This window comes from Streptomyces sp. NPDC002835 (assembly GCF_053591995.1).
Genome location: NZ_JBSFUW010000001.1, coordinates 283,696 through 341,366, shown reverse-complemented (window position 1 = coordinate 341,366; position 57,671 = coordinate 283,696). Strand labels below are relative to the sequence as shown.

General features: G+C 72.3%; 46 protein-coding genes and 1 tRNA gene (2 of these 47 only partly in view). 22 read left to right on the top strand and 25 right to left on the bottom strand.

Features of this window, described 5'->3' with window-relative positions; genetic code table 11:
• A protein-coding gene (locus tag ACWD01_RS01520; RefSeq protein WP_451156904.1) for an MMPL family transporter crosses the window boundary here: on the top strand, positions 1 to 199 show its 3' end. The gene continues 2,312 nt to the left of window position 1, outside the view; the window shows 199 of its 2,511 coding nt (coding positions 2,313-2,511); its start codon lies off the left edge, out of view; the stop codon is at positions 197 to 199.
• A 121-nt stretch (positions 200 to 320) separates the two neighbouring features.
• On the opposite strand, the gene ACWD01_RS01515 is transcribed toward ACWD01_RS01520, so the two are convergent.
• Both ACWD01_RS01515 and ACWD01_RS01510 read right to left on the bottom strand, forming a co-directional pair.
• Positions 321 to 518, bottom strand: a complete 198-nt coding sequence (locus ACWD01_RS01515; RefSeq protein ID WP_451156902.1) for a helix-turn-helix transcriptional regulator — start codon at positions 516 to 518, stop codon at positions 321 to 323.
• 211 nt (positions 519 to 729) lie between these two features.
• Positions 730 to 1,641, bottom strand: a complete 912-nt coding sequence (locus ACWD01_RS01510) for a sugar phosphate isomerase/epimerase family protein (protein WP_451156900.1) — start codon at positions 1,639 to 1,641, stop codon at positions 730 to 732.
• A gap of 138 nt (positions 1,642 to 1,779) precedes the next feature.
• On the opposite strand from ACWD01_RS01510, the gene iolC reads away from it, so the two are divergent.
• The 5 genes from iolC to mmsA all read left to right on the top strand — a co-directional run bounded on the left by iolC (position 1,780) and on the right by mmsA (position 8,158).
• Positions 1,780 to 2,982: a 5-dehydro-2-deoxygluconokinase gene (gene iolC, locus ACWD01_RS01505; protein WP_451156898.1), complete on the top strand. Its 1,203-nt coding sequence runs from the start codon at positions 1,780 to 1,782 to the stop codon at positions 2,980 to 2,982.
• On the top strand, positions 2,979 to 3,863 hold the full coding sequence (locus ACWD01_RS01500; protein ID WP_451156896.1) for a Cgl0159 family (beta/alpha)8-fold protein: 885 nt from the start codon (positions 2,979 to 2,981) through the stop codon (positions 3,861 to 3,863). The genes iolC and ACWD01_RS01500 overlap by 4 nt, the downstream gene beginning before the upstream one ends.
• 16 nt (positions 3,864 to 3,879) lie before the next feature.
• Positions 3,880 to 4,704, top strand: a complete 825-nt coding sequence (iolB, locus tag ACWD01_RS01495; protein WP_451156894.1) for a 5-deoxy-glucuronate isomerase — start codon at positions 3,880 to 3,882, stop codon at positions 4,702 to 4,704.
• 77 nt (positions 4,705 to 4,781) lie between these two features.
• On the top strand, positions 4,782 to 6,641 hold the full coding sequence (gene iolD, locus ACWD01_RS01490) for a 3D-(3,5/4)-trihydroxycyclohexane-1,2-dione acylhydrolase (decyclizing) (RefSeq protein WP_451157353.1): 1,860 nt from the start codon (positions 4,782 to 4,784) through the stop codon (positions 6,639 to 6,641).
• Between the two features lie 14 nt (positions 6,642 to 6,655).
• Positions 6,656 to 8,158, top strand: a complete 1,503-nt coding sequence (gene mmsA, locus ACWD01_RS01485; RefSeq protein ID WP_451156892.1) for a CoA-acylating methylmalonate-semialdehyde dehydrogenase — start codon at positions 6,656 to 6,658, stop codon at positions 8,156 to 8,158.
• Positions 8,159 to 8,270: 112 nt separating this feature from the next.
• Here the strand turns inward: mmsA and ACWD01_RS01480 are convergent, their stop codons facing one another.
• Positions 8,271 to 9,452, bottom strand: coding sequence for a S8 family peptidase (locus tag ACWD01_RS01480; protein WP_451156890.1), 1,182 nt, complete (start codon positions 9,450 to 9,452; stop codon positions 8,271 to 8,273).
• A 455-nt stretch (positions 9,453 to 9,907) separates the two neighbouring features.
• Here ACWD01_RS01480 and ACWD01_RS01475 point away from each other — a divergent pair, with 455 nt between their 5' ends.
• The 5 genes from ACWD01_RS01475 (at position 9,908) to ACWD01_RS01455 (ending at position 17,051) form a co-directional block, all read left to right on the top strand.
• Positions 9,908 to 12,733 (top strand): CocE/NonD family hydrolase, encoded by a 2,826-nt coding sequence (locus ACWD01_RS01475; protein WP_451156889.1) that lies wholly within the window; start codon positions 9,908 to 9,910, stop codon positions 12,731 to 12,733.
• Positions 12,730 to 13,617, top strand: coding sequence for an ABC transporter permease (locus tag ACWD01_RS01470; protein WP_451156887.1), 888 nt, complete (start codon positions 12,730 to 12,732; stop codon positions 13,615 to 13,617). The genes ACWD01_RS01475 and ACWD01_RS01470 overlap by 4 nt, the downstream gene beginning before the upstream one ends.
• A 203-nt stretch (positions 13,618 to 13,820) precedes the next feature.
• The gene (locus ACWD01_RS01465; RefSeq protein ID WP_451156885.1) at positions 13,821 to 15,398 is read left to right on the top strand and encodes a YfbK domain-containing protein; all 1,578 of its coding nucleotides are present in this window, start codon (positions 13,821 to 13,823) and stop codon (positions 15,396 to 15,398) included.
• Positions 15,399 to 15,525: 127 nt separating this feature from the next.
• Complete coding sequence (locus ACWD01_RS01460) at positions 15,526 to 16,017, top strand: anthrone oxygenase family protein (protein WP_451156883.1); 492 nt, start codon at positions 15,526 to 15,528, stop codon at positions 16,015 to 16,017.
• 224 nt (positions 16,018 to 16,241) lie between these two features.
• Positions 16,242 to 17,051 (top strand): hypothetical protein, encoded by an 810-nt coding sequence (locus ACWD01_RS01455; protein WP_451156882.1) that lies wholly within the window; start codon positions 16,242 to 16,244, stop codon positions 17,049 to 17,051.
• Positions 17,052 to 17,138: 87 nt separating this feature from the next.
• Here ACWD01_RS01455 and ACWD01_RS01450 read toward each other — a convergent pair whose 3' ends face one another.
• On the bottom strand, positions 17,139 to 17,639 hold the full coding sequence (locus ACWD01_RS01450) for a nitroreductase family deazaflavin-dependent oxidoreductase (RefSeq protein ID WP_451156881.1): 501 nt from the start codon (positions 17,637 to 17,639) through the stop codon (positions 17,139 to 17,141).
• A 291-nt stretch (positions 17,640 to 17,930) separates the two neighbouring features.
• Between ACWD01_RS01450 and ACWD01_RS01445 the strand changes: the two genes are divergently transcribed.
• Both ACWD01_RS01445 and ACWD01_RS01440 read left to right on the top strand, forming a co-directional pair.
• The gene (locus tag ACWD01_RS01445) at positions 17,931 to 19,022 is read left to right on the top strand and encodes a PP2C family protein-serine/threonine phosphatase (RefSeq protein ID WP_451156879.1); all 1,092 of its coding nucleotides are present in this window, start codon (positions 17,931 to 17,933) and stop codon (positions 19,020 to 19,022) included.
• Between the two features lie 146 nt (positions 19,023 to 19,168).
• Positions 19,169 to 19,669 (top strand): MarR family winged helix-turn-helix transcriptional regulator, encoded by a 501-nt coding sequence (locus ACWD01_RS01440; RefSeq protein ID WP_451157351.1) that lies wholly within the window; start codon positions 19,169 to 19,171, stop codon positions 19,667 to 19,669.
• A 265-nt stretch (positions 19,670 to 19,934) separates the two neighbouring features.
• Here ACWD01_RS01440 and ACWD01_RS01435 read toward each other — a convergent pair whose 3' ends face one another.
• The 5 genes from ACWD01_RS01435 to ACWD01_RS01415 all read right to left on the bottom strand — a co-directional run bounded on the left by ACWD01_RS01435 (position 19,935) and on the right by ACWD01_RS01415 (position 24,647).
• Complete coding sequence (locus ACWD01_RS01435; protein ID WP_451156877.1) at positions 19,935 to 20,600, bottom strand: DUF4142 domain-containing protein; 666 nt, start codon at positions 20,598 to 20,600, stop codon at positions 19,935 to 19,937.
• A gap of 272 nt (positions 20,601 to 20,872) precedes the next feature.
• On the bottom strand, positions 20,873 to 21,142 hold the full coding sequence (locus ACWD01_RS01430) for a hypothetical protein (RefSeq protein WP_451156875.1): 270 nt from the start codon (positions 21,140 to 21,142) through the stop codon (positions 20,873 to 20,875).
• A 13-nt stretch (positions 21,143 to 21,155) separates the two neighbouring features.
• A complete protein-coding gene (locus ACWD01_RS01425; RefSeq protein WP_451156873.1) occupies positions 21,156 to 21,953 on the bottom strand; it encodes an ankyrin repeat domain-containing protein in 798 nt (265 codons plus the stop codon).
• A gap of 52 nt (positions 21,954 to 22,005) precedes the next feature.
• Entirely contained in the window at positions 22,006 to 24,123 is a 2,118-nt protein-coding gene (locus ACWD01_RS01420; RefSeq protein WP_451156871.1) for an acyltransferase family protein, read from the bottom strand.
• Positions 24,124 to 24,574: 451 nt separating this feature from the next.
• Positions 24,575 to 24,647 (bottom strand) — tRNA-Arg (locus ACWD01_RS01415).
• Between the two features lie 315 nt (positions 24,648 to 24,962).
• Between ACWD01_RS01415 and ACWD01_RS01410 the strand changes: the two genes are divergently transcribed.
• The 7 genes from ACWD01_RS01410 to ACWD01_RS01380 all read left to right on the top strand — a co-directional run bounded on the left by ACWD01_RS01410 (position 24,963) and on the right by ACWD01_RS01380 (position 33,664).
• A complete protein-coding gene (locus ACWD01_RS01410) occupies positions 24,963 to 26,576 on the top strand; it encodes a dynamin family protein (protein ID WP_451157349.1) in 1,614 nt (537 codons plus the stop codon).
• A 6-nt stretch (positions 26,577 to 26,582) separates the two neighbouring features.
• Positions 26,583 to 28,394 (top strand): GTPase, encoded by a 1,812-nt coding sequence (locus ACWD01_RS01405; RefSeq protein WP_451156869.1) that lies wholly within the window; start codon positions 26,583 to 26,585, stop codon positions 28,392 to 28,394.
• Between the two features lie 120 nt (positions 28,395 to 28,514).
• Positions 28,515 to 28,958 carry a single-stranded DNA-binding protein gene (locus ACWD01_RS01400; protein ID WP_451156867.1) on the top strand — a complete coding sequence of 148 codons (444 nt, stop codon included), beginning with the start codon at positions 28,515 to 28,517 and terminating at the stop codon, positions 28,956 to 28,958.
• Positions 28,959 to 29,215: 257 nt separating this feature from the next.
• Complete coding sequence (locus tag ACWD01_RS01395) at positions 29,216 to 30,628, top strand: Cys-Gln thioester bond-forming surface protein (protein WP_451156865.1); 1,413 nt, start codon at positions 29,216 to 29,218, stop codon at positions 30,626 to 30,628.
• Between the two features lie 224 nt (positions 30,629 to 30,852).
• Positions 30,853 to 32,517, top strand: coding sequence for an energy-dependent translational throttle protein EttA (ettA, locus tag ACWD01_RS01390; protein ID WP_451156863.1), 1,665 nt, complete (start codon positions 30,853 to 30,855; stop codon positions 32,515 to 32,517).
• 8 nt (positions 32,518 to 32,525) lie between these two features.
• A complete protein-coding gene (locus tag ACWD01_RS01385; RefSeq protein WP_451156861.1) occupies positions 32,526 to 32,990 on the top strand; it encodes an acyl-CoA thioesterase in 465 nt (154 codons plus the stop codon).
• Positions 32,991 to 32,998: 8 nt separating this feature from the next.
• Entirely contained in the window at positions 32,999 to 33,664 is a 666-nt protein-coding gene (locus ACWD01_RS01380; protein ID WP_451156859.1) for a hypothetical protein, read from the top strand.
• A gap of 119 nt (positions 33,665 to 33,783) precedes the next feature.
• Here ACWD01_RS01380 and ACWD01_RS01375 read toward each other — a convergent pair whose 3' ends face one another.
• Complete coding sequence (locus tag ACWD01_RS01375) at positions 33,784 to 34,188, bottom strand: globin (RefSeq protein ID WP_451156857.1); 405 nt, start codon at positions 34,186 to 34,188, stop codon at positions 33,784 to 33,786.
• A 108-nt stretch (positions 34,189 to 34,296) separates the two neighbouring features.
• Here ACWD01_RS01375 and ACWD01_RS01370 point away from each other — a divergent pair, with 108 nt between their 5' ends.
• Positions 34,297 to 35,283 carry a methyltransferase domain-containing protein gene (locus tag ACWD01_RS01370; RefSeq protein ID WP_451156855.1) on the top strand — a complete coding sequence of 329 codons (987 nt, stop codon included), beginning with the start codon at positions 34,297 to 34,299 and terminating at the stop codon, positions 35,281 to 35,283.
• Between the two features lie 67 nt (positions 35,284 to 35,350).
• Here ACWD01_RS01370 and ACWD01_RS01365 read toward each other — a convergent pair whose 3' ends face one another.
• From ACWD01_RS01365 to ACWD01_RS01300, 14 genes are all read right to left on the bottom strand, one after another.
• Positions 35,351 to 36,685, bottom strand: a complete 1,335-nt coding sequence (locus ACWD01_RS01365) for an FHA domain-containing protein (protein WP_451156853.1) — start codon at positions 36,683 to 36,685, stop codon at positions 35,351 to 35,353.
• A gap of 61 nt (positions 36,686 to 36,746) precedes the next feature.
• Entirely contained in the window at positions 36,747 to 38,093 is a 1,347-nt protein-coding gene (locus tag ACWD01_RS01360; RefSeq protein WP_451156851.1) for a vWA domain-containing protein, read from the bottom strand.
• Positions 38,094 to 38,257: 164 nt separating this feature from the next.
• Positions 38,258 to 39,883: a protein phosphatase 2C domain-containing protein gene (locus tag ACWD01_RS01355; RefSeq protein WP_451156849.1), complete on the bottom strand. Its 1,626-nt coding sequence runs from the start codon at positions 39,881 to 39,883 to the stop codon at positions 38,258 to 38,260.
• Between the two features lie 3 nt (positions 39,884 to 39,886).
• Positions 39,887 to 42,481 carry a tetratricopeptide repeat protein gene (locus ACWD01_RS01350; RefSeq protein ID WP_451156847.1) on the bottom strand — a complete coding sequence of 865 codons (2,595 nt, stop codon included), beginning with the start codon at positions 42,479 to 42,481 and terminating at the stop codon, positions 39,887 to 39,889.
• Positions 42,478 to 43,821, bottom strand: a complete 1,344-nt coding sequence (locus ACWD01_RS01345; protein ID WP_451156845.1) for a hypothetical protein — start codon at positions 43,819 to 43,821, stop codon at positions 42,478 to 42,480. Before ACWD01_RS01345 ends, ACWD01_RS01350 begins: the two co-directional genes overlap by 4 nt.
• A gap of 88 nt (positions 43,822 to 43,909) precedes the next feature.
• Positions 43,910 to 44,953: a glutamate ABC transporter substrate-binding protein gene (locus ACWD01_RS01340; protein WP_451156843.1), complete on the bottom strand. Its 1,044-nt coding sequence runs from the start codon at positions 44,951 to 44,953 to the stop codon at positions 43,910 to 43,912.
• An 11-nt stretch (positions 44,954 to 44,964) separates the two neighbouring features.
• The gene (locus ACWD01_RS01335) at positions 44,965 to 46,359 is read right to left on the bottom strand and encodes a hypothetical protein (protein ID WP_451156841.1); all 1,395 of its coding nucleotides are present in this window, start codon (positions 46,357 to 46,359) and stop codon (positions 44,965 to 44,967) included.
• A gap of 302 nt (positions 46,360 to 46,661) precedes the next feature.
• Positions 46,662 to 47,660, bottom strand: coding sequence for an N-acetylglucosamine kinase (locus tag ACWD01_RS01330; RefSeq protein WP_451157347.1), 999 nt, complete (start codon positions 47,658 to 47,660; stop codon positions 46,662 to 46,664).
• The gene (locus tag ACWD01_RS01325) at positions 47,657 to 48,922 is read right to left on the bottom strand and encodes a 6-phospho-beta-glucosidase (protein WP_451156839.1); all 1,266 of its coding nucleotides are present in this window, start codon (positions 48,920 to 48,922) and stop codon (positions 47,657 to 47,659) included. Before ACWD01_RS01325 ends, ACWD01_RS01330 begins: the two co-directional genes overlap by 4 nt.
• A 12-nt stretch (positions 48,923 to 48,934) precedes the next feature.
• Positions 48,935 to 49,843: a carbohydrate ABC transporter permease gene (locus ACWD01_RS01320; RefSeq protein WP_451157345.1), complete on the bottom strand. Its 909-nt coding sequence runs from the start codon at positions 49,841 to 49,843 to the stop codon at positions 48,935 to 48,937.
• A 12-nt stretch (positions 49,844 to 49,855) separates the two neighbouring features.
• Positions 49,856 to 50,818, bottom strand: coding sequence for a carbohydrate ABC transporter permease (locus ACWD01_RS01315; protein ID WP_451156837.1), 963 nt, complete (start codon positions 50,816 to 50,818; stop codon positions 49,856 to 49,858).
• Complete coding sequence (locus tag ACWD01_RS01310) at positions 50,818 to 52,155, bottom strand: ABC transporter substrate-binding protein (RefSeq protein WP_451156835.1); 1,338 nt, start codon at positions 52,153 to 52,155, stop codon at positions 50,818 to 50,820. Before ACWD01_RS01310 ends, ACWD01_RS01315 begins: the two co-directional genes overlap by 1 nt.
• Positions 52,156 to 52,243: 88 nt before the next feature.
• Positions 52,244 to 53,452 (bottom strand): ROK family transcriptional regulator, encoded by a 1,209-nt coding sequence (locus ACWD01_RS01305; protein ID WP_451156833.1) that lies wholly within the window; start codon positions 53,450 to 53,452, stop codon positions 52,244 to 52,246.
• A 210-nt stretch (positions 53,453 to 53,662) separates the two neighbouring features.
• Positions 53,663 to 54,742, bottom strand: a complete 1,080-nt coding sequence (locus ACWD01_RS01300) for a mechanosensitive ion channel family protein (RefSeq protein WP_451156831.1) — start codon at positions 54,740 to 54,742, stop codon at positions 53,663 to 53,665.
• Between the two features lie 253 nt (positions 54,743 to 54,995).
• On the opposite strand from ACWD01_RS01300, the gene ACWD01_RS01295 reads away from it, so the two are divergent.
• Positions 54,996 to 55,532 carry an HNH endonuclease gene (locus ACWD01_RS01295; RefSeq protein WP_451157343.1) on the top strand — a complete coding sequence of 179 codons (537 nt, stop codon included), beginning with the start codon at positions 54,996 to 54,998 and terminating at the stop codon, positions 55,530 to 55,532.
• Positions 55,533 to 56,111: 579 nt separating this feature from the next.
• Here ACWD01_RS01295 and ACWD01_RS01290 read toward each other — a convergent pair.
• Positions 56,112 to 57,671 carry the 3' portion of a beta-N-acetylglucosaminidase domain-containing protein gene (locus ACWD01_RS01290; protein WP_451156829.1) on the bottom strand. It continues 1,392 nt past the right edge of the window, so 1,560 of the gene's 2,952 nt are visible here — the last part of the coding sequence; its start codon lies beyond the right edge, outside the window — the gene reads right to left on this strand; the stop codon is at positions 56,112 to 56,114.

Here is a 57,671-nt window from a genome sequence, read left to right as displayed (position 1 = left end):
GCCGCGGCCGCTGCGCCGCTTCCATGAGCGGTTCGGCCTGAGCGAGGGCGAGATATCCCCGCCGCCCAAGGGTGGGGAGGGCGAGACGACGGCCGACGCAACATCGGCGGACGCCGCTTCGGACGCCGCTTCGGACGCCGCTTCGGACGCCGCCTCGGACGGCGCGGGGCTCGGGCGGGGCCAATCGGGGCGGAGTTGACCGGGACGGGGCCGAGCGGGACGGGGTCAAGGTCTGACGGGACGGTGGCCCCGCGACGTGAGGCGGCGGCCCCGGCACCGTCCTCCGGTGCGGGGCCGCCGCGCTCACGGCACGCTGTGCCTCACTCTCTACGGCCTCTGTTCCCGGGCCGGTTGGCCACCCAGCGGCGGATCGTCTCCGCGTACCAGTACGGCTTGCCGGACTCCACATGGTCCGGGGACGGCAACAGGCCGTGCTTGCGGTACGAGCGGACGGTGTCCGGCTGCACCTTGATGTGCGCGGCGATGTCCTTGTAGGACCAGAGCCTTCTGTCCGTCATGTGTGGCACCTCCCTGCGCGCGCAGCAGAGGCGGTCGGTATGCCGTCGGGGGAGCTGCCGCGCGGACACTGGCGATCACTGAGCGTTTGCCCGTTGAACGACACGGAGCGGCTGGAGGAGGACGCCTGTTGAGGGCCTGTGACGAAAGACCCGAGTAATGGAGACAAGTGTGATGTGCGGGTGACAACAGTGACAGACGTGATGCAGTGCGTCAGACGCCGCAGGAGCGAAGAAAACCGCGCGTGCGTTCGGCGATAGGAAGGGGTTTGTCCGGCGGACACGGATACATGTCCTGCTCGACGATGGCGAAGAGGTCGACGCCGAGCGACTGGGCCGCGGTCAGTACGGGTTCGAGCGCGGGCACCCCGGCCGGCGGCTCGCACATCACGCCCTGGCCCACCGCGGGCCCGAAGGGCACCTCGTCGGCCACGACCCGGGCGAGGATCTCAGGATCGACCTGCTTGAGATGGAGGTAGCCGAGTCGTTCCCCGTAGGTCTCGATGAGCTTGACGCTGTCACCGCCGCAGTAGGCGTAGTGCCCGGTGTCCAGGCAGAGCGAGACGCGGTCGGGGTCGGTGGCGTCGAGGAAGCGGGTGACGTTCTCCTCGGTGTCGATATGGGTGTCGGCATGCGGATGGACGACGATCTCCAGGCCGTAGCGCTCGCGCACCTCGTGACCGAGCCGTTCCGTCTGCTCCGTCAGATGGCGCCACTGCTCCGGGGCGAGGGTGCGGTCCTCGAGCACTTGGCCCGTCTTGTCGTCGCGCCAGAAGGAGGGGATCACGACCAGGTGGGACGCGCCCATCGCCTGGGTCAGTGCCGCGATGTCGGAGACATGCGCCCAGGTCTCTTCCCACACCGCCGGACCGTGGTGCAGGCCGGTGAAGACGGTCCCGGCCGAGACCTTGAGGCCGCGCCGCGCGGTCTCCTCCGTCAGGCGGGCGGGGTCGGTCGGCAGGTAGCCGTACGGGCCGAGCTCGATCCACTCGTAGCCGGCGTGGGCGACCTCGTCGAGGAAGCGCTGCCAGGGAACCTGGCGGGGATCGTCGGGGAACCACACCCCCCAGGAGTCGGGGGCCGAGCCGACCCGGATGCGGTTCAGGGCGGGGACGGATGAGGTCATGCCGGCCAGCTTTCCGGCCGCCGGAGAAAGGTGTCAAGACTTGGTCCGAATGTAAGGACAAAACATTGACAGGGTTCGCCGGGGAGGGCTAGACCTTGTGTCAGCCGGCACCGGCGGGTTCGAACCGAAGGGACGCGCATGCCTCAGCCGTATGACGTGATCACGATGGGCCGGATCGGGGTCGACCTCTATCCACTGCGTGCCGGGGTCCCATTGGCGCAGGTCGAGACGTTCGGGAAGTTTCTGGGCGGCTCGGCGACGAACGTCGCCGTCGCCGCGGCCAGGCTCGGCAGACGGACCGCGGTGATCACCAGGACCGGGCGCGACGCCTTCGGCGACTATCTCCACCAGGCGCTCGGTGAGTTCGGCGTCGACGACCGCTGGGTCACCGCCGTGGACGCGTACCCGACCCCGGTCACCTTCTGCGAGATCTTCCCGCCGGACGACTTCCCGCTCTACTTCTACCGGCTGCCGAAGGCGCCCGATCTCGAGATCCGGGAAGACGAGTTGGACCTGGCGCGCATCCGCGACGCACGGGTCTTCTGGATGACCGGTACGGGCCTGTGCGCCGAGCCGAGCCGGTCGGCGACGCTCGCGGCGCTGGCGCACCGGAACCGGTCGGGGATCACCGTGTTCGACCTGGACTGGCGGCCGATGTTCTGGCCGGACCCGCAGGAGGCGAGGGCGTACTACGCGCGGGCCCTGACCCACGCCACCGTCGCGGTGGGCAACCTCGAGGAGTGCGAGATCGCCACGGGCGAGCGCGATCCGTACGCGGCGGCCCGAGCCCTGCTGGCCGCCGGGGCCGAGCTCGCGGTCGTCAAACAGGGCCCCAAGGGCGTGCTCGCGCTGCACCGGGACGGGACGCAGGCAGTGGTGCCGCCCGTGCCGGTCGACGTCGTCAACGGCCTCGGAGCGGGAGACGCGTTCGGCGGCGCGCTGTGCGACGGGCTGCTGGCCGGACGGGAGTTGGAGCAGACGATGCGGTACGCCAACGCGGCGGGCGCGATCGTGGCGTCGCGGCTCGCGTGCTCGACGGCGATGCCGTACGCGGAGGAGGTGGAGACCGTCCTCGCGGGCGGCGCGCCCCCACCGGACCCGAGCGCGCCAACGGACGGCGGCGCATCCCCGGACGGCGGCGCATCCCCGGACGCCGGCGCAAGTCCGGACCGGTCCCCGGGCTCGAACCCGGCCGCGCCGCCCCCCGACCCCGGCCCGGCCGCGCCGCGACCCGACCCCAGCCCGGGCCGCGCCCGCGGCCCGGCCACCCCCGACCGGGCTGAGCCCGACGCGGCCGCTTCCGCAGACCAGGCCCCCGCCGACCCCGGGGAGTCGTCGTGAGCCGGGTCGACCTCGCCGAGCTCGTCGGGATCCGGGCCCGGCACCCGGAAGCGGTCGCGGAGGCGGCCGTCCGCCGGCGGCGGCGGCCCCGGCTGATCGGCGACAGCGGACGGCTGATGGTCATCGCAGCCGACCACCCCGCCCGCGGCGCCCTCGGCGTCGGCGACCGACGCCTCGCCATGGCCAACCGCCTCGACCTGCTGGAACGGCTCTGCCTCGCCCTGTCCCGCCCCGGCGTCGACGGGGTCCTCGCCACCGCCGACATCCTCGACGACCTCCTGCTCCTCGGCGCCCTCGACGACAAGGTCGTGATGGGCTCCATGAACCGCGGAGGGCTCGCCGGGGCCGCCTTCGAGCTGGACGACCGGTTCACCGGCCACCGCGCCCGCGACCTCGAACGGCTCGGTTTCGACGCGGGCAAGCTGCTCCTGCGGATCGACTACGGCGATCCGGCCTCCCTCGACACGCTGGCCGCCGCGGCCCGCGCCGTGGACGAGATGGCCGAGCGCCGTCTCCCCGTCTTCATAGAGCCGTTCATCTGTCACCGGACCGACGGCCGGCTCCGCAACGATCTCAGCGCCGAGGCCGTCACCCGCTCCATCGCCATCGCCTCCGGCCTGGCCGGCACGTCCGCGTACACCTGGCTGAAGGTGCCCGTCACCGACGACCCGGACGACATGCGGGCGGTGATGGAGACCTCCACCCTCCCGGCGGTGCTGCTCGGCGGCGACATAGGGGACGACCAGGACCGCGCGTACGAGAAATGGCGCGGCGCCCTGCGACTGCCCACGGTCCAGGGTCTGGTGGTGGGCCGCTCGCTGCTCTATCCGGCCGACGGCGACGTCGCGACCGCGGTCGACACGGCCGTCGGACTGCTCTAGGGGGTACGGAAAAGGCATGGAAGACAAAGACGAGCCGCAGGGTCTCCACGTCCCCGCGGGCAGCGCCGCGAGCGCGCCGTACGCCGTGAGCATCAGCCCGGAGCAGGCCGGCTGGGACTACTGCGCCCTGCGGGTGCTCGAGCTGGAGCCGGGCGCCTCGCACTCGCTGACCGCGGGCGACAGCGAGTGGATCGTGCTGCCGCTCACGGGCGGCTGCACCGTGCGGACACAGGGCGAGACCTTTGAACTGCAGGGGCGGGAAAGAGTGTTCGGCCAAGTGAGCGACTTCGCCTATGTGCCGCGCGACGCCCATGCCCAGATCGCCTCCGGCGCGGGAGGCCGCTTCGCCCTGGCAGGAGCGAGGTGCGAGCGACGACTCCCCGCTCGCTACGGCCCCGCGCCGGAGGTACCCGTCGAGGCCCGCGGCAGCGGCAGCCAGGCCCGCGAGGTCCACAACTTCGCCGCTGCCGGCGCCTTCGCCTGCGACCGGCTGATCGCCGTCGAGGTGCTCACTCCCGGCGGCAACTGGTCCTCCTACCCGCCGCACAAGCACGACGAGCACCGCCCCGGCGAGGAGAGCGAACTGGAGGAGATCTACTACTTCGAGATCGACGGCGGCGGCCTCGGGTACCAGCGCATCTCCCCGTCCCGACCCGGCGGTGCCGACCTCCTCACCGAGGTCCGCACCGGCGACGCAGTCCTCGTGCCCGACGGGTGGCACGGCCCGTCCATCGCGGAGCCGGGCCACACCATGTACTACCTCAATGTGATGGCGGGCCCCGGCGCCGAGCGCGAGTGGCTGATCCGCTTCCACCCCGACCACACGGAGGGATACCGGTGACCACCCCGCGCCCGGCCGGCTCACCGCCGCCCACGACGAACCGGCGGCCGACGACGACGCCACCGGCGACCCGGCGGCTGACGACCGCACAGGCCCTCGTCGCCTTCCTCGCCCGCCAGTACACCGAGCGCGACGGCCGGCGCCACCGCCTGATCGGCGCCACCTGGGGCATCTTCGGCCACGGCAACGTGGCGGGCGTCGGCCAGGCGCTGCTGGAGTCCGCGGCGGACATGCCGTACCTCCAGGGCCGCAACGAACAGGCCATGGTCCACGCCGCCGTCGGCCACGCCCGCCAGTCCCGGCGGCTCGCCGCCCAGGCCGTCACCACCTCCATCGGCCCCGGCGCCACCAACCTCGTCACCGGCGCCGCCCTCGCCACCATCAACCACCTGCCCGTGCTGCTGCTCCCCGGCGACACCTTCGCCACCCGCCCCGCCGACCCCGTCCTCCAGCAGCTCGAAGTGGCGTACGCGGGCGACGTGTCGGTGAACGACTGCCTGCGCCCCGTGTCCCGCTGGTTCGACCGGATCACCCGCCCGGAGGCCCTCGTCCCCGCCGCGCTCCAGGCGATGCGCGTCCTCACCGACCCGGCCCGGACGGGGGCGGTGACCCTCGCGCTGCCGCAGGACGTCCAGACGGAGGCGTACGACTGGCCGGAGGGCTTCTTCGCCGAGCGCGTCTGGCACGTCCCCCGCTCCCGTCCCGACGCCGAGGCGATGGGACGGGCGGCGGCCGCGCTGCGCGAGGCCCGCCGCCCGCTGCTCGTCGCCGGCGGCGGCGTCCACCACTCGGAGGCGGAGGACGCGCTGCGGGCCTTCGCCGAGGCGACCGGCGTCCCGGTCGCCTCCACCCAGGCAGGCAAGGGATCGCTGCCGTACGACCACCCGTGCGACATCGGCGGCATCGGCCACACCGGCACCGCCACGGCCGACGACCTGGCCCGTACCGCGGACCTGGTGATCGGTGTCGGCACCCGCTGGTCCGACTTCACCACCGCCTCCTCGACCCTCTTCCAGGGCGAACAGGTCCGCTTCGTCAACATCAACGTCACCGCCTTCGACGCCCACAAGATGTCCGGCCTCTCCCTCGTCGCCGACGCCCGTGCGGCGCTCCAGGAGCTCACCGCCGCCGTCGAGGGCCATCGCGTCGACCCCGCGTACGCGGCGGAGTACGGCGAGGCCAAAGCGGCCTGGGAGCAGCGAGTGACGGCGGCCTTCGCCGCCCCCGACCCCGGCCTGCCGCCCACCCAGTCACAGGTCCTCGGCGCGCTCGACGCCCTGGTGACGCAGGACGACATCCTGATCAACGCCGCCGGTTCCCTCCCCGGCGACCTGCATAAACTGTGGCGCGCCCGCTCCGCCGACCAGTACCACGTCGAGTACGGCTACTCCTGCATGGGCTACGAGATCCCGGCCGCGATCGGCGTCGCCATGGCCGCCCCGGGCCGCCCGGTGTGGGCCCTCGTCGGGGACGGCACGTACCTCATGAACCCCACTGAGATCGTCACCGCCGTCCAGGAAGGCGTGCCGATCAAGATGGTGATCCTGCAGAACCACGGCTACGCCTCCATCGGCGGCCTTTCCGAGTCGGTGGGCTCCGAGCGCTACGGCACCGCCTACCGCCACCGGGCCGCCGACGGGACCTTCACCGGCGCCCCGCTGCCCGTCGACCTCGCGGCCAACGCCGCCTCCCTCGGCATGCGGGTGATCCGCGCCCGCAGCGTGCGTGACCTGCGTGAAGCGCTGGCCGAGGCACGCGCCGCCGACGTGCCCACATGTGTCTACGTCGAGACCGAAACGGCAGACACAGTGTCGGGCCCGCCCGGAGCACAGGCGTGGTGGGATGTTCCCGTGGCCGAGACCGCGACCCGTCCGTCCGCGGTCAAGGCCCGGGAGGAGTACGACCGGCAGGCCGCAGCCCGACGCCGCCATCTGTGAAGGAGTGTTTCGTCATGACGAAGACCGTCAACCACTGGATCGGTGGCAAGGCCGTCGAGGGTGCGTCGGGCAACTGGGGGCCGGTCACGGACCCGGCGACAGGAGCCGTCACCACGCGTGTCGCCCTCGCCTCCGCCGACGAGGTCGGCGCGGCCGTGTCTGCGGCGCGCGAGGCGTACACGACCTGGGGTACGTCGTCGCTCGCGCAGCGCACCGCGGTCCTCTTCCGTTACCGCGCCCTGCTGGACGCGCACCGCGACGACATCGCTGCCCTGATCACCGCCGAGCACGGCAAGGTGCACTCCGACGCGCTCGGTGAGGTCGCCCGCGGTCTGGAGATCGTCGAGCTCGCCTGCGGCATCACCACCCAGCTCAAGGGAGAGCTGTCCACCCAGGTCTCCAGCCGGGTGGACGTCGCCTCGATCCGCCAGCCGCTGGGCGTCGTCGCCGGCATCACCCCGTTCAACTTCCCGGCGATGGTGCCGATGTGGATGTTCCCGCTGGCCGTCGCCTGCGGCAACACGTTCGTCCTCAAGCCGAGCGAGAAGGACCCGTCCGCCGCCAACCTCCTCGCCGAGCTGGCCTCTGAGGCCGGTCTGCCCGACGGCGTGCTCAACGTCGTGCACGGTGACAAGGTGGCCGTCGACGCGCTGCTGGAGCACCCGGACGTCGCCGCGGTCTCGTTCGTCGGCTCGACCCCGATCGCCCGGTACATCCACACCACCGCCTCCGCCAACGGCAAGCGGGTCCAGGCGCTCGGCGGCGCGAAGAACCACATGCTGGTGCTGCCCGACGCCGACCTCGACGCGGCCGCCGACGCGGCGGTCTCCGCCGCGTACGGCTCGGCGGGGGAGCGGTGCATGGCGATCTCCGCGGTCGTCGCGGTCGGTGCGATCGCCGACGAGCTGGTGGACAAGATCCGCGAGCGCGCCGAGAAGATCAAGATCGGCCCGGGCGACGACCCGGCGTCCGAGATGGGTCCGCTGATCACCGCCGCCCACCGTGACAAGGTCGCCTCGTACGTCAAGGGGGCCGCCGCTCAGGGCGCGGACGTCGTCCTCGACGGCACCGGATACACGGTCGACGGCTTCGAGGACGGCCACTGGATCGGCCTGTCCCTCCTGGACAAGGTCTCCACCGACTCCGACGCCTACCGCGACGAGATCTTCGGCCCGGTGCTGTGCGTGCTCCGCGCGGAGACGTACGAGGACGGCGTGACGCTGATCAACGGCTCCCCGTACGGCAACGGCACGGCGATCTTCACGCGGGACGGCGGCGCGGCGCGCCGCTTCCAGTTGGAGATCGAGGCCGGCATGGTCGGGGTGAACGTGCCGATCCCGGTGCCGGTGGGCTACCACTCGTTCGGTGGCTGGAAGGACTCGCTCTTCGGCGACCACCACATCTACGGCAACGACGGCGTGCACTTCTACACCCGCGGCAAGGTCGTCACCACCCGCTGGCCGGACCCCGCCGACGCCCCCGCCGGTGTGGACCTGGGCTTCCCCCGGAACCACTGACGCGACGACGGCGCACGACACGGCGCACTGCACAGAGCAGGACACAGCGGACGACACGGTGCGCGGCCGGAGGGCCGCGCACCGCGTCGTGCGTCAGGTGTTTCTGTCGCCCCTAGAACCGCGAGTACAGCAGCTTGTTCGGGGAGCCCCACATCGGATTGACCACCTTGCCGCTCGTCGCGCCCGTCACCAGGGCGTCCCGGACCTGCGCCGGGGTCGCCGTCGGGTGGGACGAGAGATAGAGCGCGGCCGCGCCCGCGGTGTGCGGGGCCGCCATCGAGGTGCCCGAGATGGTGCTCGTGGCGGTGTCGCTGTCCTTCCAGGCCGAGGTGATGTCCACGCCCGGTGCGAACAGGTCGAGGCAGGTCCCGTAGTTGGAGAACGAGGCCCTGCGGTCGGAACTGTCCGTCGCGCCGACCGTGATCGCCTCGGGGACGCGGGCGGGCGAGTAGTTGCAGGCGTTCGCCGGGATGCCCAGGATCGGGAGGCCGTTGCCCGCGGCGACGGAGTAGCTGACGCCGGAGGCGATCGACTTCTTCACGGCGTCGTCCAGCGACGCGCTCGCGCTGCCGCCGAGGCTCATGTTGGCCACGGCGGGCTTCCGAGCGTTGGCGGTGACCCAGTCGACGCCCGCGATGACACCGGCGGTGGTGCCGGAGCCGTCGCAGTCGAGGACCCGTACGGCGATGAGGTTGACGCTCTTGGCGACGCCGTGGTTCCTGCCGCCGACGGTGCCCGCGACATGGGTGCCGTGGCCCTGGCAGTCCTGGCCGTTCTGACCGCCGCCCACCGTGTCCGTGCCGACGCTCGCGCGTCCGCCGAATTCGCTGTGGGAGGTGCGGATGCCGGTGTCGATGATGTAGGCGTTCACGTTCGACGCCGACGTGTCGTAGGTGTACGTCTTCGACAGCGGCAGGTCGCGCTGGTCGATGCGGTCGAGGCCCCAGGTCGCGTTCGGCTGGGTGTCGTTCAGCCGGACCGTGGAGTTCTGCTCGACGTAGGCGACCCGCGGGTCGGCCGCGAGCGCCTTCGCCTTGGCGGACGACATCGCGGCGGAGAAGCCGGAGAGGACGCTGCGGTAGGTGTGCTTGGGTGCGACCCCGAGGTCGGCGGCGCTGGTCGTGCCGTCCTTGAGGACGACGATCCAGCTGCCCGGGACGGCAGTTGCAGTGGGAGCGAGACGAATGTCGCCGACGGACGCGCTGTGCGCGGTGGGGGATACGGCGAACTGGAGACCGGTCGCGGCGGCGACTGCTGATATCAGCGCCCCGGCGCGACGGGCAGTGGCTCTCATCTCGTGCACCTGACCTTTCGTTGACCGGTTGTTACGGGCAAGTACGGGCGTGCATGGTGCCAGGACGTGCGGCTATGAGAGCCAGGGCCGGGAGATGTGACCTGCGCCACAGGTGGGCGACTGGTGGGTAACTGGCCGGAAACATGCCCGTTCTGAGAGGCGTTCATTGCGTGTGGATCTTGTGTGCCCGCCGTCACCGTCCGGAATGTCCGGTGTTCGCCGCGCCCCTGATCCGCCCTCAGGTCCGGCCTTGATCCGCCCTCGCACCCGCCCCCTTTCCGACCTCGCCACGGCCTCTGTCGCGGCCTTCGTCGCGGCCACTGTTCCCGCCCTCGGGAACGCGGCGGATACCGCGCCTGGTGTACGCCGCCGCGGCGGCGTACTACCCGGGGAGGCGTACCGGCTCCGCCTGGCGGCAGCCGTCGTCCGGCGGCCAGGCGCATAGGGTTTCCCTCATGCAGATCCGACTTCCCCGGCCGCGGGGCCGCTGGCTCGCGGGCGCCGCCGCCCTCGCCGTCCTCGCCGGCGCCGGCACGTGGACCGCCGTCGCCGACGACACCGCGCCCGCCGTGCACCGCGAGGACCGGGTGCACGACATGCCCGGGGCGAAGATCGACACCTCCTACTTCACCGGCGGCGGCGACGGCCGCCGTCCCGCCGTGCTGCTCGGCCACGGCTTCGGCGGCAGCAAGGACGACGTCCGCGCGCAGGCCGAGCAGTTGGCCCGCGACGGGTACGCCGTGCTCACCTGGTCGGCCCGCGGCTTCGGCCGGTCCACCGGGCAGATCGGCCTGAACGATCCCGACCACGAGGTCGAGGACGTCTCCCGGCTCATCGACTGGCTGGCGAAGCGCCCCGAGGTGCAGCTCGACGCGGACGGCGACCCGAGGGTCGGCATGAGCGGCTCGTCCTACGGTGGCGCGATCTCGCTGCTGGGCGCGGCGTACGACCGGCGGGTCGACGCCATCGCGCCCCAGATCACCTACTGGAACCTCGCCGACGCGCTTTTCCCCGACGGCGTCTTCAAGAAGCTCTGGGCCGGCATCTTCTTCTCGACCGGCTCGACGGCCTCGATGGGCGGCACCGACCCGGGAGGCCGCCCGCCCGCCGACCCCGACGCCCCCGCCGAGCCGCCCGCCGGCGAGGCCCCGGCCGGACAAGGTCAACGCGACACCCCCGCGCAGGACGCGCCCGACGCCGAAGCCGCCGCGCAGAGCGCCCGCGCCGCCGCAGCCGCAGCCGCGAAGGACGCGCCCGTGAACCCCGAGGGCTGCGGCCGCTTCCAGCCCGTGCTGTGCGCCATGTACGAGCGCGTCGCCGTCGCCGGCGAGCCCGACGCCGAGGCGCGGAAGCTCCTCGAGAGCCGCAGCCCCTCCGCCGTCGGCGACCGGATCAAGGTGCCCGCGCTCGTCGTGCAGGGCCAGTCCGACTCGCTCTTCCCCCTCGCCCACGCCGATGCCATGGCGCGGACGATCAGCGCCAACGGCGCGCCCGTCGCCGTCGACTGGATCGCCGGCGGCCACGACGGCGGCGACCGGGAGACCGCCCGGGTCGAGGCCCGTATCGGCGACTGGTTCGACCGGTATCTGCAGCAGGACGAGAGCGCCGGCACCGGCCCCGCCTTCCGCGTCAGCCGTACCGGCGGCGTCGACTCCACCGACGGCCAGGCGCTGCTGCGCGGCGCGACCGGCCCCGCCTACCCCGGTCTGACCGCCGACGCCCGCGAGTTCACGCTCGTCGGCCGTGAGCAGCGCTTCGCCAACCCGGCCGGCGGCACCCCGCCCGCCATCTCGGCCGTCCCGGGCCTCAGCGGCGGCGCGGGGACCCTGTCCTCGCTCGGCGTCGGTCTGTCCCTCGACTTTCCCGGCCAGTTCGCGAGCTTCGAGTCCGAGCCGCTCGGATCCTCCACCCGGATCACCGGCTCGCCCACGGTCAGGGTGAAGGTGGCCTCCGACAGCGGCGACGCCGTCCTGTTCGGCAAGGTCTACGACGTCGGCCCCGACGGCCGGCAGCAGGTGCTGCCCGCCCAGCTCGTCGCCCCGGTCCTCGTCGAGGACGCCAAGGGCGGCAAGGAGGTCGAACTGACCCTGCCGGCCGTGGACCACGAGGTCGACGCCGGGCACCGGCTGCGTCTCGTGCTCTCGGCGACCGACCTCGGCTACGCCTCTCCCGCCGCCCCCGCCACCTACACCGCCTCCCTCGCGGGTCCGCTCTCCGTGCCCACCGCGCCCGACGTGCGGACCCAGGCGGCCGGTCTGCCGTGGTGGGTCTGGGGGCTGCCCGCCGCGGCCGTGCTGGTGGCCGCGGCGCTGCTGCTGACCGCGCACCGCCGCACCGTGGCGCCGGCCCCCGATCCGGAGCGTGCCGACGTGCCGCTGGAGATCACCGGGCTGACCAAGCGGTACGCCACGTCCGCCGACCGGTACGCCGTGCGGGACCTGTCCTTCCGCGTCGACAAGGGCCAGGTGCTCGGCCTCCTCGGTCCCAACGGCGCCGGCAAGACGACCACGCTGCGGATGCTGATGGGCCTGATCCGGCCCGACGAGGGCGAGATCCGGGTCTTCGGCCACGCGATCAGGCCCGGCGCGCCGGTGCTCTCGCGGGTCGGCGCGTTCGTCGAGGGCGCGGGATTCCTGCCGCACCTGTCGGGGCGCGACAACCTGGAGCTGTACTGGCGGGCCACCGGCCGCCCCGCGGCCGACGCGTACATCGAGGAGGCCCTGGAGATCGCGGGCCTCGGGGACGCGCTGGCCCGCGCCGTGCGCACGTACTCGCAGGGCATGCGGCAGCGGCTCGCCATCGCGCAGGCCATGCTCGGCATGCCGGACCTGCTGATCCTCGACGAGCCGACCAACGGGCTCGACCCGCCGCAGATCCGTGAGATGAGGGACGTGATGATCCGTTACGCCGCTGGTGGCCGGACCGTCATCGTCTCCAGCCACCTCCTCTCGGAGGTCGAACAGTCCTGCACCCACCTGGTGGTCATGGACCAGGGCCGGCTCGTGCAGGCCGGGCCGGTCGCCGAGATCACCGGCGGCAGCGACACCCTGCTCGTCACCACCGACGGCGACGTGCCGGAAGCGGTCGTCGAGAAGCTCGCGGCGGTGCCCGGGATCGGCTCGGCGGCGCGTACGGACGAAGGACTGCTCGTACGGCTCGACGGAGCCACCGCCACGGCCCTCATCGCCGAACTGGTGCGGCTGGACGTGCCCCTGACGGGCGTCGGCCCGCACCGCCGCCTGGAGGACGCGTTCCTCACCCTGATCGGAGGCTCCGCATGAGCGCGCCCGTGGAGACCGGCACGTCGACCGCCGTGCTCGTCGAGTCCGCCCCCGGCTACCGGGCGCGGCACACCCTGCCGCTCCGGGTCGAGGCGGTACGGCAGTTGAAACGCCGCCGGACCCTGGTGATGGCCGGGGTGCTGGGCGCGCTGCCGCTCATCCTGATCGTGGCCTTCGCGATCGGCGGCTCCCCGGGCGGCCGCGAGGGCGGCCGGATCAACCTGATGGACACCGCCACCGCCTCCGGCGCGAACTTCGCCGCCACCTGCCTGTTCGTGTCCGCCGGCTTCCTCCTGGTGGTTCCGGTGGCCCTCTTCCACGGCGACACGGTCGCCTCTGAGGCCAACTGGTCCTCGTTGCGCTATCTACTGGCCGCCCCGGTGCCCCGCACCAGGCTGCTGTGGTCGAAGCTGGCCGTGGCGCTCGGCTTCAGCGCGGCGGCGATGCTGCTGCTGCCGCTGGTCGGGCTGATCTCGGGAACCATCGCCTACGGTTGGGGGCCGCTGAAGCTGCCGGCCGGCGGCTCGCTGGCGGCGGGCGACACCCTGGCCCGCATCGGTCTCGTCGTGGCCTTCGTCTTCGTATCCCAACTGGTCACCGCGGGCCTGGCCTTCTGGCTGTCGACCAAGACCGACGCCCCGCTGGGCGCGGTGGGCGGGGCCGTCGGCCTGACCATCATCGGCAATGTGCTCGACGCGGTGACGGCACTGGGCGACTGGCGCGAGGTGCTGCCGGCGCACTGGCAGTTCGCCTGGATCGACGCGCTGCAGCCGCAGTTGGAGTGGAGCGGCATGCTCAAGGGGGCGGCGGTCTCCGTCTCCTACGCGCTGGTGCTGTTCGCGCTCGCGTTCCGCAACTTCGCCCGCAAGGACATCGTGTCGTAGGGCGGCACCGGCAGCTCGCGGTGCCGGGACATCGTCGGTCATAACGGGCGACGTTCGGTCCCGTTGCCGCATCGAGACCCTTCCGCAACTCCACGGACGGCTCCTTCCCGCCGACTGGGACGTCACATTCACAAATGCCGACGACCCGAGGGGGAGACCGGATGACGTTCCGTACAGGTGCGGGCACAGGTGCCGGTTCGAGGATGGGCAGGGCAGTCGTGGCGGCCGCCCTGGCCGGCGGAGTACTGCTGACCGCGGGCTGCGGGTCCGGTTCGGAACACCGGGCCACCGACTCGAGCCACGACGGAGGGCGGCCCGACAACGCGCCCGCGCCCGTCCTGCCGGACGGCGGCAAGGGCGCGCCGAACCAGGAGGGCGACCGGAGCGGGGAGGAGCAACGGGACTTCGCGCCGCCCGCCGACTATCTGTCCACCTTCGCCCTCGACGTGGACACCGCCTCCTACGACTACACGCGCCGCCTCCTCAAAGAGGGCGGCGAGCCGGCGCCGCGGCAGGTCCGGCCGGAGGAGTTCATCAACAGCTTCCGGCAGGACTACCCGCGCCCCAAGGGCGACGGCTTCTCGGTGACCGTCGACGGAGCACGCCCGAACGGGGGCGCCGACGGCGAGATCAAGGCATCCGGGGGCGGCACGGAGGGGTACGGGGACGGCAACTGGTCCCTCGTCAGGGTCGGGCTCTCCACCAGGCCCACCGACCGCGAGGCCGAACGGCCTCCCGCCGCCCTCACCTTCGTGATCGACATCTCCGGCTCCATGTCGGAGCCCGGCCGGCTCGACCTCGTGAAGAAGTCCCTCGGCACCCTCACCGAGCAGCTGCGCGGCAACGACTCGATCGCCGTCGTCACCTTCAGCGGCGAGGCGGAGACCAGGCTGCCGATGACCCGCGTCGACGGCAACCGCGACCGCATCCACTCCATCATCGACGAGCTGGAGCCCTCCGACTCCACCAATGTGGAGGCGGGCGTCACCACCGGCTACGAAGAGGCGGTCGAAGGCCGCAGGAAGGGCGCCACCAACCGCGTGGTGCTCCTGTCCGACGCCCTCGCCAACACCGGCGAGACGGAGGCCGAGGCCATCCTCGAACGGATCGAGGACGCCCGCCGGGACCACGGCATCACCCTGTTCGGCGTTGGAGTCGGCAGCTCCTTCGGCGACGAGCTGATGGAACGCCTCGCCGACAAGGGCGACGGCCACACCACCTACGTGTCCACCGAGGCCGAGGCCCGCAAGGTCTTCGTCGAGCAGCTGCCCCGCCACCTCGAACTGCGGGCGCGGGACGCCAAGGCCCAGGTCGCGTTCGACCCGCAGACCGTCAAGCAGTTCCGGCTCATCGGCTACGAGAACCGCGAGGTCGCCGACGAGGACTTCCGCGACGACCGGGTGGACGGCGGCGAGGTGGGCCCCGGCCACACCGTCACCGCGCTGTACGCCGTACGCCTGCGGGACGGCGCGAGCGGCCACGTCGCGACCGCGACCGTGCGCTGGCTCGACCCGAAGACACGGGCGCCGCACGAGGAGAGCGGCTCGGTCGAGACCGACGCCGTCGACGGCGCCCTGTGGGGCGCGCCGTCGAAGCGGCTCCAGATAACGGCGGTCGCCGCGTACTTCGCCGAGTCGCTGCGCGGCGGCTCGATGCCGGGCGCGCCCGGACTGGCGGCGCTGGAGGAGCGGGCACGGGCGCTGGCCGCGACGACGGAGGACAGCGCGGTCCGTGAACTGGCGGACGCCATCGGCCAGGCGCAGCGGCGCTCGCGCGACTGAGCACCCCGGCCAGGAGGCACGGGGGCGGTACGGGGTCGGTGCGAGCCGGTCCCCTGCCCGCCCCCGCGCCGTCTCCGCGTATGAAAAGATGGCGCGTCAGCTTTCCCGTCACGTCATCATGAACGGTATGGCCACCCTGCTGCTCGTGCTCGCCGTCGTCACCACAGGTCTGTACGCGGGCTTCTACCTGATCTTTCTGACCGGCATCATGCCGGCGCTCGCGTGCCTGTCCGACGAGCAGTTCGTGGCCGCGATGCGGCGCATCAACGAGAAGGTGCCGCGCGCCACGTTCCTGCTGGTCTTCTTCGGCAGCGTCGGCTTCCCGGCCGCTGCTCTCTTCGTCCCGGTCGACGGCCGTACGGGGACCGAGCGGTGGCTGGTCGTCGCCGCGCTGGTCTGCGCGGTCGCCGGCCATCTCGTCACCGTCGCGGGCAACGTCCCGCTGAACAACGCCCTGGCGGCGTCGGAGAGCACCGCGGCCCCCGGGGCCTCCGCGCCGTCCGTGTCCGACCACGAGGCGCGGGCGGCCTTCGAGTCCCGGTGGAACGCCTTCCACGCCGTCCGTACGCTCTTCGCCCTCGCCGCGTTCGTCCTCCTGGTCTGCGCCGTGACGCCGTGACCCGGCACGGCCTGCTGACTCGCCGCCCGGGCCCTGGCGGCCGCTGACCCGAGTCGCTCGCCAGGCGGTCCCAGCCGTCCCGTGAATTCCCTTCCGCCGGCGTATTGCACCAGGTCAAAGCCCGGGACGTCCCGGATGGACCTCTTCGGTGCGGGACGCCTTGCCCCACGATCGCGCCGTCCTGCACGCTCGTAGCGTCATGCAGGGGGAGCCGAGGGGGAACCGTGAGTGTGCTGCCAGGTGATTCGACGAACAACGGGCGCCGCCCTCGGCTGGAGGATCTTGTTCCGCGCGGCCCGCAGAGCTGGCTGGTGCTGCCGTTCGTCGCCGCCATGCTGGTGTTCCTGCCCGATCGCCGCGGCCGCGTGGTCGACGAGGCCGTCACCGCCGCCCAGGTCGCCCGGTCGGTCGTGGGTCTCGTGGCCACGGTGTGGTTGATCTACGCCTACCAGGCGGACTCCGGATCGGTACTCCGCGAGCGGGTCGACGAGGTGAGGCTGGGAGCCGTCATCCTGGTGTTCGCCGTGCCCCTGGTGCTGGTCGCGTTCGTGCTGGCCGCCGGGGCGCGGCTGCGGGGCCGCTACGCGCGGCGGTGCGCCGGCCCGCTGCTGGCCCTGGCTCTGTTCGTCGTCAGCCACATCCTGGCCTGGTACGCCATCCCCTCGTGGGGCCTGAGCCTGCCGGACGGCAACCTCCTCTGGGCGCTGGTCATGCTTCCGGTGCTGATCGTCGCCTTCGTCGTCCTGGGTCTCTTCTCGTTGACGGCCGCGGCCATCGCGGTCACCAACTCCTTCCGGACCGCCGACGTGCACGAGGTGCTGCCTCCGCTGGTATCGCCGGTCCTGGTCTGGGCGATCTCCGCGATCCAGCTCTTCGACGCCTCGCCGGTCGAGGCGCCGGCCGCTGTACGGATGCTGTTCCTCATCGGCCCGCCGCTGTCCGTGACGGCCCTGTCCTACTGGGAGCTGCACCGGCTGCGGACCCACCACGGGCTGACCGTCCGGCAGGCGCTCAACCGCCCGGGCTGGCGTTAGCCGCCGATGGGCGCGAGGACCACGAAGTGTCCGCGTGTCCGTGAAGGAGTCCCGCAGGGACCGGGCGGGCGTGCTCGGCGTACTCCCTCAGAAGCTGCCGGGCGCCGCCTCCAGGCGCAGGAACGGGATGGACTCGCCCGCCCGCCGGTAGCCCGCCTCGCTGCCGTCGACGTCGTATCCCATGAAGCGGCAGAGCTGCCGGGCGGCGAAGGGGTGGCGGGGCGCGTAGCGGGCCATGAGCCGGCCGCCCTCCGCCGCGGTGACCGGCTGCGCGGTCACGGGGTAGTAGCGGCGGCCGACCTGGATGGTGGCCTGCGGCGTGTGCAGCAGATTGCGGTACCACTGGGCCTCGGGGCCGAAGCCCGAGGCCACCGTCCACGACCCGCCGACGCGGTCGTGCTCCACGACCTCGATGACCGTCTTGCGGGTCAGACCGGACGTACGGCCGGTGTGGATCAGCAGAAGCAGACGCCGCCCGAACAGGGGCCCGAGACCGATTCGGTACAGATGGACCGGGAGGCGGACCACGGAGCGCTTCCAGCCGCGGGGGAGCGGGGGGCGCTGCGGCGCGGAGTGCGGACGGGTCACGGACCTGCCTCTCGTGTGCGGTGGTGAGGGACGTCGGCCGAGGGCGGGAGTGAGCGGAGAAACCCTGCGACGAGTTCTCGGAGAGCGGCTTCGATTCGATAACGGGGGCGGAACAGGACGATTTGACTGTGCAACCTTTGCATAGTCTAAAAGTGGTGACCAGGTCGACGGGGAGGCCGAGCCGCCGTCCTTCACCGGACCTCCGCCCGACGCCCCGACCGTCCGACCGCTCGCCAGGCCGAGAGTGCGGCAGCGCCGCAGGCGGGGACCGTTCCCGCCGATGCCGGCCCGATGCCGGCCCGATCACCGCCGGAGTCCGATGTGGCCGAGGAGAAGCAGTCACGGTTCGGACTGCTGTCCGCCCTGCCCTTCCTGGTGATGGGCATAGTGGTCGTGGTCGACGTGACAGCCGGGCCGGGCGTCGGATACCTGGCGCTCGTCTCCCTCGGCCCCGCCTTCGCCGGGCTGGTGGGCGGCTGGCGGCGCACGGCCCTGATCGGCGTCCTGTCCCTGGTGTCCTGCCTCGGCCTCGGGATCTACGACGGCGTGATCGGCGACCGCCGCTGGTACTCCGCCATGGCCTCCGTCGCCGGGGTGACCGCCGCGGGCATCGCGGCGGCCGTGATGCGGCAGCGGCGGGAGACCGAGCTCGCCAGCATGCGCTCCATCGCGGAGGTCGCACAGCGCGTACTGCTGCGGCCCGTGCCGCGCACGGCCGGCCATCTGCGGGTGGCCGTCTCGTACACCTCGGCGCTCGCGGAGGCCCGGATCGGCGGCGACCTGTACGAGGTGGTCATCTCGCCCGGCGGCGTACGGGTCATCGTCGGAGACGTCCAGGGGAAGGGCCTCGAAGCGGTCGAGACGGCGGCCGTCGTCCTCGGGGCGTTCCGCGAGGCCGCCCACGAGGAGGACGAGCTCGCGGGCGTCGGCGAACGGCTGGAGAGAGCGCTCGAACGCGAGCTCCAGGGCGGGGAGAAGTTCGTCACGGCGGTCCTGGCGGAACTGGCGGTGGACAAGGGCGTCACTCTGCTCAACTACGGGCACCCCGCCCCGATGGTGGTGCGCGCCGACGGCACGGTCACCTTCGCGGAGCCGCCCCGGCGCGCCCTGCCGCTCGGGCTGGGCATCCACGGTACGAGCGGTCCGGAGCCGTTCGTGACGGACTTCGCGCCGGGGGACCAGATGTTCCTCTACACGGACGGGGTCACGGAGACCCGCGACCCGGCCGGCCGGTTCTATCCGCTCGGTGAACGCGGCCACCTGCTCAAGACCCACGACCCGGAAGCGGCGCTCGGGGCGCTGCGCGCGGACCTGGAGGAGTACGCGCAGGGGCCGCCGCACGACGACGCCGCGATGCTGCTGATCCGCCACCGCCGCGCGTGAGACGGGCGGAGGGCCACGGCGCTCCGCGGCGACGGGCCCGCGACGGGCGGGACGCCTGCCGCGAGGCCGGCGCACGAGGTGGGGCCGGCGCACGGTAGAAAGAAGAAATGACCGAACCAGCGAACTCCTCGTACTCCGCACGAGGGATGGACGACGTCGACGCCGTGACCCGCGCGGTGCTGACCGCGTCCCGCCTGCTCGTCGCCCTTTCCGCGCGCTCGCTCGCGGCGGTCGAGGACAAGGTCACGCTGCCGCAGTTCCGGCTGCTCGTCGTGCTCTCGCTGGAGGGGCCGGCGAAGCTCGTCGCTCTCGCCGACCGGCTCGGGGTGAACCCGTCGACCGCCATGCGCATGATGGACCGGCTGATCGCCGCGGGCTTCGCGGACCGGCAGGTCAACCCGGAGAACCGGCGGGAGACGGTGCTGAGGCTGACGGAGGAGGGCCGGCGCATCGTCGAGGACGTCACCGCCCAGCGCCGCAAGGAGATCGCGGACATCGTCGAACGGCTCGGTCCGGCCCAGCGCGCCGCACTCGTCGACGCCCTGGCGGCCTTCACGGAAGCCGGCGGTGAACCGGCGGTCCCTGACGAGGACGGCGGGCTGTACCCGCTCGGCTGGTCGGACCTGGGCCCGGGCTCCACGCGCTGATGCCGTCCGCCCCGGCGCGGAGGGCCGAGGCTGGACGGGGAGGACCCGGTCGACATCGCCGGCATGCGGTGGTCGAGCTGCGTCACCGTGCCAGTGCCGCTCCCGGGCAGAGGCCGGCGGGGAGCCGGGTCCTCCACCACGGGAAGCATTGCACAGTGCAAGGGATTTCGCGTCCCCTTGCGGGGCCGTGTTCTCCGGCCCCGGCCCCGTCCGTGTCGGTGGCCCGCGTCGATCCGGTGGGGCTGCGGCTGCGGCGGACGCTCGACTACTTCGGCTTGACCGCAGCCTCGACCTCGGCGAACGTCGCGGCGTCGACGAGCCCCGTGTCCTCCAGGACCTCGAGGTGGTCCAGCACGGTCTGGTTCGCCTGACGGGCGTGACGGCGGATCAGGTCGTTCTGGGTGGCACCCCTCACCTCGCCGATCGTGGCGAAGATCTTGCCGTGCGAGGCACGCAGCAGGTTCGCGAAGATACGGTCGAACTCGGCACCCCGGGCGTTCTCCATCTGCCGCACGAAGCCCTGCTGCTCCTCGGTGGCCTCATTCGGAAGTTCGACACCCAGGATCTTGGCGTCCTCCCGCACGAGCTGGTCGAGCTTGCTGTGACCGTCGATCAGGTGCAGTCCGGCACGCTTCACGGCCTCGCTCGAGGCATGTGTCTGAGCCAGCCGGCCGGCGGGGATCTCCCACAGCCCGGCCTGCCGCACCGCCACCAGAAAGGTTCGGTCCACCTCGGTCACTGTCTGCGGTCCCTGGGCCTCCTCGGCCGTCGCGCTGGAGAACCCATCGGCCTCCGTATGACCGGCACCGTGCTGCGCGGAGCCGCCCGCTGCCGTGGTACCGGCGGTGGCCTCTCCGCTTCCCGTTTGGACCAGGACCACCACAAGGGCGATCGCGGCCACGGCGGCGGTGACGACTGCGACGACCCGCATGGAAACCCCGGCACGTGCTGCGCGTCGGTTCGAATGCATGGATGCCTCCCGGCTCGGCATTGAGAAAACAGTTGCTGTACGGCACTCGGGTAGCTGTTGTGGCGGCTGGCACGGCACACAGGGGTCAGTACGGGCGCGGGAGCCGGACTGTTCAACGCGCCCTCACAACGGAGGTGCCAGGCACCGCCGTACGTGTCCCGGCCGGGCAACGCGCAGGGCCCCGCGCAGGGTCGTACACGCGGCCCCGGCCGAGGAGTGCCGGGGGGACGCGATCAGTCCGCGACATCGCCCCCGTAACCGCGTGCCGGCGCCGCGAGGTCGGCGGTGACGGTCTGCTCGGTCGGGCCGTCCGTGAGCAGCCGCACGGCGCTGTCGGGGGCTCTCCGGCGCACCGTAGGAGGCGGGTCGCCCGTCGGCGGGTCGACCCGCCGGTTCAGCGCCGGGGTGCACAGCCGTCGGGAGACCGGCGGCAGGGCCTTGGCCCGGGCGAACTCATGGGTGAGGAAGCCGTGGTCGAACCGCCCGTTGTGCGCGATCGGCACCCGGCCCATTTCTTCAACCGGCTGTGGTTTTCCCCCGCTGTGCGGGGCGCTCATCCCCCGTCCCCGGGATCTCGTTCCTTCCGCGCGCCCCCTGCGCGGTCAGCCAGGCGACGACCTCGCGCGTCCTCTCCTCGTCCTGCGTGCGGGCGATGTCGAGCGGCGTCAGGCCGTCGTACCCCGCCCCGTCGATGTCCGCGCCGCGCTCCAGCAGGCACTTCGCCGCCGTCAGTCGTCCGCTGTGGCAGGCGGCCCAGAAGGCGCTCGTGACCTCCTCGGCCGTGAGCGCGGCCGGCCCGGCGAAGTGCTCCTCCAGCCGGTCGAGCAGTCCGAGTGCCGCGGCCTCCCGGAGCGTCGTGCGCGCCCCGAGCTCGACGAGCCGGTGGGCGGCGTCCCACTGCCCGAAGCCGCAGGCGTCGGCGAGCGGCGTACCGCCCCCGATGACGGCCCCGTCCGCCTCGATGTCGGCCCCGGCCCGGACAAGGGCGTCCACGAGCGCGACGTCGTTGCTGCTGGCGGCCCAGTGCAGCGGCGTCTCGGCGTGCACGCCGCTGAACCGCGTGTCGGGGTCCGCCCCGGCGGCCACCAGCACCGCGACCGTCCGCGGCCCGCCGGGCATGTGCCCGGGCCAGTCGGCCACGACGTGCAACAGGCTCCGCCCGCCCGGCCCGCACCCCTCGCGAGACTCGGTGATCCGGGCCCGCGCCAGCCCCGGATTCTCGTTGAGCAACCGTGTGAGCGTGTCGGTATCGCCGGTCCGGACGGCACGGGTGACGGCGACGGCGAGCGGGTCCCGCGCGTCGAGGTCCAGCATGGCGACAGGGCTCCCTTCACGGACGTCATTACGACGGCCTTCACGTGTCGATTCAGGCCCCGGGACGCCGGCTCAGGTCCGCCCCGAAGAGCCGCAGCAGCTCCTCCTCCACCACCGGCGTGATCGCCTCCACGTAGCTGTCCGCCAGATGACCGTAGTCCCGGTAGACCATGGTGTTCCCCACCACGATCGGGCAGGTGCCCGACGGGGCGCAGATCCAGTCATAGGGGTCGATGGTCGTCACGTCCTCGGCGGCCGCTGCCGCCCGGATCGCCTCGGTGACCTTGGGCTGGGGGTCGGCGGCCGAGCGATCGTGGGCGCAGGCGCTCAAGTCGGTCGGGTTGGCCACCGCGCAGTCCACCGCGTTGCTCTTCGGCCAGGGAGTGTCCAGGAGCGTCAGCACCTGAGTGCGGCCCTGCTGAAGCATCCGGTAGGTCTCGGCCTGCCCCTTCCCCCATGCCGCCGCCATGTCGCCGCCCCCGGACAGCTTCGCCGAGTTGGAGTTCGACGTGATGACGAGGTCGGGCTCCAGCTCGCGGATCTTGTCGAGTGTCACCGCCCGCCAGTCGTCACAGGTCGAGTACGGGCTGCCGTTGAGGTCGATGGTGATCTGGGAGACCTTGCAGGCGTTCTTGGTGTACGAGTACAGCCGCCAGTGGTGCTTGAGCGCGATCGCCTCGAGCGCCGGGAACCACTGCGCGACGTGTGAGTCACCGAAGAGGACCACAGAGCGGTCGGCGGTGGTGTCGCCGTACAGACAGGGCTTCGTCTGCACGGTGTCGGCCGTGGTCAGAGCGCAGTCGTCGGTGTAGACCGCGGTCCTGCCGTAGGCCACCTGTCGCATGCTCGGCGAGAGGTTGGACGGAAGCTTGTCCACCCGCTGCTCCAGCAGCTCCGTCAGTGCGTCACTCGGGTCCGACGCTCGTCCCACGGCCTCCCGGGTGCTCTGCTGCGAGGCGCCCGAGGACAGGGCCGGCGGGAACTGCGCTGCCACCACCGCGGCCGCCGCCGCCAGGGCCGACAGACTCAGGCCCAGCGAGAGCCCCCGACCGATACGGGCTTTGAGCGCGCGGTGGAAGCGCATCGGGTTCTCGACCAGGTGAAGGGTCAGCCAGGCGAGAACGAGGCCGCTCAGCGCGGCTGCCAGCCGCAGTGGCCCGTCGTGCTGGCCGAATCCGGCGGCGGCGGGAACGATCAGGATGAGCGGCCAGTGCCAGAGGTACCAGGCATAGGAGAGCCCGCCGACCCAGACGGCGGGGCGCAGCGAGAGGACCGCGCCCGCACCGTAGCGTCCGGCCGCGGCGCCGCCGGCCAGGACGGCGGCGGCGCCGAGGACCGGTATCAGGGCGTTGTGGCCGGGGAATCGGGTGCTCTCGTCGAAGACCACGGCCGCGTATCCGATGGCCGCCAGGCCGGCCCAGCTCATGACCGCCGCGACCGGGCGCGGAATGTCGTCCAGGCGGTGCGCGACCAGGGCGAGCAGGGCGCCGACGGCCAGCTCCCAGACCCGTGCCTGCGACCCGAAGTAGGCCCAGGAGGGGGAGTCCTCGGTGAGCTGAAGGTTCAGGGCGAAGGAGGCGGCGGCCAGGGCGAGCAGCGGAATCGTCAGCAGGGCCCGGCGCCTGAAGAGCTTCAGAGCGGCGATCAGGACGATGGGCCAGATCAGGTAGAACTGCTCCTCGACCGCCAGCGACCAGAAGTGCTGGAACGGCGAGGGGGGTATGTCCGCGTTGAAGTAGTCGGTGCCGCTCTCGGCCAGCCGGAAGTTCACGACGTACCAGGCGGAGGCGACGGCGTCCTTGGCGTACTCGGCGAAGCGCAGGGGCCCAAGGAAGAGCCAGGAGCCCGCCAGCGTCACCAGTACGACGAGGGTGGAGGCCGGCAGCAGGCGCAGCGCCCGGCGGGCGTAGAAGCGTCCCAGTGAGATCCGGCCGTCGCGGCTCCATTCGCGGAGCATCAGCGAGGTGATCAGGAACCCGGAGATCACGAAGAAGACGTCCACGCCGATGTATCCACCGGCCAGGCGTGACACCCCTGCGTGCGAGACCACTACGAGCAGGACCGCCACCGCGCGCAGCCCCTGGATGTCCAGCCTCAGTCCCGCGCTGCCCGCCGTCGTTCCGCTCCGGTGGTCGCGCTCTTCGGGAGCACCGTCGCGCGGCTTTGGCACGGGTCGGTTTTCACCGGAAGCGGACCGCGAGGGATAGGGGATGCGGAGGACGGGCACCGTGAAGATCTCCTTGTTCATGAGGCGTCGCCGCGACGTGCGCCGTCGCCTGCCCGGCACGCTCCGGGCTCGTCGCCACCGGGGCCGGCTTGTGCCGGACCGCCTGGAGCGGACGGCCAAACCTACCCTTGACCGGGCCGTACGGGATGACGAGGCCGTCACATCGTCATGGACAAACAACCCGAGATGGGCCTGAATCGGCTGAAGTTGCCATTGCCCCGGAATGGGCACGATCGGCGATGCGTTGCGGCCTTCCGGCGGCCGGGACGGGTGACGAACCTTCGGGCGTCGCCGGTCCTGCGCTTACGCGCTCTCTACGCGCCACCCGCTAATATGCCGCTGACCAGCGAAAAGGCCCTCCGGATCGGAGGGCCTGACGGTGGTGCGCGGTGTGCGCCCCCGGCAGGACTCGAACCTGCGGCCAAGCGCTTAGAAGGCGCCTGCTCTATCCACTGAGCTACGGGGGCCGGTGTGGCGGCCGGTGGCCTGGAGCCCCACTCGGGTGGTCCGTGACCTTGCCGGGTACAAGGATAGGGCTCCGATCCCCTTGGCCCGGTTGCTTCACCTGCGTGGCACGATGTGGAGGTTCGGTGAAGCGAACCGATAATCGCAGGCAGGCGCGATTCGTGCATCGCTTTTGACGTCTCACGCCGCGGGTGTTGTGCACTCGTTATGCCTGCGTCCCACTCGTCCTGTGTGTCCCGTATGCAAGATCGGCGCGCAGAGATCCCCATACGCTTCAAAAAGCCGCCAAAATTGGGCATTCTTCGCTTGTGGTGACCTTGGATGCACGGCCTCAGCTCATCGACGCACTTTCCGCCCTGCGCGACCGTGTCGCCGCCGTGCGTCTGCCGCTTCCCCTCGCGGGGGCGTCAAGAGCGCGGCAGACACGGGCCGAACTGCTCGCGCAGCTCGACGACTATTTGGTGCCCCGCCTCAAAGAGCCCGAAGCGCCCCTGCTCGCCGTCATCGGCGGGTCCACGGGGGCCGGGAAGTCCACGCTCGTCAACTCCCTTGTGGGGCGACGGGTCAGTGAGGCCGGGGTGCTGCGGCCCACCACCCGTACGCCGGTGCTGGTGTGCCATCCCGACGACCACCACTGGTTCGCGGGGATGCGGGTACTGCCCCGGCTGACCCGGATCTGGCTGCCGCCCCAGGAGGAGGCGGAGGAGGAACAACTGACGCGCAGAACGGGTGGCGGGGGCGCGGCCGACGAGAGGGCGCTGCGGATCGAGACGGCGTCCTCCCTGCCGCGCGGGCTCGCGCTGCTCGACGCGCCGGACATCGACTCCCTCGTCGTCGAGAACCGGCTGCTGGCGGGGGAGTTGATCTGCGCCGCCGACGTGTGGGTGATGGTGACGACGGCCTCCCGCTATGCCGACGCCGTGCCGTGGCACCTGCTGCGTACGGCCAAGGAGTACAACGCCACGCTGGTCACCGTGCTCGACCGGGTGCCGCACCAGGTGATCGAGGAGGTGTCGCGGCAGTACGCGGCGCTGCTGACGAAGGCGGGGCTCGGCGAGGTGCCGCGGTTCACGATCCCCGAACTCCCGGAGTCGGCCGGCGGTGCGCACGGGCTGCTGCCGAACACGGCCGTGGCGGGCCTGTTCTCCTGGCTCGCGCACCGGGCGCAGGATCCGGCGGCGCGTCAGCAGGCCATGGGACGTACGGCCGGTGGTGTGATCGATTCACTCAAGGTGCGGATGCCGGAGCTGGCGAGCGCCGTCGCCGCCCAGTACGCGGCGGCCGTACGGCTCACGGGCGCGGTGGAGGAGGCGTACGAGGCGGAGCGCGAGCGGGTGCGCAGGCAGCTGCGGGCCGGCGCGGTGCTGGCCGGCGACGCGCGGACGCGCTGGCGCGGCTATCCACGCGACAGTTCGGCCGGCGAGCTGCTGGACTCCCTCGTCGCCAGCCTGTCCGCCCTGCTGCAGTGCGCCGTCGCCGCCGCCGACGAGCAGGTCGAGAACGCCTGGCGGCGTGAGCCCGCGGCCGCCGCCGTCACGCCGGGCCGCCGGCGCGACCTGGAGGTGGGGGAGCGGATCGGCATGGCCGTACGGCGCTGGCGGCGGGTCCTGGAGGAGCTCGCGGAGGAAGAGGTGCGGGGCATGGAGCGCAACGCCGCTCCCGACCCGGAGACGGTGGCCGCACTGCTCGCGGCCTCGCTCCTGGGCGGCCGGCGGGCGCGCAGCGCGGGTGAGCGGCTCGCCGAGCGGATCGGCGCCCAGAGCGCGCTGCGGCTGCGCGACAAGGGCAGCGAGCTGGCGACGACGTACATCGACGACGTGCTGAACAGCGAGCGTGAGCGGCGCCTCGCGCCCCTCGACGGGCTCGAGGTGAGCCCGGAACCGCAGGCCGAGCTGATTGCCGCGCTGTCCCTACTGCAGAAGGAGAGGTGACCGCGGGTGACCGCCATCACCGACGACCAGAACGAGACCGGTGGCCGCTGGGACGACGGTCTGATCGCCCGCCGGGCCGGTGAGTCGCCGGAGACGGGCGACGGAGCGGGCGCGGCGGCGGAAGGGGAGGCCGACCGGGGGCTCGACGGGAGTGTCCAGGCCGGCGACGACAACCTGCCCATCGGCGGCACCTACGGTGGGCCGCTGCGCGACCGGCTCAACGCCCTGCGCGAGCTGCTGGGCCTGTCGCAGACCCGGCTCGACGGGAAGACCCTCGCGGAGGCGGGGCGCGTGCTCGACGAGGCCGCCGCGCGGCAGCGGCTGTCGTCCCGCCACACCGTCGTGGCCATCGCCGGAGCGACCGGGAGCGGCAAGTCGACGCTGTTCAACGCGCTCGCCGGGGTGCGCATCGCCGAGACCGGGCTGCGCAGGCCCACCACGTCCGCGCCGATCGCCTGCACCTGGTCGGAGGGGTCGGCGGGGCTGCTCGACCGGCTCGCCATCCCCGGCCGGCTGCGACGCAAGCCCCTCGCGGGCGGCGACGGCGACGAACAGCTGCACGGTCTCGTACTGGTCGACCTGCCGGACCATGATTCGGCCGCCGTGCGGCACCGGGAGCAGGTCGACCGGGTGCTCGCGCTGGTCGACGCGGTGATCTGGGTCGTCGACCCGGAGAAGTACGCCGACGCGGCCCTCCACGAACGCTATCTGCGGCCGCTCGCCGGACACGCCGAGATCACGTTCGTCGTGCTCAACCAGATCGACCGGCTGCCAGGCGAGGCCGCCGACCAGGTCCTGGACGACCTGCGGCGGCTCCTCGACGAGGACGGCATGGCGCTGGGGGAGCACGGCGATCCGGGCGCCACCGTCCTGGCGGTGTCGGCGCTCACCGGGGAGGGGGTGGGGGAACTGCGCGAGATGGTCGGCGCGTTCGTGCAGGAGCGGAGCGCCGCGGCGCGCAGGCTGTCCGCAGACGTGGACGCGGCGGCGGCGAAGCTGCGGTCCGTGTACGTCGCCGACGGGCGGACCGGTCTGGACGAGCGGGCCCGCGAGGACTTCTCGGCGCGCCTCGCGGAGGCGATCGGCGCGACGGCGGCCGGTGAGGCGGCGGAGCGCGAGTGGCGCAGGAACGCCGGGCGGGCGTGCGGCACTCCGTGGCTGCGGCTGTGGCGCTGGTACGAGTCCAAGCGCATGCCGGGGGCCGCGTCGGAGGAGCCCCCGGCGCCCACGGAGGAGGAGCCGACGGCACGCCAGCGGGTCGAGCAGGCGGTCCGCACCGTCGCCGACGAGGCGGCACGCGGTCTGCCCACGCCATGGGCGCAGGCGGTACGGGAGGCGGCCGCGCGGGGGGCCAAGGGGCTGCCGGAGGCGCTGGACGAACTGGCGGCGCGTGAGGCCGCGGAGACCAGGGGGCGGCCGCTGCGGCCCGCGTGGTGGCCGGCGGCGGTGCTCGCGCAGGCGTCGATGACGCTGCTGCAGATCTTCGGCGGGCTGTGGCTGGTGGGCCAGATCGTCGGCGTGCTGGAGCCGGGTCTCATTCCGCCGGTGCTGGTGATGCTCGCGGGAATCGTGGGCGGCCCGCTGGTCGAGTGGGCGTGCGCGGCGGCGACGAAGGGGCCCGCACGGCGGTACGGCCAGGACGCCCGGCGCCGCCTCCACGAGGCCGCGGCCGGCTGCGGGCGGGCCAAGGTGCTCGATCCGGTCGCGGCTGAGCTCATGCGCTACCGGGAGGTGCGGGAGCAGTACGCGGCGGTCTCCGGCTCGGCGAAGCCGGGGCCCGGGGCCGTGCCGGGGAGGGCGCGTACCCGTATCGGGTGACGGGGTTGTCCACAACGGCGCGCTCGTCCACAGGCGTCGGCGGGATTCTTCCGTCCGGTCCAGCATGGAGACCGGTCGACAGCGACCGGGAAAACGCAGCCGGACGGGGAGGTGACCGTCATGAACGACACCATGGTGACGGTAGTGGGGAATGTCGCCACGAATGTGGAGTACCGGGAAACGGCCACGGGAGGGATGGCCCGATTCCGTTTCGCGGTGCCGTCGCGGCGGTGGGACCGCCGAAGCGGTAACTGGACCGACGGGCCGACGAGCTTCTACACGGTCTTCGCCTGGCGCTCGCTCGCGCAGAATCTCACTGGCTCCGTTTCGGTGGGGGAACCGCTTCTCGTGCACGGCCGGCTGAAGGTGCGCGAGGAGGAAGTGGACGGCAGACGGCGGACGTTCGTCGACATCGACGCGCAGGCGGTGGGACACGATCTGACCCGCGGGACCTCGGCCTTCCGTCGGGTGGCCAGAAGCCGGCCGGACTCCGCGGAGGGGAGCCCGGCCCCGGAGGTTGGTGAGGCCGCAGCCCGTCGGGAGCCCGTAGGAGCCGTACGGTGAGGGGGAGTTGGGGTAACCGAGACGATTTCGCCGCGCGCCGGGGGCGGGGTGAAAGCGGCGATCAGGGGTGAACTGACCAGTCGGGATAACGATTTTGAGTCGGAACGGTTATCTGACGGCATGATCGGGGATCGGGCTGCGCGCCCTCCATAGGATTCCCGGGTACTCACGGGGCACTTGAGTCTGCTGGCGAGGCACTTCCCCCACGCGTCACCCGCGAAAGGTCTCGCCCGGAGGGGAATTCTGCTGTGTTTGCTGTGTTCTCTGCGTCTGTCGTACGCAGGCGGCGCGCTGTTCGACGCCTTGCCGCAGTGGCGGTGGCGTCAGGCCTGATGGCCGCCGGCTCCATGGCCGGCGCCGGGGCGGCCGTCGCCGACGACGCCATCCAGCACCAGGGCGGCGCCGTCGCCACGCTCGACGGTCTGCAGACGTACCACCAGGCGGTGCTGCACACCAATGGCAAGGACCAGGAGATCCTCGCGGGTCTCTTCGAGATGACGGTCGACGGTGGCGGTCAGCTGCAGACCTACTGCATCGACATCCACAACCCGACCCAGGAGCAGGCCAAGTACCTGGAGACCGCCTGGGACGAGACGTCACTGAACGACAACCCGAACGCGGGCAAGATCCGCTGGATCCTGCAGAACTCCTTCCCCCAGGTCAACGACCTCGCCGCACTGGCCAAGAGCGCAGAGCTCGACGGCACGCTGACGGACAGGACCGCGGCCGCGGGCACGCAGGTGGCCATCTGGCGCTTCTCCGACAAGGCGGACGTGACGGCCGCCGACCCGGCCGCCGAGCAGCTCGCCGACTGGCTGGAAAAGTCCGCCAAGGACCTGGCCGAGCCCAAGGCGTCGCTGAGCCTGGAGCCGAGGGCCGTCTCCGGCAAGCCGGGCGGCCCGCTCGGCCCGGTCACGGTCCGCACCGACGCCGGGGAGGTCGCGGTGACGCCGCCCGCCGACGCGGTGGCCAGCGGCATCAAGATCACGGACGAGGCCGGTAAGCCGGTCACCACCGCCACCGACGGCGCCAAGCTGTACTTCGACGTCCCCGAGGACGCCGCGGACGGCACGGCCGCACTGAGCGTCCAGGCGGGCATGTCCGTGCCGGTGGGCCGGGCCTTCGCCAGCGTGACCAAGAGCCAGACGCAGATCCTCGCCGGCTCCAGCGAGTCCACGGTCTCCGCGACGGCCACGGCGACCTGGGCGAAGCAGGGCGCGATACCGGCGGTCTCCGTCGAGAAGAACTGCGTCAAGGGCGGCGTCGACGTCACGGCGAGCAACAAGGGCGACGCCCCGTTCACCTTCTCGTTGGCCGGCTTCGAGCACACCATTGGGGCCGGGGAGTCCCGGACCGTGACGGTGCCGGTCGCCGAGGACCAGGCGTACGACTTCACGATCACCGGGCCGGGCGGCTTCAAGAAGAACTTCAAGGGCGTGCTCGACTGCGAGACCGCGAGCGCGCCGCAGGAGCCGGGCACCGAGACCCCGTCCTCCCAGCCCAGCCCCGCCTCCGCGGGCGGCACCTCCGGGGGCCTGCAGGGCGACCTCGCGGAGACGGGCGGCTCCGGCGCCACCCCGATGATCGCGGGCATCGCGATCGCCATGGTGCTGGCCGGTGGCGGCGCGGTGTTCCTCCTCCGTAAGAAGAAGGCGACCACCGGCGCGTGACGGCTGTGCCGCGCACAGTGACAACAGGTTGAGAAGAGGGCCCGGCACACCCGTGCCGGGCCCTCTGCCGTGCCCGGACCCGAGGTCCGGGCCGGTCGGCGCGCCCCCGGGCCTGCGCGTACGGCGGCGGGGCGCCGGGGGCCGCGGGCGCGGTTTCCGTCCGAGGGGCGGCGTACGGCAAGATGGGTGTATCTGCCCACCCACTTCCTGCCGGACGGTTTCTCTTGGCTGAGTACATCTACACGATGCGCAAGACGCGCAAGGCGCACGGCGACAAGGTCATCCTCGATGACGTGACGCTGAGCTTCCTGCCCGGTGCGAAGATCGGTGTGGTCGGCCCCAACGGCGCCGGTAAGTCCACCGTGCTGAAGATCATGGCCGGACTGGAGCAGCCCTCCAACGGCGATGCGTTCCTCTCGCCCGGCTACAGCGTCGGCATCCTCATGCAGGAGCCGAAGCTGGACGAGTCGAAGACCGTGCTGGAGAACGTCCAGGACGGCGCCGCGGAAATCATGGGCAAGCTCAAGCGCTTCAACGAGGTCGCTGAGCTCATGGCGACCGACTACTCGGACGCGCTCATGGAAGAGATGGGCAAGCTCCAGGAAGACCTCGACCACGCCAACGCCTGGGACCTCGACGCCCAGCTGGAGCAGGCCATGGACGCCCTGGGCTGCCCGCCCGGCGACTGGCCGGTCGTCAACCTCTCCGGTGGCGAGAAGCGCCGCGTCGCGCTCTGCAAGCTGCTGATCGAGGCCCCCGACCTGCTCCTCCTCGACGAGCCCACCAACCACCTCGATGCCGAGTCGGTGAACTGGCTTGAGCAGCACCTGTCGAAGTACGCGGGCGCCGTCGTCGCCGTCACTCACGACCGGTACTTCCTGAACAACGTCGCCGAGTGGATCCTCGAGCTCGACCGCGGCCGCGCGCTCCCCTACGAGGGCAACTACTCCACGTACCTCGACAAGAAGGCCACCCGCCTCAAGGTCGAGGGCCGCAAGGACGAGAAGCGCGCCAAGCGGCTCAAGGAAGAGCTGGAGTGGGTCCGGTCCAACGCCAAGGGCCGCCAGTCCAAGTCCAAGGCCCGTCTCGCCCGTTACGAGGAGATGGCGGCCGAGGCGGACAAGATGCGGAAGCTGGACTTCGAGGAGATCCAGATCCCGCCGGGCCCGCGGCTGGGCTCGGTCGTCGTCGAGGTCGAGAACCTCAGCAAGGCCTTCGGCGACAAGGTCCTCATCGACGACCTGTCCTTCACGCTGCCCCGCAACGGCATCGTCGGCATCATCGGCCCGAACGGCGCGGGAAAGACCACGCTGTTCAAGATGATCCAGGGCCTCGAGGAGCCGGACGCCGGCAAGATCAAGATCGGTGACACGGTCAAGATCTCCTACGTCGACCAGAGCCGCGCCAACATCGACCCCAAGAAGACCCTCTGGGCCGTCGTGTCGGACGAGTTGGACTACATCAACGTCGGCCAGGTCGAGATGCCGTCCCGCGCGTACGTCTCCGCGTTCGGCTTCAAGGGCCCGGACCAGCAGAAGCCGGCCGGTGTCCTCTCCGGTGGTGAGCGCAACCGCCTGAACCTCGCGCTGACGCTCAAGGAGGGCGGCAACCTGCTGCTCCTCGACGAGCCCACCAACGACCTGGACGTCGAGACGCTGTCCTCGCTCGAGAACGCGCTGCTCGAGTTCCCCGGCGCGGCCGTGGTCATCTCCCACGACCGCTGGTTCCTCGACCGGGTCGCCACGCACATCCTGGCGTACGAGGGCGACTCCAAGTGGTACTGGTTCGAGGGCAACTTCGAGTCGTACGAGAAGAACAAGATCGACCGTCTCGGCGCCGACGCGGCCCGTCCGCACCGCGCCACGTACAAGAAGCTCACCCGGGGCTGATGCCGCGCATGGCCCGTCACATCTACCGCTGCCCGCTCCGCTGGTCGGACATGGACGCCTTCGGGCACGTCAACAACGTCGTCTTCCTGCGTTATCTGGAAGAGGCGCGGATCGACTTCATGTTCCGGCTGGCGCCGGGGGACGGTTCGCCTTCGTTCTCCGGCGGCTCCGTGGTCGCGCGGCACGAGATCGATTACGTGCGGCCGCTGGTCCACCGGCACGACCCGGTGATCATCGAGTCGTGGGTGACGAAGATCAACGCCGCGTCCCTGACCATCGCGTACGAGGTCAAGGAGGCGGACGATCCCACGAAGGCGGATTCCGCGCAGGTGTATGTGCGGGCCTCGACCGTCGTCGTGCCGTTCGACCTCGAGGCGCAGCGGCCGCGGCGGATCACCGCAGAGGAGAAGTCCTTCCTCGAGCAGTACCTCGACGACGTGGGCAAGGCCGCCGAGGGCGCCCTCGTCGCATGAGCACGCCCATGTCCGTACCTGTGCAGAGTCTGCGGCTCGCCGACGAGAGGGAGGCGGAGGACCTCTCCGCCTTCCTCGCCCGGCTGATCCACTACGACCGCGCCGCCGCGGTGCGGCTGCAGGCGCAGGGGCCGGCGCTCGCGGTGTTCGGGCGTCCGCCGTCCTTCGAGGTCCTCGCCGTCCGCACGGCGCGGCTCGTGGAGGCGGCCCACCTGGACGTCACCGTTTCCGCGGGCGAACTGCTGGAGTCGCTGGGCGGCGCGGAGTTCGCCGTGCCCGGCGCGGTCACCGGCCCGCCGTGGGCGGGCGTCCTGCCGCCACGTGGCGGCTGGCGCGAAGTGCCCGGGCTGCCGGACGCCTCCGCGATGCGCGGCGCGGTCGCGGCGGCCGTCGCCGAGTTCCGCGAGCGGGACGAGGCGCTTCCGGCGGAACGGCGCACCCGTGCGGAGCGGGACCGCATCGGTCGCGAGATCTGGTCGCGCACGGTCGGTGGCACAGGCCTGCCGTTGCGCGCCGTGCACGCGGCGCAGTCGCTCGGGTTCCTGCGGGCCGGGGTGCCGGTGGAGCTGCTGTCGACCGGGACGTGGCTGAGGCTGCGCACGCCGTTCGGGTCGGTCGCGGTCCGCACGGGCGGGCCGCTCGGCGGGCTCACGCTCAGCCCGAGGCACGGGTAGCGGATCCGGTCGGGGCGTTTCCGGGCGGGGCCCGGTGGGTTCGGGTTGCGTGCCCGGTGCCGGACCCGAGCCGTGTCGCTCGGGATCCGGGTGCCGCCGGTGGGCAGGTGGCAGGCAGGTCAGTCGGGGGTGTTCACCATCGAGGCCGCGGCATACGTGAGGTAGTCCCACAGCTGCCGCTCGTGCTCCTCCGCGAGGCCCAGCTCGTCCAGCGCCGTACGCATGTGTCGCAGCCAGGCGTCGTGGGCGGCGCGGTCGACGGTGAAGGGGACGTGGCGCATCCGGAGCCGGGGATGCCCGCGGCGGTCGCTGTAGGTGCGCGGCCCGCCCCAGTACTGCATCAGAAAGAGCGCGAGCCGCTCCTCGGCCGGGCCCAGGTCCTCCTCCGGATACATCGGACGCAGCAGCGGATCACCGGCGACGCCCTCGTAGAAGCGGTGGACGAGGCGCCGGAAGGTCTCCTCGCCGCCGACCTGCTCGTAGAAGGTCTGCTCCTGAAGCGTCCCGCGCGGAATCTCATTCACGCACCCCATGCTCTCAGACCCACCGGCCGAGGACGGAGGGCCCTAGGGCCCTCCGTCCGTGCGGCACGGTGGCTCGCTTCCGGGGCGACTGCGCAGGAAAGTGAACATATGGGTCAGGTCGTGGACCGTTTCGCCGAGTCCGCCGCGAAGGCGCGGCGGTCGATGGTGCGTGAGATCGCGGCTAGGGGCGAGCTGACCGATCCGGCCTGGCGGGCGGCGTTCGAGGAGGTGCCCCGGCATCTGTTCGTGCCCTACTACTTCACCGCCCGCGCCGGCACCTACGAGCGTCTGTGGTGCGAGGACCCCGACCCGGGGCGCCGGGCCAGGTGGCTGCGCGGCGCGTACAAGGACGAGCCGCTGGCCACACGGCTGCGTGACGGCGATCTCGTCTCATCGAGCAGCCAGCCGTCCCTGATGGCCCTGATGCTGGACGTGCTCGAGGTCGCCGACGGGGACCGGGTGCTGGAGATCGGCGCGGGCACCGGCTACAACGCGGCACTGCTCGCGCACCGGCTCGGCGATGCGGCCGTCACGACCGTCGACCTGGACCCCGAGATCACCGAGTCCGCCCGTGTGCATCTGTCGGCCGCCGGATACCACCCCACCGTGGTCACCGGTGACGGGGCGCGCGGCTGTCCCGAGCGCGCCCCCTTCGACGGCGTCATCGCGACGTGCGCCCTGACGTCGGTGCCCTCCGCATGGCCCGCCCAGTGCACCGACGGCGCCCGTATCGTCACGCCGCTGTCCACCGGGATCATCGCCCTGCGGGTGCGCCACGACGCGGGCGGTCGCACCGCCGAGGGGCGTTTCCTGCCCACCTCGGCGTACTTCGTGCCGCTGCGCGGCCGAGCCCTGCCCGAGGAGGTCCGAACGGGCGGTCTGCCCAGGGGCGTGGCCGAGAACGACCTCTTCCGCTTCCTGCTGAGCCTGGGCGCGGGCTCGCTCGACCCGCGTGAGGCGTTGTCCCTGTGGGAGCGGGAACACCGGCCGGGGCGCGAGCGCTTCGGGGTCACGGTGCGCGGCGAGCGGCAGTGGGCGTGGCTGGACGATCCCGAGGGGCCCTACGTGTGGCCCCTCGGGCCGTCCGGCGTCTGAACGCTCACGGCACGCGCCGCGTACCCATGGTTGTCGGCAGCAGGATCGCCGCCGCCGCGGCTGGGGATCAGCCGCGGCGGACGGTGATCGTCGTCCAGGCGCCGACGTGCACCCGATCGCCGTCGTTCAACGGCACGGGGACATACGGCTGGATCGGCTCCTCGGCGCCGTTGAGCGTGGTGCCGTTGGTCGAGTTCTGGTCGACGACGGCCCAGGAGCCGTCCGGCTGCTGCACCAGCACCGCGTGCTGGTGCGAGACACCCGGGTCCTCCGGGGGCACCGACAGGTCGATGTCCGGCGACTCGCCCGTCGACTGCCGGCGGCGTCCGATGGTGATCTGCCCCCCGGTGAGCGGCAGATGCTGCTCGGGGGAGTACGCGGGCAGATTGAGCCCGGTCGCCTCGGGGCCGCTGCGCTGCATCATCGCCATGAAGTACTCGCGGTCCGGCCCGACCACGGCCGTCCAGCCCGCCGGCGCGATGTCGTGGCGGGGCGCCTGCGGCTGACCGGGATGCGCGCCCTGCATGCCAGGGCCCTGCTGGTGCCGGCCGGGCGCCGACTGCTGCGGGAACGGCGGCGGTCCCTGATGACTCTGCTGCCCCTGCTGCCCCTGGTATCCCTGTGGCGGCTGATGGCCCTGGCCCTGCGGACCCTGGCCCTGCGGACCCTGGCCGTGCTGTCCCTGTCCGTGCTGTCCGTGATCCTGCGGTCCCGGCGGGGGCGGGGGCGGGGGCGACTGGGTACGGGACGGCGGGGGCAGCATCCAGTCGTCGCCGCCGGTCTGCTGAGGCTGCGGCGGCGCGGGCGGCGCCGGCTGCTGGAAGGACGGCGGGGCCGGAGGGCCGGGCTGCTGCTGGAACGGTGACGGCGGAGGCGGCGGACCGCCCTGCGGCTGGAAGGCCCCGGGCTGTTGCTGCTGCCGGTGGTCGCCGGGCTGCTCCTGGCCCAGCGGCTCCGCGGGCCGGTTCATCTGCGAGGGCCGCGAACCCTGGTAGTCGAAAGGATCACGCTGCTGCTGGTGAGGCGGCGGCGGAGGAGGGCCCTGCTGCGCCGGCGGCGCGGGCGGACCCGGCTGCGACTGGAACCCCGGCGGGAGGTTGAGCCCGCCCTGCGGCTGGGGCGGCGCCACCGGTGTGTAGGACGTCGCCGTGTGCGTGAGGAAGTTGTACCGGCACTCCTCGCAGAACGGGGCCATGGCCTCGCGCGGGGTGCGGCACTGCGGGCAGAGCTCCGCCTGGGCCGTCGCGTTCGGATCGGCCGGGCCGGGATAGCCGTAGCCGGGCGGCGGCGGTGGAGGCGGCGGTACGGCTCCCGAGGGAGCGCCGGGAGGAGCCATGCGGTGGCCGCAGACCTCGCACCAGTCGTCGGAACCCGACTGGTGTCCGTTCGGGCAGGTCGGCATGTCGGCGCTTCCCCCTCTCCTCATCCGGCCCGAGGGCCGATCACTTCGTGTCCGTGCGTGGTTACTTCTTGACGCGAACGGTTTTGGTGGAGCGGGTCTCGAGAGTCATCTCGTCCGCGTCCGCGACCTTCGCCTTCAGTCGCACAGTACCCGTCGCCACATCGACGACGTCCACCACCTTCGAAAGCAGTTTCGCAGTGTCCTCGTTCCCGGAACGTGCCGCCAGCTGCACCGCGCGGCCCAGTTTCGCGGTCGCCCCGCCGAAATCACCGGACTTCCGGGCGTCGAGGCCCTGCTGGATCACCTGTGCCAGCTCCGCCTGGCCGGTGTAGTGCGCGACCTGCGGATTGATCGCTGTGGAGGCGACCGCGTCGTTCGTCCACACCGCCCGTACGAGCCCGTGCGACAGGACTTGTGGAGTGCCGCCGTCCGCGGCCGGAATGATCAGCGAGGCCCGGGCCGCCAGCATCTCCTGACCGATTCCGGCCTGCGGCACGTGCACACATATGTGGTAGTCCCGGGACTCGTCGCCCCAGGAGCCGGTCGGATAATCGCCTGCGCGCGGGCCCGCCTCCGTACGCCGCCCGGTGAGGTCCTCGACCGTCGGCGCGACCTGCTTGACGAAGGCGATCTCGACGCCGACCGGAGTCCACAGCCGCAGCGCGACATCCGCGACCTCCTTGCCCATCGCGTCCTCCATCATCCGCGTGAAGTCCGCGGACAGGCCGCCCGGATCGGCGACGATGTCCGCCGTGCCGAGCAGCGCGGAGGCGATGCCTGTGACTTCTTTCACCTCCCAGTCGGTGCCGACCCCGCGGGCGTCACAGGTGAAACGGCCCGCGCACGCGTCGAGAGCGGCGCGCAGATCCTGGGGCGACTCGTGCTCGTTGCGCCCGTCGGTGAGCAGGATGCCGTGCCGGATCGCCGGGTCGGCGGAGGACAGCAGCCGGTCGGCCAGGCGCAGCCAGGTGCCGATCGCGGTGCCGCCGCCGGCCGTGAGCCTCCGCAGCGCGTCCTTGGCCTGGGCCCGGGTGGCCGCGTCCGCGACGGCGAGCCGCCCGCCGCCCGGATACACCTCGAGCGCCTTGTGGGTGCCGGCGACCACCGCGAACGCGACACCGTCCCGCAGGGTGTCCACCGCCGCGGCCGTCGCATCCCGCGCGTTGCGCAGTTTCTCCGGCGGGTAGTCCATCGACCCCGAGCAGTCCACCATGATCACCACGCCGGCGGACGGCCCCCGGTCCGACCCGCCGGCCGGCGGTGCCGGCGCGTCCCGCAGCGGAGTACCGCCGCCGGTGGAGGTGACCGTGACGATCGCGTTGACCTCGCGGCCGCCCTCAGGGAGGTATTCGTTCTGGTACACCTCGACCGAGAACTGCGGCACCTGGGACTTGGAGAAAACGGCCATCCGATCGGCTCCTTGTGACTCCGCCCGGGCAGCGGGCAGCGACTGCGCGGGCGGGTTGACATGGTGGGCAGGTTCGCGGGCGGCGGACGAGAGCGGTCGCGGCGGGCGGCCGGACGAGAGGCCGGGGCCCCGACCGGAGTGCCGGGGCCGGCCCGTCGGACGGGTCAAGCCGTGTCGTAGGCCGATCCTGCCCCTTGCCGCGGTACGGCGAACGGCAGCACCGCCACTGTTACGTTGTCGTGGCCGCCGCCGTCGAGGGCATGGCCGACCAGCATCTGGGCGCTGTGCAGGGGCCGTTCGGACGCGTCCGCGGGGATGGCCCGGGCCATCTCCTCCGCCGCCTCCGCGTAGTTCCACAGCCCGTCCGTGCAGACCACGACCACGCCGGAACGGTCCGGCTTGAACGCGGCCGTGTGCGGCTCCAGTTCGTACGCGTCGGCGCCGAGCCAGCCCGTGATCGCGTGGGCCCGCTCGTCCGCGTACGCCTCCGCCTCGTTCATCAGGCCGGCCGCCACCATCTGCGCGGCCCACGAGTCGTCCTCGGTCAGCCGGGCGGGCGGCGCGGAGCGGTCGTCGGGGACCCAGTAGGCGCGGCTGTCGCCGACCCAGCCGACGATCAGCAGATCCCCGGCCGCCACCGCGCCGACGATGGTGCAGGCGGGCGCGTTCTGGTGCCGGTGCGGATCGTCGCCGGGGCCGGGCTCCGGCTCCTGTGCCAGGGCGTTGACCGCCTCCGCCGCCGCCACGATCGCCTCGTGCATGGCCTGCTGCGGGTGCGTGCCGCGGGGCAGCGCCTCCAGCAGCCGCTCGTTGGCCGCGGTCGCCGCGGCGGCCGACGCCTCGTCGGGGCGGGTCGCCGAGGACACGCCGTCGCAGACCACGGCGACGACGGCCGGGGAGCCGTCCGGCAGGGCGGTGGACGAGACGGCGAACGAGTCCTCGTTGCGGTGGTGCCGCAGCCCCCGGTCGCTGACCGCGGCGACGGGGCCGATCTCCGCCTCCATGTGGTCGCGTTCGCGGGGCTGGGCGTGGCCGCAGTTCTCGCAGTAGCCGTCCGTGTCGACACGGCCGGCCCGGCAGGCCACACAGACCTTGCTGCCGGGCGGAGCGGCGGCGGGCCCGGTCGTCACGGCCGCCGCGCGCGGATCGGCGCCGGGGGAGGGGGCGGGAGTGGAGACGGAGGAGGGAGCGGGGGAGGCCGCGGGGGTCGGCGCGGCGAGCTCGAAGTCTCCGGAGGGCGGGTTGTCGAACCGCACGACCGGGGCGGGCGGGTGGCCCGCGCCGGGACCGTCGGGGACGGCGGCGGGGCCGGTGCCGACGGTCACGCCCTCACCGGCCCGCCCGTGCTCGCCGTGGCCCGCCGGGCGCGCGGCCGGAACGTGCCCCGGCCTCGGCTCGGCGCCCCCGCCGGGAGCCGCAGGACCGGCGGGACCGGCGGGACCGGCGGGACCGGCGCCCCCGGCGGGACCGGTGTGCCCGGCTGGGCCGACATGGCCGGTCGGGCCGGCCGTGGCGGGCCCGGTCGTCGGAGGCAGGTCTCCGCCGTCGGAGTCGGTGCCGGGAACGTCGGCGGCACGCTGCGTCGGCGTAGGCGTGCCCGTCGTGTCGGTGCCGGTCGCCGCCGGCCAGTCGACCGGCGTGCCGATGGCCACGGTCGGGCGGTCCTGCGCCGCGGTGGGCACGGCCGACAGGTCGTATCCGCACGCCCCGCAGAACCGGTCACCGGGCTCCAGAGGTTCGTCGCAGCCGGGGCAGGTCGACCCGACGGCCGGCTGGTGCTGTTGCGCCATCAATCACACCCACGTCCGGGGGCGGTAGCGGTTGGCCCGCTCCACCAGCTCTATGCGCTCCTCGCCGCGCTGGGCGAGCCGGGCGAGCACCCGGAAGGAGCGTTCCAGCCCGAAGCGCAGACCGCGTTCGTCCAGCGCGCTCCCGAGCAGTGCGCTCGGTGCGTGCGGAACGGACGGCCCGCTTCCGGGACTTCCGGAGAGTACCCAGTCCAGCGCGGTGCCGAGTACCTCTGTGGACAACTGCTCGCGCCGCACCGCGTCGAGACCGAGCTGCTCGAGGGCGGCGACCTGCGCGGCAGCCGCCGACAGGTCCGCCAGCAGCGGCTCGTGCACGGCGCGTCGCCGCAACCTCGCCCGTACGGCCGCCACTCGCGCCGCCGTGTAGTGGATCGAGGCCTCCGGCACCGACTCCAGGGTCCGTACGGCTCCGGTGCGGTCGCCCGCCGCGAGCTGGACCCGGGCGAGGCCGAACGCCGCGCTCACATGGCTCGGGTCGGTCGTCCACACCAGGCGGTAGTAGTCCGCCGCGTTGTCCAGCTGGCCGAGCACCTCCGCGCACAGCCCGAGGGCCAGCTTCGGCGCGGGCTCGCCGGGAAACGCGTCGTAGACCGCGTCGAAGGACACGGCCGCGGCCGCGTGGTCGCCGGTCACCAGCGAGGTGACGCCCCGGTACCAGACCACCCGCCAGTCGTCGGGCTGCTGCGTCTCCATGGTGGCGAGCGCGGTCGTCGCGGACAGCAGGTCGCCCGCCTCCAGCCGGGCACGCAGTTCGCGCAGCCGGGTCTCGGGGGAGCTCGTGGCCACCGTGTGCAGTGCCGCGATCAGCTCGGCGGGCGCCGCGGCCATCAGCCCGGCCAGGAAGCCCGCGTGGGGGTCGCTCGGGTCGACCCTGGGCAGGGGCAGCGCCAGCGCGTGGGCCCGTGTGTCGAGTACGGCGAGGTACGGGGCGGGGGCCGGGCCCGCCGACGGCGCGTCCGGCGCGAGGGCGCCGGCCGTACGGGGCGCGGGCACCGCCCCGTACGCACCGGCGGCCGGCGACGCGGGAGGGGCCGGCGGGGCCGGGGTCTGCGGGGCGGCCGCGGCCGGGGCGCGGCGTCCACCGCGTCCCGTGGCGGTCCGGGCGCCGAGCCGGGAGACGTCCCCCGCGTGCTCGGCGAACAGGCCCGTGTCCGTCACCCGCAACTCCGGGCCGAACAGCGTCGACACGGCCGGGCGCGGGCGGCCCGTCTGCATGGCGACGACCTCCCTGAGCACGCCCGTCAGCTGCTCGCTCATCTCCTGCGCCGAGGCGAACCGCCGTGCCGGATCAGGGTCGGTCGCGCGCACCAGGAAGCGGTAGAACGACTCGTACGTCCGCAGGACCTCGATGTTCTCGGGGTCCGGCAGGCAGTCGACGAACACGTTCGTGTAGCCCTGGAAGTCGAACGTCAGCACGGCGAGCGTGCGCGCCACCGTGTAGAGGTCGGAGGCCACCGAGGGGCCGACGTCCGCGACCTCGGGGGCCTGGTAGCCCACCGTGCCGTAGATGGCGGACTCCTCGTCGTCCATCCTGCGGACCGCGCCCATGTCGATCAGCTTGAGCTGGTCCTGCTGCTGGATGGCGTTGTCGACCTTGAAGTCGCAGTACAGAAGGTTTCTGCTGTGCAGATGGCCGAGCGCCTCCAGCGCCTCGATGCCGTACGCGCAGGCCTGCTCGACCGGGAGCGGGTCGCGGCGCCCGTCCGGGCCGCGCCGCTCGTTGGCGAGCTCCTTGAGCGACTTACCGCCCACGTACTCCATGACGATGTACCCGTCGAGGGAGCCGGTGCGCTGGTCGAGATGCTCGACGAAGTTGTAGATCCGGACGATGTTGGAGTGCTCGATCTCGGCGAGGAAACGCCGTTCGGAGATCGCGGCCGCCATCGCGTCCTGGTCGCCCGTGTCCAGCAGGCCCTTCAGCACCACCCACCGGTCGGATACCGCCCGGTCCACGGCCAGATACACCCAGCCCAGACCGCCGTGGGCCAGACAGCCCACGACCTCGTACTGGCCGTGCACGATGTCGCCGCCGCCCAGCTTGGGCACGAACGAGTAGGGGTGGCCGCACTTGGTGCAGAAACCCTCCGTACGTCCGGGCCGGTCGCCGCGCGCCCGGCCCACCGGCGCGCCGCAGTCCGAGCGTGAGCAGAACCGCTTGCGCTCGGGCACCTCCGGGTTCGCCATGACGGCGGACCGCGGGTCGGGCCGCGGCACGTCCGGCACGGTCACCAGCCCGGCGCCCAGCCGGTTGCGCGCCGACGACCCCGTCGACGAGCCGGAGCTGCGGACCGACACCGACCGGGCGGCGGTGCTGCCGCCGGACAGCGAACGCGACAGCCGCCCCGACACCGACCGGCGTGACGAGGACGAACGCGCGGACGCCCGTGAGGAGCGCGAACTGCTGCGCGCCGACGACGAGTCCCGGCCGCCCGCGGCGATGCCGGTGGGCGGTGACGAGACCATGCCGGTGGGGGACACCACCGGGGCGAGGCCGCAGGTGCCGCAGTACAGCTCGCCGCCGCCCATGTCCTCGTACGCGCCGTCGCAGCCGGGGCGCTGGCAGTTTCTGATCTCGCTCATGAATCCTCTCCGCGGTCGGTGGGCCCCGACTCCGGCGCGGCCTGCCTCGGCACCAGGACTTCCGCCGCCGCGTGCTGGTACCGCAGCACGGCCTGCTCCGCGGCGCGCAGATCGCACGGCGCGCTCCACAGCATCCGGCGCGCCGCGTCGTACCGCTCGATCAGCAGGGAGTCCTCCGCCATGCCGTGGCGTGCGACCTTGGCCTTGTAGGCGTCCAGCCGGCCGCGCAGCTCGGCGCGGACCGCGAGGGGCGCGGTGACGGCCGTCAACGACTCCCGTGCGCGGCACAGTTCGTCCTCCGCCTCCTGCTCCAGGGACTCGAGCAGCGGCGAGAGCCGGTGCCACTTCGCGTGCCTGCGGTACTCGGCGGCCGTGGCGAGACGCTCCTGCAGTGCGGTCGGCGGGCCGCTGACGGCGGGCACCTCCGACGCGGCGATCTTGGCGAGGACCTCTCCGCGGGCCGCACGGGCCTCCGTCAGCGTCCGGTCGGCGCGGGAGAGCAGGTCGCGCAGCCGCATCAGCCGCTCCTCCGAGTCCTGCCGGACCTGGAGCACCGCCTCGATCTCGCGGCGCACGTCCTCAAGGGCACGCGCCGCCCGGTCGTAGCGGTCGGTGTCCGGCCGGCCGCCGCCGGGCGCGGCGCTACCGGGTCCCGGCCGCCAGAAGGCGAGCGGGTCGGACACCACCTGCTCCCGCAGGGTGGCCAGCTCGTGGGTGATGGACTCCAGTTCGTCGCCGGAGGGGTGCTCCCCGGGCCGTACGCCGACGGAGTGCGCGAGCGAGCGGGTGCGCCGCAGTTCGGCGGAGAGCAGGTCGATACGGGCGGGCAGCGCCGACCACACCGCGTCGGCGGCCACCACCATGTCCAGGGACGACGCGTAGAGCTCGTTCATCCGGCTGACGAGTTCCTCGAGGGTGAACTCCTCCGCCAGCTTGGCCGGTCCGGCGAGCTGCGGTCCCAGGTGGCCGGGCGGGCTCGCCACGGTGACACTGCGGCCGCGCAGCCGCTCCGTCAGCTCGGCCAGGTCCTCACGGCTGGACCAGCGCCTGCGGGCACGGAGCTCACGGATGTCGTTCAACGCGGCCGTGTAGGCGTCGAAGTAGAACCAGAGCAGGGTGATCTGCTGGTCCGCGGTGGCCCAGCGGTCCTTGGTCACACCGGTCAGCTCGGCACCTTCGAGCAGCCTGCGGCCCGCGTGGTCCTGGAGGGCCAGCAGCGACGTCTCCACCGCCTCGTGCTCGGCGCCGAGCCGTGCCAGCGCACGGTCCACCTCGTCCCGGTCCATCACCGGCCCGTGCGGACTCCCCGCCGAGCCGGGGAAGGGTCCCGCGACGCCCATCGATCACCTCTCCGTTCTTCTCGTCGCCCGAGTCGTGCTGAAAACCTGCTCGCCGTGGAAACCTGTCCGGCGCGTTGAACCTGTCCGCCTAGTCCGCCCGGTACTTGGGCTGCGGCGGCTCCGCCATGCCCGGCAGATCGGCCGCGAGCCAGTCGTTGTACGCCTTCTTCCAGGCGCTCTTGCGGTAGTCGACCAGGACCTTGTTGATCCGGCGCACCAGGTCGTCGTTGCCGAGCCTCGTGGCCACGCCGTAGTACTCGGTGGTGAAGGGCTTCTCGCCCTTGAGCTCCACCGCCGGGTCCTGCGCCGCCTGGCCGGCCGCCAGGGCGTTGTCGGTGACGATCGCGTCGACGAGGCCCTGCTGGAGCCTGACCAGGCAGTCGAGCTGGTTGGGCACCGTGTACAGGTCCTCGTCCTCGGGCAGGCCGTCGTGCTTGTCCTTGAACGTCGCGCCGAAGCTGTTCTTCTCCAGCGCCTCGTACGCGGTCGAGCCCTCCGCCGAGCAGACCCGCTTGCCCGTGAGCGACGCGTCGTACCCGGTGATCTTCGAGCTCTTGGGCGCCAGCACCTGCTGACCCGCATGGAAGTAGGCGGTGGAGAAGGCGACCTGCTCGATACGGCTGCAGCTGATCGTCATCGTGCGCACCACGATGTCCACCGTGCCGTTCTCGAGGGCCGGGATGCGCTGGTTGGTGGGTATGGCGCGGAAGATGACGGCGTCCGGGCTGCCGACGATCTCGTCCGCGATGGCGCGGGCGAGATCGATGTCGAAGCCCTCGAGGCTCTTGGTGACCGGGTCGCGGTAGCCCCAGCGGTAGCTGTTCTGGTCGACGCCGACGATCAGCTTGCCCCGCTTCTTGATCGCGTCGATGGTGGGCCCGTCGGCGCTCGACGGGGTGAGGGACGCCTCGGGGTCCTCGCAGCTGTCCGCCTTGGCGGACACGGGGGAGGTGACGGCCGGGCCGGTGCCCTCCGTCAGGGCGCCCGCGCCGCCGCGGGACAGCGGCAGCAGGGTCACGGCAGCGGTCAGCGTGCAGGCGGCGGCCATGGAGGCGACGCCGCCCCAGCCGCGCAGCCGGCGCGGAGCGCGCGGGCCGCGCCGGCCGCCCGGACGTGCCTTCGTGTCCGACATCGCTCCCCCTCTCACCGGTACTCCGAAAGCCTGCGGCTGATTCCCAGCACGGCACCCGCCGCGCCGAGCACACCCAGGGCGACGGCCCCGGCCGGCAGCCCGGTCAGTGCCCCGCGGCCGTCCTTCGCCGCCTCGGTGAACTCGCGCTGCTCGTGCGCCAGCGCCTTCTTCAGCGCGGCGTCGACCTTGTCGAAGGACTCGCCGGTGGAGCCCTCCGCGCCGATGACCTTGCGGAGCACACCGTCGTAGTCACCGGCCCGGTCGGTCCTGGTGACGTCCTTGTGACGCTCCTGCCACTCCGACACGGCCGACATCGCGGCCCTGACGGGCGCACGGCCGTCCTCGTCGTCGGCGAGCAGTTCCGCCCGGTGCAGCTGCTCGCCGAGCTGTTTCATTCCCGTGGCGTAGTCCGTCTCGTACTTGTCGCTCTTGCCGTCGTTGGTGAGCACCGCGCCGCGCGCCACCACGGTCAGGTTCTCGTTGGCCCGGGCCTTGAGCGAGTTGATCCGGGCGTCGCCGAGCACCTTGAGGGACTGCTGTCCGTGCAGGTCGGCGTCGTTGAGCTGGGCGCGGGCGACGGTGTGCCCCACCGCGAGCCAGAGCAGCAGGACCGTGGACCCCGCGGTCGCCGCGACCAGGCCGTGGTTGAACACGCGGTTGGTGCTGCGGTAGTTGCGCCGCTGCGCCCACACCAGGACCCCGATCGCCACCACGCCGCCCGCCAGGGAGAGGACGGGCCAGAACCGGGCGTCCTCGTCGTCCTGCTCGAGCCTCGCGGTCTCCGCGTCGTACAGCTTCTGGGCGGCGGGCAGCAGCTCCCTGGACATCCGGTCGTTGGCGAAGCGGAGATAGGCGCCACCCAGTGGCCGGCCGAGCCGGTTGTTGGCGCGGGCGCTCTCTATCAGACCCGTGTAGCGCGGCAGGGCCTCGTTCAGCAGGGCGATCTGCTGTCCCGATTCACTCGAACTGTCGGTGTTCGTCGCCGCCTTGACGAGCAGCCGGGACGCCAGTGCGATGTCGTCGTCGTACCTCTTCGCCACCTCGGGCGGCTCCTCGATGCCGGCCAGGAAGCCGCTGGAGGCCGCCGTGTCCGCGTCGGCCAGCGAGCGGTAGATCGAGGCGGCGTCGGCGCTCAGCGGCTGACTGCGGCTCACCACGTCGTCCGCGGCGTCCGCCCGGGCGGAGATCTCGAACGCCGTCACCGCACCGAACGCCACCACCAGCACCGCGAGAACGGCGCCGATGATCTGCAGCCGCCCCGGCTCCGTCGTCGCCGCGGCACGCAGCCTGCGTCGGCCCTCGTCCCAGGCGCCACGTGCCAGGGGCGGCTGGGCCGGCGGCTGCGCGGGCGGCGCAGGGTGCGGAGCCGGCTGAGGCGCTGTGCGCACAATCGGCGGGTGTGTCACGTGACCTCCCCCTTGGTCGCTGACGTCGGCCCGCCCCCCGGCGGGTCCTGGGACTGCTCCCGGCCAGAAGTATGGCCGCAGGGGACTCTCTCACACCACAATGGACGCGATCTTGCTACTGGCGCGGGCGCCAGGCCGCCGCCCTCTTCGCACATTCCCCACAGTGTCCCCACCATGAATACGTTTCCCGGCCTTGATCGGTTCCCTCGCGGGACACCGGTGTGAGGAGAGAGCCGTGACGGCACGACGCCGCCCGTTGCCCCGGAGGGCGCAGGCGGCGTCGTGTCCCCGAGACGTATCCCTTACGCGTAGTGCTCACGCAGCGCCGCCCGCGCCTCGGGCGGCGCCCCGACGCGGTCCAGTCCCAGCAGCGCTGCCCCCAGCACCGGCGCTGCCGTCACCACCTCGGCGACCGCCTTCGGCGCCCGGACCGCGAGGAGTTCGCGGATGCGCCCGTCCAGTTCGGGGTGGCGGGCGGCCAGCACGCTGCCGCCGAGCAGCACCGGCGTCTCCTCGTCGAGGAGTCCGAGCCGCTCCAGGGCGACGGTCGCCATCGCCACGACCTCCTCCGCCTGCCGGTGGACCAGCGACCGGGCCACCGGATCGCCGTCCGCGCTCGCCGCGAAGAGCACGGGAGCCATTTCGTGCCTGCGTCCAGCGGGGATACGGCCCAGATGCAGGGCCTCGATCAGCGCGTACACCGAGTCCACCCCGAAGTGCGCGGGCAGGGCCGTGGCCAGTGCCGTCGGCTGCCCGCGCCCGTCCTCGGCCCGCGCCGCGTGCCACAGGGCCTCGTCCGCGAGGCCCCCGCCGCCGCCCCAGTCCCCGGAGATCTTCCCCAGCGCGGGGAAGCGGGCGGTGCGGCCGTCGGGCAGAGTGCCGACGCAGTTGATGCCCGCGCCGCACACGACGGCCACGCCCCGCGGCTCGTCCACCCCGGCCCGCAGGATCGCGAACGTGTCGTTGTAGACCTGGGTGGTGCGCCCCCAGCCCCGCTCGCGCAGGGCGTCGGTCAACTGCCGCTCCTCCACCGGCAGGTCGGCGTTGGCGAGACACGCGGAGACATGCTCCACCGCGCCGGTGATCCCGCCCTTGGCCCTGGCCTTGCCGACCGTGGCCGCGAGGGCGTCGAGCGCCGCCGTGACACCGGCCTTCGACGGCTGGAAGCCCGGTCCCCGGGCCGAGGCCAGCACGGAGCCGTCGGCGCCGACGAAGGCCACGTCGGTCTTGCTGTTCCCCGCGTCGACGGCGAGGACGGCCGCCGCGGTCCTCTCCCGGTTCCCCCCGGAGGAGTCGGTCATACCCACGGGAGGTGCTCCCGGTTGTGCTCGATCAGGCGGTCGGTCAGCTTCTCGGCGTACTCGTACTGCCCGACCAGGGGATGCGCCAGCAGCGCCTTGAAGACCCGCTCGCGCCCACCGCGCAGTGCTGCCTCCAGCGCCAGGTCCTCGTAGGCGGTCACGTTCGCGATCAGCCCGGCGTACAGCGGGTCGAGGCCGCCCACCGGCAGCGGGGTCGCGCCCTTCGTCCCCACGGCCGCCTGCACCTCGATGACGGCGTCGTCCGGCAGGAAGTCGAGCGTGCCGTTGTTGTACGTGTTGACCACCTGGTACGGGGAGCCCGCACCGCTGAGCAGTGACGCGGCGAGGTCCACGGCCGCCTCCGAGTAGAAGGCGCCACCCCGCCGGGCGAGCAGCGCCGGCTTCTCGTCGAGCTGCGGGTCGCCGTACATCTCCAGGAGCCGGCGCTCCATCTCCGCGACCTCGGCGGCCCGTGACGGCTTGGTCCGCAGCTCCCGCACGACCTCGTCGTGGCCGTAGAAGTAGCGCAGGTAGTACGAGGGGACGACGCCGAGGCGCTCGATCAGCTCCCGCGGCATCCGCAGATCGCCCGCGACGGCGTCACCGTGGTCGGCGAGCAGCCGCGGCAGGACGTCCTCGCCCTCCGGGCCGCCGTGCCGGACGGCGGTCTCCCAGGTGAGGTGGTTGAGCCCGACGTGGTCGAGATGGACCTCGGCCGGCGCCACCTCCAGCAGCGCGGCGAACTTCCGCTGGAAGCCGATGGCGACGTTGCACAGCCCGACGGCCCGGTGCCCCGCCCGCAGCAGCGCACGGGTGACGATGCCCACCGGGTTGGTGAAGTCGATGATCCAGGCGTCGGGGTTGGCGCGGCGTACCCGCTCCGCGATGTCGAGAACGACCGGCACGGTCCGCAGCGCCTTGGCGAGACCGCCCGCGCCGGTGGTCTCCTGGCCGACGCAGCCGCACTCCAGCGGCCAGGTCTCGTCCTGCTGACGGGCGGCCTGCCCGCCCACACGCAGTTGCAGCAGGACGGCGTCGGCGCCCGCGACGCCGGCGTCGACGTCCGAAGTGGTGACGATCTTTCCTGGGTGGCTCTGTCTGGCGAAGATCCGCCGGGCGAGGCCGCCGACCAGTTCGAGCCGGTCGGCCGCGGGGTCGACGAGGACGAGTTCCTCGATCGGCAGGGTGTCGCGCATCCGCGCGAAACCGTCGATGAGTTCGGGGGTGTACGTGGAACCGCCCCCTACGACAGCGAGCTTCATGAACTGGCCTTTCTAGCCCTTCACTCCGGTCAGGGTGACGCCTTCGATGAAGGCTTTTTGCGCGAAGAAGAAGACCACGATCACCGGCGCCATGATCATCACCGTGGCGGCCATGGTCAGGTTCCAGTCGGTCTGATGGGCTCCCTTGAAGGACTCCAGGCCGTAGCTCAGGGTCCAGGCGGCCGGATTCTCCGAGGCGTAGATCTGCGGACCGAAGTAGTCGTTCCAGCAGTAGAAGAAGTGGAAGAGGGCCACGGCCGCGATGGCCGGCCTGGCCATCGGCAGCACGATCCGCACCATCGTGCGGAACTCGCCGCAGCCGTCGATCCTGGCCGCCTCCGTGTACTCCTTGGGGATCGTCAGCAGGAACTGGCGCAGCAGGAAGATCGTGAACGCGTTGCCGAAGGCGAACGGGATGATCAGCGGCCAGAGCGTGCCCGCGAGGTCCAGCTGCTTCGCCCAGAAGAGGTACATCGGCACGATGACGACCTGCGGCGGCAGCATCATCGTCGCGATGACGAGCATCATCGCCAGATTCCGGCCGCGGAAGCGGAACTTGGCCAGCGCGTACGCCACGGGGATGCTGGAGCCGACGGCGAGTACGGTGCCGAGCCCCGCGTAGAGCAGCGTGTTGCGCCACCAGACGAGGAACCCCGGGGTGTTCCACACGGTGGCGAAGTTTTCCCACTCCCAGGTGCGCGGCCACAGATCCCGGGTCAGGGCCTGGTCGTCGCTCATCACCGCGGTCAGGAACACGAAGACGAACGGCAACAGGAAGAACAGGGCGGCGGCGATCGCCAGCGAGTGGACCGCGATCCACTCCAGGGCGGCACGCCGCCGCGCGGCCCGCCGGGCAGCGGTGCTCCCGCGGCCGGGGGAGGTCGCTGCGGGAACGGAGGTGCGGGCGGGGCTCGGTGTCATGGTGGTCATCGGTCAGTCCTCCGCCGACATGAAGCCGGAACGCCGGCGCATCAGGAAAGCCGTGAACGCCATGGCCAGGACGAACAGCACCAGGGCCACCACACAGGCGGCGCCGGTGTCGAAGCGCTGGAAGCCGAGGTTGTAGACGGTCTGCGGGACGGTGAGCGTCGTCTTGTCCGGGTACCCGGGCTCGAACTGCTGCCCGGAGCCGCCGATCACCCCGCTCGCCACCTTCGCCGCCACCAGTGGTTCCGTGTAGTACTGCATCGTCGCGATCACTCCGGTGACCACGGCGAAGAGCACGATCGGCGAGATGTTCGGCAGCGTGATGTAGCGGAACCGGTGCCAGGCCCTGGCGCCGTCCAGCTCCGCCGCCTCGTACTGCTCCTTCGGCACGTCCAGCAGCGCCGCCATGAAGATCACCATCAGATCGCCGATGCCCCACAGGGCCAGGATCGTCAGGGACGGCTTGGACCAGGCCGGGTCGTTGAACCAGCCGGGGGCCGGCAGCCCCATCCCCTCCAGGATCGTGTTCGCCGGTCCCGTACCGGGGTTGAGCAGGAAGACGAACGCCATGGTGGCGGCGACCGGCGGGGCCAGGTACGGCAGGTAGAACAAGGTCCTGAAAATCCCCGGCCCTGTCTTGATCTTCGTGATCAGCAGCCCGATGCCGATGCCGAACAGGACCCGCAGCGACACCATGACGGCGACCAGCCACAGGGTGTTGCGCAGCGCCGGCCAGAGATGCGGGTAGTCGTTGAAGACGTACGACCAGTTCTTGAGGCCCACCCACGTCGGCTGGGCGAACCCGTCGTACTTCATGAAGGAGAAGTAGACGGTCGAGACCAGCGGGTAGGCGAAGAAGACCGTGAAGCCGATCAGCCAGGGAGAGAGGAACCCGAGCGTCCGCAGCGCGGACCTGCGGCGCTTGGACCGCAGCGCGCGGACGGCCGGGTGGACGGCGGTGGCTGACATCAGCGGGCCTGCTCGTTGTCCTTGTCGACCTGGGCGTCGGTCTTCCGCAGGCCGGCGTCGAGGTCCTTCTCCCGGCCGGCCTCGTAGCGCACCCCGAGGTCCTGCGCGGTCAGCAGGAACGCGCCGCCGTTGACGGAGGACGGGGCGTGGGCGCTCTCCGGGTGCTGGGCGATGTCCACGAACGTGCGGTACAGCGGGTCGTCGTTCAGCTTCGGCGACTCCAGCGCCGCCACGGTGGAGGGCACGTTGTGGATGGCGTTGGCGAAGGAGACGACCGCGTCGGTGTCGGTGGAGAGGTACTTCACCAGCTCCCAGGCCGCGTTCTGCTTCTTGCTGACCTGGGCGATGCCGAGGATCGTGCCGGACAGATAGCCCTTGCCGTAGTCGGCGGCCTGCTCGTCGGGGACGGGGAAGGGCGCCGCGCCGATCTCGAAGTCCAGACCGGCGTCCCTGGCCATCTTGCCGCGCCACTCGCCGTCGAGCTGCATGGCGACCTGGCCGGTGTGGAAGGGGTGCTTGGGGCCCCACTCGTCACCCAGGCCGGTGCGGAACTTCTCCAGCTTCTGGAACCCGCCGAGCTTGTCGGCCAGGTTCTTCTGCCAGGTGAACAGGGCCTTCGCGGCCGGGTCCTTCGACAGGTTCGACTTGCCCTGCGCGTCGAAGTACTGGACGCCGAACTGCGACGCGTAGTGCTCGAACGTCGTCTCGTAGCCCTGGAAGTTGGGCATGAATCCGAGCTGCTCGTAGCCGGCGCCCTTGGTCCTGGTGAGCTTCTCGGCGACCTCGTCGAACTCGGAGAGCGTCTTCGGCGGCGCGGTGATCCCGGCCTCCTTGAACGCCTTCTTGTTGTAGTAGAGGCCGTACGCGTCACCCAGCAGCGGCACCGCGCACCGGTCGCCCTCGTGCTCGGTGTACTTGGCCATCTGCGGCAGGAAGGTCTTCGCCGGGTCGATCCCCGACTTCGCCAGGAACGGCTTCAGGTCGGCGAGCGCGCCCGTGGTGCAGAACCGGCCCAGGTTGTCGGTGGCGAAGGAGGAGACGACGTCCGGCGCGTTCGAACCGCCCGCCCGCAGCGACTGGTTGAGCTTGTCGTCCGTGATGCCCTTGACGATCTTGACCTTGATGTTCGGGTGCTTCTTCTCGAACGACCTGATGTTCGCCTCGATCGCCTCGACCTCGCTGGGCGCGGACCAGCCGTGCCAGAAGGTGAGCGTGGTCCGCGCGTTCGGATCGTCGGTGGCACCGCTGTCGGTGGATCCCGTGCAGGCCGTGGCGAGAAGCGATATCGCGGCGGTCGCGGCCAGCGCGACACCCGTGGTCCGGCTGTTCTTGGGCATGACGATGTCTCCCTGTGACAAGGACGGGTCGGGGGAAGGGGAGAAACAGAACGCGGGGGAGGGCGTGGGGGCGCGGGGAGTCGGTGGATCAGTGGGAGGTGTCGAAGACCTCGTCGCGGGTGATGGCCAGGGCCCTTTCCAGCGCGCCGCGCAGTACCGGCTGCCGGCGTACGGACCCGAGCACGAGCCGCGGCCGGGACGCGGCCAGCTCGGTCAGTTCCGCCTGGACGCGCGCCCGCAGCGGCTCGCCGCCCGCGGCGATGGCCTCGCCGGACAGCACCACCAGCTCCGGGTCGAGCACGGCCACCATGGAGGCCAGACCGGTCGCGAGACCTGTCGCGTACGCGTCGAGCAGCTGCCCGTACGCCCCGGAGTCGTTCTCCGCGGCCCTGGCCACCAGCGCGATCGCGACCTCGGGGTGGGCGCCGCAGCCGACGTCCTCCGCGGCGAGACCCAGCTCGCGGGCCAGCCGGGGGAGTACCTGGGCTCCCGCCAGTTCCTGGAAGCCGCCGCTGTTCGCCTTGGTCACCTGGCGCACCAGCGGGGTGCCGGGCACGGGGAGGAAGCCGACCTCGCCGGCGCCGCCGGTGAAGCCGCGGTGCAGCCTGCCGCCGATGACGACGGCGGCGCCGAGACCTTCCTCGTTCCACAGCAGGACGAAGTCGTCGTGGCCGTGCGCCGCGCCGAGACGCTGCTCGGCGACGGCGGCGAGATTGACGTCGTTCTCGTACTCGACGGGCATCGGCAGAGCGGTCGCCAGCTCGTCGAGGAGCGTGGGGGAGTGCCAGCCGGGCAGGTGGGAGGCGTACCGCAGCCGTCCGGTGGACGGGTCGAAGGCGCCGGGCGTGCCGATGACGAGGCGGTGCACGTCCGCGCGGGTCAGACCGGCTGCCTTGACCGCCCCGTCGAGCGCGTCGGTCACCTGCCGTACGACGCCGTCGGCGCGGCGCCCCGGGGTGGGCAGCTCGAACTCTCCGACGGTCGCCCCTGCCAGGTCGGCGACGGCGGCCCGGATGCGCTCGGGGGTGACGTCCAGGCCGGCGGCGTGCGCCACGCGGCCGTTGATCGCGTAGAGCTGGGCGCTGGGGCCGGGCCGCCCCTCGGTGGTGCCGGTGGCGACGACGAGACCGGCGGCCTCCAGCCGGGCCAGCAGCTGGGAGGCGGTCGGCTTGGACAGCCCGGTCAGCTTGCCGATCCTGGTCCGGGAGAGCGGGCCGTGCTCCAGCAGGAGATCGAGCGCGGCACGGTCGTTCATGGCGCGCAGTACGCGGGGGGTACCGGGCGTGGTTCCGGCCACGACGGTTGCACCTGCCTCTCTGAGCGGCCTCTCGTGCACTGTTAGGAAAGTTTCCTATTTCCCTGGGGCGAAAGTAAGCCGCAGGTCGGGTGCCCGTCAATGGCAAACACCCCCTGGGCAACCAAAGCGTTACCCAAGGGGAGTGGTGTCATCCGTCCTGACCGGTCGACCCGACCGCGGCGGCCCGGGCGGGCCGGTGCCGGCCCGGGCTCACTTCGTGAGGTTGGCGGGCGGAGTTATCGGCGAGGCGGCGATCGACTGCGGCGACCGCTCCGACGCGAAGGCCGACGGAGCCGCCATCCCGGCGGTCGGGTCGGCGGGGGACTCCTCGGCCTGCTGCGGCAGCCCGCCGACGATACGGATGCCCCGCTCGTCGAACGCCCGCTTGATCCGCCACCGGATCTCCCGCTCCACGCCGAGCGCCTTGCCCGGCATCGTCTTCGCGGAGACCCGGAACGTCATGGAGTCCAGCAGCACCTCGGTCAGGCCCAGCGTCTCGAGCGGGCCCCACATCTGCTCGTTCCACGGCTCGTCCTTCGCCAGACCGTCCGCGACCTCGGCGATGACCGACTTGACGCGGTCCAGGTCCTCGGAGGGATGGACCGTGATGTCGACGGCCGCGGTCGCCCAGCCCTGGCTCAGATTGCCGATCCGCTTGATCTCGCCGTTGCGCACGTACCAGATCGCGCCGTTCTCGCCCCGCAGCTTGGTGACCCGCAGACCCACCTCGATCACCTCTCCGGATGCGACACCGGCGTCGATCGAGTCCCCGACGCCGTACTGGTCCTCCATGATCATGAACACGCCGGAAAGGAAGTCGGTCACGAGATTGCGCGCGCCGAAACCGATCGCGACACCCGCCACACCCGCGGAGGCCAGCAGCGGCGCCAGATCGATCTCGAACGCGCCGAGGATCATCAGACCCGCGGTGCCGAGGATCAGGAACGAGGCGGTCGAACGCAGCACCGACCCGATGGCCTCGGACCGCTGACGCCGCCGCTCGGCGTTGACCAGCAGACCCCCGAGCGTCGTGCCCTCCACGGCCTGCGCGGAACGGTTCATCCGTGCTATCAGCTTCGTCAGCGCCCGGCGCACCAGCATCCGCAGCACCAGGGCCACCACGAGGATCAGCGCGATACGCAGCCCGGTGTTCAGCCAGATGGACCAGTTCTCCTCCACCCAGCCGGCCGCGCTCTCCGCGCGCTTCGCGGCCTCGTCGAGGGTGACGGGGCTCGGCGAGGGGTCGTTCTCCAGCAGACGGGACGACCAGGAGGACCAGAAGGCGGTCACGGGAAGGAACCTCCAGCTTGCGGTGACAGACCAATAACATTAACCGGGCATCCGGGCTCCTCCGGCGTCTTCCGGACGCGAGAGACGCGGCTCACCACCGCCGGTTTCAAGGGGGCGCGTCACCCTTGTGGCGGAAAACACCTCGAGCCCGTTACGCATACGTGGTGGCGCAGAAAGCGGCGATGAGTAGAAACTGATGGCAGATCGTCCCGGCGCGAGCCACGCGCCGCCGGCGTACAAGGAGGCATCCACCGTGCCGCACGTCCTGGTCCTCAACGCGTCGTACGAGCCCCTCGGCGTCGTACCGCTCCGCCGCGCGCTCGTCCTCGTACTGGAGAACAAGGCTCTCTGCCTCGAGGAGTCCGGCGCCTTCCTGCATAGTGAGACCCGCGTCATCGCCGCGCCCAGCGTCGTGCGACTCAAACGTTTCGTGCGGGTCCCCTATCGGGGGCCCGTTCCTCTTACCCGCAAAGCGCTCTTCGCCCGCGACGGCGGGCGCTGTATGTACTGCGGTGGCATCGCAACCAGCGTCGACCACGTAGTCCCGCGCAGCCGCGGAGGGCAGCACGCCTGGGACAACGTGGTCGCCGCGTGCCGCCGCTGCAACCACGTCAAGGCCGACCGTCACCTGCGGGAACTCGGCTGGCGCCTGCGCCACCAGCCGGCCCCGCCGAGCGGGCTCGCCTGGCGCATCATCGGCACGGGGCACCGGGACCCGCGGTGGCTGCCGTACCTCCAGCCGTACGGGGCGGACGACGCGATCACCCGCATCGACGGCATCTCGGCGTGACGGGCCCGCCGGGCGGCGGAGTCCAACCGGGGTGCGTCGGTGGGCGACCGGGTCCGGTCCGCGCTCCGCGCGGTGGCCTCAATCTCCCCCTACGGCCTGGCGGCCGTGGGTGGTGCCCCAGGCCGGGCTGACAATGCCGCTGCGCGGCAAACAGCCCGCCGGCCGGGCCGGCTTTCGCTCCGCACAGCCGGCTGCGCCGGCCCGGGGAGCCGGCCAGGACGGGTACCCAGCCCCGCCGGTGTTGAGCGGCCGGAGTCTGGACCCAGGGGCCCCGTCAGGACGGGTGCCCAAGCCCCCGGCGTCTGAGGCGGGCGGCCGGTGGCCGGGCGTGTCCGTCAGGACGGGCAACGTCAGCCTCGCCGGCGATTGAGGCGTGGGGACCGGGAACGGGGCGAGCCCGGCCAGGGCAGGCGCCCCCAACCTCGCCGGCGTTTGAGGCGCGGGGTTCGGGGCGGAGCCCCGATGTGACCGGCAAGTTCCAGCCTCGCCGACGACAGACGCGCGGGGCCCAGAAACCGGGCGAGCCCGTCAGGACCGGCACCCCAGCCCCCGGCGATAGACGCGCGGAGCCCCCGCACGTCAGGCCGGTGGGGCCACCCCGTACGCCTCGACCGAGAACAGCGAGTACCCGAACTCCGTCGCCCGCTCGTCCCCCTGTATCCGGATGAACCGCGTGTCCTTCGCGTCCATGCCGACCGACTCGCGGCCGCCCCTGCCGTCCGTGACCGTTGCCGCCGTGCGCCAGACCTTGCCGTCGGCGGAGACCTGGACCCGGTAGCGCGTCGCGTACGCCTCCTGCCAGTGGAGTCGGACCTGGCCGACCCGGGCCGGGCGGGGGAGTTCGACCTGCCACCAGGCGCTCGGGCCGGTCGGGGACGACCAGCGGCTGCCGGCGTCGCCGTCGATCGCGGCGGCTGCCGGGAAGTCGGGCGTCTCGTCGCCGGACGAGGACGCCCGCGCGCCCGCCTGCCGCGCCAGGTCGCCGCCCGCGGTCGGCGGGACGGCGCGCACGGTCAGCGTGCGCTCCTGGCCGGCGAAGGTGAACGGCACCCGGTACTCGCCCGCGGGCGTGTCCTTGGGCACGGTGACCTCGACGGGCACCGTGGTGCGCTGCCCCCGCGGCACCGTCGTCCGCTCGGGGAGGGTGACCTTGATGCCCGCCGGCGCCTTCGCGGTGAGCTCGCCGCGGACCTCCCCGGGCCGCTGCGCGGTCAGCCGGACCCCGGCGGGCTGCGGCTTGCCGCCGATCTCGGCGTCGGTCGTCTCGCGGACCAGGTCCAGCCCGGCCGCCGGTTCGTCCGCGAACCACGGCACCAGGGAGCGCACGGCCGGCGGGTCGCCGCCCGCCGTGACGCGTACGGCGTCCACCCGCAGCCCCTCGGCGTCGGCCTGCGTCCAGCCGCCCGCCGACAGCGGTCCGAGCGAACGCCACCCCTCGCCCGGCACGTGCACCTCCAGCCGGCCCGCCGACTCGGCGGACCGGGAGGAGCCGCTGACGGGCGCGGTCATCGCGGTGACGGCGGTGAGCGGCCGGGGCCGCTCCAGGCGTACGACGTCCTCTCCGGGCCTGCCGGCCGCCGCCTGGGCGGCGCCCGTCCAGGCCTGCGACTCCTTCACGGCCCGGTCCAGGAACGGCGCCAGCACGCCCTTGCCGACCGTGGCCCGGCCGGCGGCGGCCTCGGCGCGCAGCGGCTCCAGGGCCAGCGAGGCGCGCCACGCGGCCTCGCCGTCGCCGCGGCTCTGCGCCTGGAGCATGTCGACCGCCAGCTCGCCGGAGCGTCCGTAACGGGCCAACTGGGCGAGCCACGGCCGTACTTCCGCCGCCAGCCGGCCGTCCGCGGTGTCCGCCAGCCGGTCCGGCGCCTGGCGCATCACCGTGAAGGCGGCGCGCAGGGCGGCCGCGGCACGGTCCCGCTCCTTGGCGTCGGACGCGGTACGGGAGCGCCAGAACCTGTCCAGCAGCGGCCGCAGGTACGCCGACTCCTCGTCGGGGCTCAGGATCGACGACGCGTCGTTGCCCGCGAGGGCGTGCAGCGCCTCCCGGACGTCCGCGTCGCCGCCGGACAGGTCGTCCAGCGCGGCCTGCCAGGACGGCTCGGGCCGGTAACCCTTCGGGTTCCAGGCGTAGTCGGCGGCGGT

Bases quoted from the DNA above. Each gene is read 5' to 3' on its own strand.
- ACWD01_RS01515 (WP_451156902.1), bottom strand. From the start codon at position 518: ATGACGGACAGAAGGCTCTGGTCCTACAAGGACATCGCCGCGCACATC.
- ACWD01_RS01510 (WP_451156900.1), bottom strand. From the start codon at position 1,641: ATGACCTCATCCGTCCCCGCCCTGAACCGCATCCGGGTCGGCTCGGCC.
- iolC (WP_451156898.1), top strand. From the start codon at position 1,780: ATGCCTCAGCCGTATGACGTGATCACGATGGGCCGGATCGGGGTCGAC.
- iolB (WP_451156894.1), top strand. From the start codon at position 3,880: ATGGAAGACAAAGACGAGCCGCAGGGTCTCCACGTCCCCGCGGGCAGC.
- mmsA (WP_451156892.1), top strand. From the start codon at position 6,656: ATGACGAAGACCGTCAACCACTGGATCGGTGGCAAGGCCGTCGAGGGT.
- ACWD01_RS01480 (WP_451156890.1), bottom strand. From the start codon at position 9,452: ATGAGAGCCACTGCCCGTCGCGCCGGGGCGCTGATATCAGCAGTCGCC.
- ACWD01_RS01475 (WP_451156889.1), top strand. From the start codon at position 9,908: ATGCAGATCCGACTTCCCCGGCCGCGGGGCCGCTGGCTCGCGGGCGCC.
- ACWD01_RS01470 (WP_451156887.1), top strand. From the start codon at position 12,730: ATGAGCGCGCCCGTGGAGACCGGCACGTCGACCGCCGTGCTCGTCGAG.
- ACWD01_RS01465 (WP_451156885.1), top strand. From the start codon at position 13,821: ATGGGCAGGGCAGTCGTGGCGGCCGCCCTGGCCGGCGGAGTACTGCTG.
- ACWD01_RS01460 (WP_451156883.1), top strand. From the start codon at position 15,526: ATGGCCACCCTGCTGCTCGTGCTCGCCGTCGTCACCACAGGTCTGTAC.
- ACWD01_RS01445 (WP_451156879.1), top strand. From the start codon at position 17,931: ATGCCGGCCCGATCACCGCCGGAGTCCGATGTGGCCGAGGAGAAGCAG.
- ACWD01_RS01440 (WP_451157351.1), top strand. From the start codon at position 19,169: ATGGACGACGTCGACGCCGTGACCCGCGCGGTGCTGACCGCGTCCCGC.
- ACWD01_RS01435 (WP_451156877.1), bottom strand. From the start codon at position 20,600: ATGCGGGTCGTCGCAGTCGTCACCGCCGCCGTGGCCGCGATCGCCCTT.
- ACWD01_RS01425 (WP_451156873.1), bottom strand. From the start codon at position 21,953: ATGCTGGACCTCGACGCGCGGGACCCGCTCGCCGTCGCCGTCACCCGT.
- ACWD01_RS01400 (WP_451156867.1), top strand. From the start codon at position 28,515: ATGAACGACACCATGGTGACGGTAGTGGGGAATGTCGCCACGAATGTG.
- ACWD01_RS01385 (WP_451156861.1), top strand. From the start codon at position 32,526: ATGGCCCGTCACATCTACCGCTGCCCGCTCCGCTGGTCGGACATGGAC.
- ACWD01_RS01380 (WP_451156859.1), top strand. From the start codon at position 32,999: ATGTCCGTACCTGTGCAGAGTCTGCGGCTCGCCGACGAGAGGGAGGCG.
- ACWD01_RS01370 (WP_451156855.1), top strand. From the start codon at position 34,297: ATGGGTCAGGTCGTGGACCGTTTCGCCGAGTCCGCCGCGAAGGCGCGG.
- ACWD01_RS01365 (WP_451156853.1), bottom strand. From the start codon at position 36,685: ATGCCGACCTGCCCGAACGGACACCAGTCGGGTTCCGACGACTGGTGC.
- ACWD01_RS01360 (WP_451156851.1), bottom strand. From the start codon at position 38,093: ATGGCCGTTTTCTCCAAGTCCCAGGTGCCGCAGTTCTCGGTCGAGGTG.
- ACWD01_RS01355 (WP_451156849.1), bottom strand. From the start codon at position 39,883: ATGGCGCAACAGCACCAGCCGGCCGTCGGGTCGACCTGCCCCGGCTGC.
- ACWD01_RS01350 (WP_451156847.1), bottom strand. From the start codon at position 42,481: ATGAGCGAGATCAGAAACTGCCAGCGCCCCGGCTGCGACGGCGCGTAC.
- ACWD01_RS01345 (WP_451156845.1), bottom strand. From the start codon at position 43,821: ATGGGCGTCGCGGGACCCTTCCCCGGCTCGGCGGGGAGTCCGCACGGG.
- ACWD01_RS01340 (WP_451156843.1), bottom strand. From the start codon at position 44,953: ATGTCGGACACGAAGGCACGTCCGGGCGGCCGGCGCGGCCCGCGCGCT.
- ACWD01_RS01330 (WP_451157347.1), bottom strand. From the start codon at position 47,660: ATGACCGACTCCTCCGGGGGGAACCGGGAGAGGACCGCGGCGGCCGTC.
- ACWD01_RS01325 (WP_451156839.1), bottom strand. From the start codon at position 48,922: ATGAAGCTCGCTGTCGTAGGGGGCGGTTCCACGTACACCCCCGAACTC.
- ACWD01_RS01320 (WP_451157345.1), bottom strand. From the start codon at position 49,843: ATGACACCGAGCCCCGCCCGCACCTCCGTTCCCGCAGCGACCTCCCCC.
- ACWD01_RS01315 (WP_451156837.1), bottom strand. From the start codon at position 50,818: ATGTCAGCCACCGCCGTCCACCCGGCCGTCCGCGCGCTGCGGTCCAAG.
- ACWD01_RS01310 (WP_451156835.1), bottom strand. From the start codon at position 52,155: ATGCCCAAGAACAGCCGGACCACGGGTGTCGCGCTGGCCGCGACCGCC.